This is a genomic window from Streptomyces sp. NPDC001828, from assembly GCF_042892175.1.
GTDB lineage: Bacteria > Actinomycetota > Actinomycetes > Streptomycetales > Streptomycetaceae > Streptomyces.
The window spans coordinates 41,781-92,860 of record NZ_JBIATV010000021.1; the positions used below are offsets into that span (position 1 = coordinate 41,781).

Sequence of the window (51,080 nt, forward strand, 5' to 3'; positions counted from 1 at the left end):
TCGCTGTGGGCGGGGGGGGGGGGGGGGGCGGGGGCGGGGCGGGGGGGGGGGGCGCGCCCCCGCGGGGGGGGGCCCCGGGGGGGGGGGGGGGGGGCGGGGGGGGGGCGCCCCCCCCCCCCACCCCGGGAGTCGCCCCGCCCCTTCCCGCAACCCTCCGGGGGGAGAGTCCGTCGGGTGCGGGCCGTGCGTGGCTGGTCGCGCAGTTCCCCGCGCCCCTCCAGGTGGACCGGAGTTGTCGCTCGGCCCCGCCGCGGCGGGCCCCGCGAAGGGGCGTGGGCTACAGCCAGCCCGCGAATTCCAGGAGGAGTTCCGCTTCGCGGTGGCGGCCCGCCGCCCCCGCCCGCAGGCCCGACTCGACCGCGCGGAACAGCGTCCAGCCGTGCAGCCGCTCCGGGTCCACGTCGAGCGAGTCGGCGAGCTTCCTGACGCGGCGGCGGGCCGAGGACGCCCCGCTCGGCGCCGCGATCAGGTCCTCCACCCGGTCGCGCACCAACCGCGCCAGGTCATAGGCGCGTTCACCCACCAACGGTTCCGGACCCACCGTCAGCCACGGCGCGCGCTCGCCCGAAAGCACCTTGCTCTGGCGGAAGTTGCCGTGCAGCAGCATCAACTCGCCTGCGGACGCGGCGAGTTCGTCGCGCGCCACGAGCGCGGCCGACACCAGCGGGGCGAGTTCACCGTCGCGCGCGGCCCGCATCGGCACGCTCTGGCGCTCGGTGCGCTCGGCCACCGTCTCGAAACCGTGGCCGCCCGGCGGCTCGACCCACAGGCGCCGTACCGTCCCGGCCGCTTCGAGGAGCGCCTTCGCCTCGGGCAGCGAGCGCAGCGACACCTCGGGGTGCAGCCGCTCCAGGAGCAGCGCGTCGTCCGGCGCCCCCTCCTCCATCAACTGGGCCGCGCCCCAGCCGTTCCAGTGCGCCAGCGCGGCGCGCTCCAGGTCGGGCCGGGCGAAGGGAGGGGCGACCTTGAGGGCGGCCGGGGCGCCGTCCGCACGGCGTACGAGGGCGACCAGGCTGGAACGTCCGCCGGGCGCCTGCACCCGGTCGACGGCGAGCCCGCGCCGGGCGGCCGACTCCTCGGCCAGCTCCGGCAGCCGGCCGAGCCAGGGCCCGGCCAGCGCGTCCCCGTACGTCTCGCCGAGCGCGCGGACCAGCCGCTCAGGCGGTTCGAAAGCCATGCGTGTAATGCCCCTTGCTCAGGTCTAGCCGGTGGAACTCAGGTACTGGCCGGTGGTACCGGTGCGCTCGGGCGTTCCGCGAGCCCAGGAAAGGCTACGCTGCCGCCCCGCCAGCGCACGGCCCGCACCGCCGCCTCCCGCAGGGCGGCGGCGGCCTCCTGGCGCAGCGGCCCTTCGGCGGACCTGACCAGGTCGGAGTACACAGCGGCGACCCGGTCCTCCAGGTCCGCGGCGAGCCGCAGCGCGGCGCCCGCGTCCGGCACCGCGAACGGCAGCGCGTAGGCGGCGGCCGCCGCCACCGGCGATCCGCCCAGGTCACGCACCGTACGGGCCAGCAGGTCGCGGCGGGAGCGGTGCCCGGTGAGGGCGTCGCGGGCCTCGGCCGCGCGGACGTCCGAGAGCCGGCCGCCGAGCACCCCGTACCCGTACACCGCCGCGTGCTCGGCGGCGAGCGCGGCCTGTGCCGCGTCCAGGGGCTGTGCCATCAGGCACCCCCGCCGAGGAGGTAGGCGTGCCCCGCGCCGGAGGCGGCCACCGAGGCGAGCAGTCTGGCCAGCTCCGGCGGGGCCGCCGCCACGGCCGCCAACTGGGCGTCGGAGGTGCGGCGTTCGGCGTCCGCGAGCTGCTTGAGCGCGTCGTCGGCGTCCGCCGGAACCGTGGATACCCCGGGCGCCCGGGTGGCCGTCGGGTTCGGGCCGGCCGCCGGGGCGGACGCGAGGGCGGTGCCGTGCTGGGCGGCCTGGTCGCGCAGCGGCGCGAGACGGTCGCGCAGCGCCGGGTGCATCGCGAGGACCGCGTCGTACTGGCCGACCAGGGCCCGGCTCGCCGCCGAGGTCCGCTCGCGCAGCGCCGCCTCCGCCCGCTTCGCCGCCTCGCGCTCCGCCGCCGCGGAGTCGCGTCCGCCGCCCGCGTCCGAGCAGCCGGCCAGCAGGCCGGCGGCCGCCGCTCCCGTCACGGCCAGCACACGCCTTCGCGTGGTCCCCGGGTGCCCCACGTGTCTCTCCCCTGTGTGCCGGTCCGCCGGTGACCGAGTGATCACCGCAGGCGAGCGTACCCGCGGGCCCCGGGCCGTGGACGGCAACACCCTCCCGGACCGGATACCCTTTGATCTGAACGGCGGCGGTCGACACGACGGCCGCCGTACGCGACGACGACCCCCCACAACAGCAGACGCGGCCGAGGAGTCACCCGGATGAGCACGACCCAGAGCGACAGGCTGCGCGGTCTTCTTGAACCGCTCGTCAGCGCGAAGGATCTGGACCTCGAGGAGATCGAGGTGTCCCGGGCGGGCCGCCGGCGCGTGCTGCGGATCGTGGTCGACTCCGACGAGGGCGTGGAGCTGGACACCTGTGCCGAGCTGAGCCGGGCCGTCTCCGAGCTGCTCGACGAGAGCGACGCGATGGGCGAGGACGAGTACGTACTCGAAGTGACGTCCCCCGGCGCCGAGCGCCCGCTCACCGAGCCGCGCCACTACCTGCGGGCCACCGGCCGGCTCGCCCGGCTCCAGCTGCACGACGGCGGCGAAGTGGTCGCTCGGATCCTCAAGGCCGACGAAGAAGGCATCGACACCGAGATCCCGGGTGTGAAGGGGCGCAAGCCCACCGCCCGCAGGATCGCCTTCGCCGAGATCGCCAAGGCGCGGGTCGAGATCGAGTTCAGCCGCAAGGACGGAAAGAACGAGATCGCGGAAGACAGCAGGGACGACATCCTGAACGACATTCAGAACGAAGAGGAGGCGTAGCCGTGGACATCGACATGAGTGCCCTGCGGGGTCTGGTCCGGGAGAAGGAGATCTCCTTCGACCTGCTGGTCGAGGCGATCGAGTCGGCGCTCCTCATCGCCTACCACCGCACCGAGGGCAGCTTCCGGCGTGCGCGAGTGAAGCTCGACCGTGAGAACGGTCATGTCACGGTGTGGGCGAAGGAAGACCCGGCCGACCTCGAAGAGGGCCAGGAGGCCAAGGAGTTCGACGACACCCCGTCGGACTTCGGCCGGATCGCGGCGAGCACCGCCAAGCAGGTCATCCTGCAGCGGCTGCGCGACGCCGAGGACGACATCACCTTCGGCGAGTTCGCCGGCCGTGAGGGCGACGTCATCACCGGCGTCGTCCAGCAGGGCAAGGACCCGAAGAACGTCCTGGTCGACATCGGCAAGATGGAGGCCATGCTGCCGGTGCAGGAGCAGGTGCCGGGCGAGGAGTACACGCACGGTCTGCGCCTTCGTACGTACGTCGTACGGGTGGCCAAGGGCGTGCGCGGCCCGTCGGTGACGCTGTCGCGCACCCACCCCAACCTGGTCAAGAAGCTGTTCGCGCTCGAGGTGCCGGAGATCGCCGACGGTTCGGTGGAGATCTCGGCGATCGCCCGCGAGGCCGGCCACCGCACGAAGATCGCGGTGCGCTCCACGCGCAGCGGCCTCAACGCCAAGGGCGCCTGCATCGGCCCGATGGGCGGCCGGGTCCGCAACGTCATGGCCGAGCTGCACGGCGAGAAGATCGACATCGTCGACTGGTCGGACGACCCGGCCGAGATGGTGGCCAACGCGCTGTCCCCGGCCCGGGTCTCCAAGGTCGAGGTCGTGGACCTCGCGGCCCGCTCCGCCCGGGTGACCGTGCCGGACTACCAGCTCTCCCTCGCCATCGGCAAGGAGGGCCAGAACGCCCGGCTCGCCGCCCGCCTCACCGGCTGGCGCATCGACATCCGCCCGGACACCGAGCAGCCCGACCAGGACTGACGGGAATAAGAAGTGGCCCTGCCCCCGTTCAGCGGGGCAGGGTGAGCTTTTCTGGACAACAACCGTTCGATTTTTGCCCCAAAGGGGTGAGGTCGGTGCGGGGAGGTAGACTTAAACGTGTCTGGCCGGACGCACGCCCGCGCCTGCCCTGAGCGAACCTGCGTGGGATGCCGGGAGCGAGCGGCCAAGAGCGATCTGCTGCGCATCGTGGCGGTCGAGGGTGCTTGCGCCCCTGATCCTCGCGGTACGCTGCCCGGCCGGGGTGCGTATGTACACCCCGCCTCGGTCTGTCTCGACCAGGCGGTCCGCCGCCGGGCGTTCTCCAGGGCCTTGCGGTCCAGGGAAGCGCTCGACACCGCGGACGTGCGGAAGTACGTCGAGCAGGCAGCAACGTAAGAAGAAGTACGGCACGGAATCCCGTGCGGTCAGGTACCTCGCGAGTTGGAAGTAGGTCGAGATTGCGATGAGCACTCGATGAGTACGCGATGAGTACGCCCATGAAGTAGCGACGGTCCGGCGGTAACCCGGACCTAAAAGGAGCGAAGTGGCTAAGGTCCGGGTATACGAACTCGCCAAGGAGTTCGGGGTTGAGAGCAAGGTCGTCATGGCCAAGCTCCAAGAACTCGGTGAATTCGTCCGTTCGGCGTCCTCGACGATCGAGGCGCCGGTTGTACGCAAGTTGACTGACGCACTGCAGGGGCCCGGCGGCAACGCCGGCAAGTCCGCTGCCAAGCCCGGCGCGCCCCGCAAGGCCGCGCCCTCGAAGCCCGCAGCGCCCTCCCCGGCCGCCGCGGCACGTCCCGCTGCCCCGAAGCCCGGCGCTCCGGCCCCCAAGCCGGCTCCCGCCGCGCCTGCGGCCCCGGCCGCCCCCGCGGCCCCGGCGAGCAGCACCCCCTCTCCGGCTTCTCCGGCTCCGGCCGCCTCGGGCCCCCGCCCGGGTCCGAAGCCCGCCCCGGCCAAGCCGGCCCCGGTCACCCCGGTGCCCGCCGCCGAGTTCTCGGCTCCGGCTCCGGCCCAGCCCGCGGCGCCCCAGCAGGCCCCGCGTCCCGCCGGTGCCACCCCCGGCCCGCGTCCCGCCCGTCCGGCCCCGGCCGGTCAGCGTGACGGTGGCCAGCGCGACGGCGGCCAGCGCGACGGTGGCCGTGGCGGCGACCGTCCGGCCCGCCCCGCGGGCCAGGGTGCTCCCCGTCCGGGCGGTGCCCGTCCGGCCGGTCCGCGCCCCGGCAACAACCCCTTCACCTCGGGTGGCTCCACCGGAATGGCGCGCCCGCAGGCGCCCCGTCCCGGCGGCGGCGCACCCCGGCCGGCCGGTGGCCACGGCGGTGCCGGTGCCCCCGGTGGTGCCCCGCGTCCGCAGGGCGGCCCCGGCGGCGCTCCGCGTCCGCAGGGTCAGGGCGGCGCCCGTCCGAGCCCGGGCGGCATGCCCCGTCCGCAGGGCGGCGCACGTCCCGGCCCCGGTGGACCCGGTGGTGCTCCCGGCGGTAACCGTCCCAACCCCGGCATGATGCCGCAGCGTCCCGCTGCGAGCCCGCGTCCCGGTGGCGGCCCCGGTGGCCGTGGTCCCGGCGGCCCCGGTGGCCGTCCGGGCGGCGGTGCCGGTCGTCCCGGTGGCGGCGGCGGCTTCGCCGGCCGTCCGGCCGGTCCCGGTGGCGGCGGTCGTCCCGGTGGCGGCGGCGGCTTCGGCGGCCCCCGTCCGGGTGGCGGCGCTCCCGGTGGTGGCGGCGGCTTCGGCGGTCGTCCCGGCTTCCAGGGCCGTCCCGGCGGCCCCGGTGCCCGTGGTGGCACGCAGGGTGCCTTCGGCCGTCCCGGCGGGCCCGCCCGTCGTGGCCGCAAGTCGAAGCGTCAGAGGCGCCAGGAGTACGAGGCCATGCAGGCCCCGTCGGTGGGCGGCGTCATGCTGCCTCGCGGCAACGGACAGTCCGTCCGCCTGTCGCGCGGTGCCTCGCTGACCGACTTCGCCGAGAAGATCGGCGCCAACCCGGCGTCGCTCGTCGGCGTGATGATGAACCTCGGCGAGATGGTCACCGCCACGCAGTCGGTCTCCGACGAGACGCTGAAGCTGCTCGCGGACGAGATGAACTTCATTCTCGAGATCGTCAGCCCCGAGGAGGAGGACCGCGAGCTGCTCGAGTCCTTCGACATCGAGTTCGGTGAGGACGAGGGTGGCGAGGAGCTCCTCGTCGCGCGTCCGCCGGTCGTGACCGTCATGGGTCACGTCGACCACGGTAAGACCCGCCTTCTGGACGCGATCCGCAAGACGAACGTCGTCGCGGGCGAGGCCGGTGGCATCACGCAGCACATCGGTGCGTACCAGGTCGCCACCGAGGTCAACGGTGAGGACCGCAAGATCACCTTCATCGACACCCCGGGTCACGAGGCGTTCACCGCCATGCGTGCCCGTGGTGCGAAGTCCACCGACATCGCGATCCTCGTGGTGGCGGCGAACGACGGTGTGATGCCCCAGACGATCGAGGCGCTGAACCACGCCAAGGCGGCCGACGTGCCGATCGTGGTCGCGGTCAACAAGATCGACGTCGAGGGCGCGGACCCGACCAAGGTGCGCGGTCAGCTCACCGAGTTCGGTCTGGTGGCCGAGGAGTACGGCGGCGACACGATGTTCGTCGACATCTCCGCCAAGCAGGGCCTCAACATCGAGTCCCTCCTGGAGGCCGTCGTCCTCACCGCCGACGCCTCGCTCGACCTGCGGGCCAACCCGGAGCAGGACGCGCAGGGTATTGCGATCGAGTCCCACCTGGACAAGGGCCGCGGCGCCGTCGCGACCGTCCTGGTCCAGCGAGGCACCCTGCGGGTCGGCGACACCATGGTGGTCGGCGACGCGTACGGCCGAGTCCGCGCGATGCTCGACGACAAGGGCGAGAACGTGGAAGAGGCGGGTCCCTCGACCCCGGTCCTCGTCCTCGGTCTCACCAACGTCCCGGGCGCCGGCGACAACTTCCTGGTCGTCGACGAGGACCGTACGGCCCGTCAGATCGCCGAGAAGCGTGCCGCCCGTGAGCGCAACGTCCGCTTCGCCCGCAAGGGTGTGCGGTTCTCCCTGGAGAACCTGGACGAGGCCCTCAAGGCCGGTCTGGTGCAGGAACTCAACCTCATCATCAAGGGCGACGCGTCCGGTTCGGTGGAGGCTCTCGAGTCCTCGCTGCTCCAGCTCGACGTCGGCGACGAGGTCGACATCCGCGTCCTGCACCGCGGTGTGGGTGCGGTCACCGAGTCGGACATCAACCTGGCGACCGGCTCCGACGCCATCGTCATCGGCTTCAACGTCCGCGCCGCGGGCCGCGCGGCCCAGATGGCGGACCGCGAAGGCGTCGACGTCCGGTACTACTCGGTCATCTACCAGGCGATCGAAGAGATCGAAGCGGCCCTCAAGGGCATGCTCAAGCCGGAGTACGAAGAGGTCGAGCTCGGCACGGCGGAGATCCGCGAGATCTTCCGCTCGTCCAAGCTGGGCAACATCGCCGGTGTCCTGGTCCGGTCGGGCGAGGTCAAGCGCAACACCAAGGCGCGCCTGCTGCGCGATGGCAAGGTCATCGCGGAGAACCTCAACATCTCCGGTCTGCGCCGCTTCAAGGACGACGTCACCGAGATCCGCGAAGGCTTCGAGGGCGGTATCAACCTCGGAAACTTCAACGACATCAAGATCGACGACGTCATCGCGACGTACGAGATGCGCGAGAAGCCGCGCGGCTAGTCCGTGCAGCCGATCCGTACCCCTGGAGGCGCGGCCTCCTGAGGAACGCGAAGTCGGGGCCGATCGGCGGGAAGATTATTTCCGTCGATCGGCCCCGGCCGTTCCGGTACGGTTCTAGATGTCCCCGCCAAGACTTTGGCGGGGTCCTCCAGCCCGTACCGGCGGGACATCCGGACATACATGTATGTGGGGACACTGTCCTTCGATCTGCTCCTCGGCGACGTACGGTCGCTGAAGGAGAAACGCTCCGTCGTCCGGCCGATCGTGGCCGAGCTCCAACGCAAGTTCGCGGTGAGCGCGGCCGAGGTCGGCGACCAGGATCTGCACCGCAGGGCCGAGATCGGCCTCGCGGTGGTGTCCGGGGACACGGGGCACCTCACAGACGTACTCGACCGGTGCGAGCGGCTCGTCGCCGGCCGGCCCGAGGTGGAGCTGCTCTCGGTGAGACGCAGGCTCCACAGCGACGAAGACTGAAACACTGAGCAAGGCTTGAGAAGGAGAAGGACCAGTGGCCGACAACGCGCGGGCGAAGAAGCTGGCGGACCTCATCCGGGAGGTGGTGGCCGAGAAGCTGCTGCGTGGCGTCAAGGACCCGCGCCTCGGAACGCACGTCACCATCACGGACACCCGGGTCACCGGCGACCTGCGGGAGGCCACGGTCTTCTACACGGTGTACGGGGACGACGAGGACCGGGCCGCCGCCGCGGCCGGCCTGGAGAGCGCCAAGGGCATCCTGCGCTCCGCGGTCGGCTCCGCCGCCGGCACCAAGTTCACGCCCACCCTGACGTTCATCGCGGACGCGCTCCCCGAGAACGCCAAGACCATCGAGGACCTCCTCGACAAGGCACGGGCCTCCGACGCCGCGGTGCGCGAGGTGTCCTCGGGCGCCCAGTTCGCCGGTGACGCCGACCCGTACAAGAAGCCCGGCGACGAGGACGACGCCTCCGCATGAGCACCGCAGCAAAGACGCCCGACGGCCTTGTCATTGTCGACAAGCCGTCGGGCTTCACTTCGCACGACGTCGTGGCCAAGATGCGTGGCATCGCGAAAACCCGCCGGGTGGGCCACGCCGGGACCCTCGACCCGATGGCGACCGGTGTGCTCGTCCTGGGCGTCGAGCGGGCCACCAAGCTCCTGGGCCACCTCGCCCTGACCGAGAAGGAGTACCTCGGTACGATCCGGCTCGGCCAGGACACCGTGACCGACGACGCCGAGGGCGAGATCACCTCGTCCACCGACGCCTCCAAGGTGACCCGCGAGGGCATCGACGCCGGCGTCGCCGAGCTGACCGGCGCCATCATGCAGGTGCCGTCCAAGGTCTCCGCGATCAAGATCGACGGCAAGCGGTCCTACGCGCGGGTGCGCGGCGGCGAGGAGTTCGAGATCCCGGCCCGCCCGGTGACCGTGTCCTCCTTCCGCGTCTACGACGTCCGCGAGGCCGTCGCCGAGGACGGCACCCCCGTCGTCGACCTGGTCGTGTCCGTCGTCTGCTCCTCGGGCACCTACATCCGCGCGCTCGCCCGCGACCTCGGGGCGTCGCTCGGCGTCGGCGGCCACCTCACCGCGCTGCGCCGCACCCGCGTCGGCCCCTACGGCCTGGACGCGGCCCGCACCCTGGACCAGCTCCAGGAGTCGCTCACCGTGATGCCGGTGGCGACGGCCGCGGCCGCCGCCTTCGCCCGCTGGGACGTCGACGCGCGGCGCGGCTCGCTGCTGCTCAACGGCGTACGCCTGGACATGCCGGACGAGTACGAGACCGGGAAGCCGGTCGGGGTGTTCGGGCCCGAGGGCACGTTCCTCGCGCTCGTCGAGAGCCAGAAGGGCAAGGCCAAGAGCCTCGCCGTGTTCGGCTGAGCCGCCCACCGTGGAGCGGGCGGGACGGCCCGCTCCACGATCCCCCTCGCAAGGGGTCTATCCGCGCCGCCCCGGCGATTCACCCCTACGGGCAGGCGCTCGGAGTGAACCGCGGGAGCGCAGGGGGGCGCTTTCCCCCGATCTTCTTCTCGGGCGGATCACCCCAGAACTACCGTTTCGGACATGGGACGCGGGGCTGGCGGCGAGGGCGCGGAGACGCTCGTACGGATCTGTGACCTGGCCGGAAGGACCCGGGGAACGGGCTTCGTCGCCGACGACCGGGGGACCGTCGTCACCAGTCACGAGGCCGTCGACGGGCTGAGCAGGGTCGTGCTGCACGCCCCCGGTGAACGCACCTGGCTCGCCGAGGCCGACGACCTGACCCCCCTGCCCGAGACGGGCCTCGCCCTGGTCCGCACCGACGGGCTCGGGGTGCGGCCGCTGCCGGTCTCCTCGCGCACCGGGATCGAAACGGGCAGCTATGTGCGGGTCGCCGCCCACGGCTGGCGCGAGGCCCGGGTGCTCGGCACCTCGGCCGTCACCTACACCGCCACCGACCGCTTCCATCTCCTGGGCGGCGTACTGGAGTTGGCGATCGGCACGGCCGGCAGCGAGGCCATGCGGCTCGGCGGCGAGGCCAGCGGGGGACCCGTCGTCGACCTCGTCACCGGCGCCGTCCTCGGCGTCGTCGGCACCGCACTGCACGCCGCCCACCAGGCGTCCGGCTTCGCGATGCCGCTGCGCGCCGAACAGGGCCCGCTCGCCGACCTGTTGCGCCGCAACGCCGCCACCGTGCCCGCCTACGGCGCCGACCTCAACCTGGCGGGCGCCCTCCAGCTCACCGCCACCTCCGTGGGCTCCGCCGGCGGCCCCGGCCCGCGCCCGGATCCTGTCGAACGGCGCGCCACGCTCAAGGAATTCGCCGCCTTCGCCACCGGCGATGCCCTCGTGCTCGGGCTCGTCGGAGACCCCGGCACCGGCCGCACCACCGAACTCGCGGCCCTCGCCGCCCGCCGGGCCCACGGCGCCGAGCCCGCGCCCACGCTGTGGCTGCGCGGCGCCGACCTGCGTGCCGACGACGCCTCGGTCGCCGACGCCGTCGGCCGCGCCCTCGACCAGGCGGCCCGGATCGTCGCCGCGTCCGTGGCGCGCGGCGAGGAAGCGGCGGCCACCCCCGACCGCCTCGCCCGGCTCGCCCGCGAGGCCCGCCGGCCGCTGCTCGTCCTGCTCGACGGGCCCGAGGAGATGCCGCCCGTCCTCGCCCACCGCCTGGCCGAGTGGACCGCCGGGACGGTGGAGTGGCTCGGGGCGGCCGGGGTGCGCCTGGTCGTCGCCTGCCGGCCCGAGCACTGGGAGCAGGCCGGCGCCCACTACCCCGAACGCGCCCTGCACCCGGCCTCGCTGCCCCGCCTCCCGGACGGGGTGCGCGTCGGCGACCTCGGCCGCGCGGAGGCCGCCCGGGCCCGCGAGCGCTACGGCATCGCGGAGGGCGTGCTCGGCGACCGCGACGCCCGGCACCCGCTCACCCTGCGGCTGCTCGCCGAGGTGTGCGGCGCGCTGCCCGGCGAGATCGAGGGAGAGCCGGACCGCGAGGAGGTCTTCGCCGCGCACCTCGACCTGATGTGCCTGCGGATCGCGGTACGCGTCGCCGCCTCGGCCCGCCCGCCGGTGCGCGGCACCGCGGTCGCACGGCTCGCCGCCCGCGTCGGCGGACAGGTGCACGAGGCGGCCCGGCGCTGCCTCGGGCCCGGCCAGGGAGAGTTGGACCGGGAGTCGTTCGAGGAGATCTTCCCGTGGCGTACGGGATCGGCCGCCGCCGTGCTCACCGAGGGTCTGCTCGTGCCCGCCGGATCCGGCTACCGCTTCGCGCACGAGGAACTCGCCGACTGGGTGCAGGCCGCCCACCTCGACCTCGACGCCGCCCTCCACGCACTGGTGCACCGCTGGTACGACGGGAGCGACCCGGGGACCGTCGTACGGCTGCCCTCCCGGCCCGCACTCGGAGCCGGCGTGCCCGGCGGCCACGTACCGCCCCCGCCGGGTTCGGGAGCCGCCCCCGCCGAGCGCTCCCTGCCGGTGCCCCGGCACCGCATCGGGCCCGTACTGGAGGCCATGCTGCTGCTCGGCAGCCATCACGGATCAACTCAACTCGCCCTGAAACTCGCGGAGTTGGTGACAGCTCTCGACCGGCCACCGGCCGAGGGCGCGGACGGCGAACGGTTCGCGGACGCCCAGTGGTGGGCCGTCCACCTCCTCACCGAGACCCTGCTGCGCGTCCCCGACGTACGGCCCTACCAGGAAGTGCTGCGGCTGCTCGCCGACCGGATCAGCCACCGGTCCCTGCGCGCGGGCGGCCCGGCCGGGCTGGGCGCGCTCGGGGAGTTCGGGCCGTGGTTCTGGACGCGGCTGCGCCTCGGCGAGGACAGCAGGCTCGACCTCCTGCGCCGCCTGGTGCCCGCCGACGGGGTGCCCGGCGCCTCGCCCGGCTGGGAGCGCTATCTCGACGCGGCCGACCGGCGGCTCGCCGCCGAACCCCGCACCGTACAGCCGCTGCTGTGCCGCTGGTTCGGCGATGAGCGGGCGCTGCCGGTGGCGCCCGGCACCGAGGTGCGTCCCACCGTCGCGCGGGCGGCACAGGCGCTGCTGTACGCGCGCCGGGCGCTCGCCGTCGACGACCTCACCGAGGCCCTCGTGGCGACCGGCCACGTCCGCGCCGAGGAACTCCTCGCCCAGCTCGCCGAGGACGAGCCGTCCGCGCTGTGCCGGGCCGTGGACCGCTGGGCCCACGACGACCGGCCCGAGCGCCGCGCCGCGGCCGCCGTCTACGGGCCGCGCGTCGCCCTGGGCATCCGCACCCCCGCCGACCGCGACCTGCTGCGCTACGCGGCCCTCGCGCTGCTCGCCCGCCCCGAGGACACGCCCGTGCACGGGGCCGCGCTCGCCCTCCTGGTCCGCGACCCGAGCACCCGCGCCCGCTACCTCGACCGGGCGCTCGCCGCCTACACCGAAGGCGACCCCTCGCTGCCCGCCGGCGCCCTCGCCACCGCCCTCACCACCCACCCCGAACCCGTGCTCGCCGCCCTCCGCACCCGGCTCCAGCACGGCGGCGCGGGCTCGGCCGACGTCCTCGGCGCGCTCGCCGAGATCAACACCCCCGCCCTCGCCCGCCGCGCCGCGGCCCTCGTCCAGGAACACGTCGAGCGCCACCCCGAAGCGGCCGGACACACGGCGGCCTTCGTGGAGCGCCGGCTCGAATACGGCCCGGCGGCCCGCGCGGTGCTCTTCCCGATGGTGACCAGCCTGCTGCGCGGCCCCACCCACCCCGTCCGGCGCGCGCTCGCCCCCGTCCTCGCCGCCCCCGGCACCCGCGCCTCGCGCCCGCTGCGCGCCGAGCTGCTCGACGTCCTGCTCGAATACGAGCGCCGCGCCTCGCACGGCCCGGCCGTGGCCGACGCGCTGCTCGCGGCCGCGGCGCACGGCTCGGGGGAGCGGGCCGAGGCGCGGACCCGTGACCTCGTCCACCGCACCGCGCTCCTGTTCGTCCGTACGCCCGAAGGCGCGGCCCGTTTCGACCGGCTCCTGGTCGAGCTGTGCGAGGAGGTCCCGGGGTTCGCCGCGCAGGTCGCCGGATGGCTGGTCCAGGCACCGCACGAGTGGGCCGCCGTGGTCGGTCCGGGCGCCCGCCGCGCGGTGGAGACGCTGGGCAGTCCCATGCCGATGCGATCCCGGGCCGCCGGGCATGGCAGTCTTAGACCTGCATAACGCGTAAGGGTCAACGACGTACACGGGTTCGAGGAGCGGTCACAGTGCAGCGCTGGCGTGGCTTGGAGGACATCCCCCAGGACTGGGGACGCAGCGTCGTCACCATCGGCTCCTACGACGGGGTGCACCGCGGACACCAGCTGATCATCGGCCGGGCCGTGGAGCGCGCCCGCGAACTGGGCGTGCCGTCCGTCGTGGTCACCTTCGACCCGCACCCCAGCGAGGTCGTGCGCCCCGGCAGCCACCCGCCGCTGCTGGCCCCGCACCACCGGCGCGCCGAACTGATGGCGGAGCTCGGCGTCGACGCGATCCTGATCCTCCCCTTCACCAGTGAGTTCTCCAAGCTCTCCGCCGCCGACTTCGTGGTGAAGGTCCTGGTCGACAAGCTGCACGCCAAGCTCGTCGTCGAAGGCCCCAACTTCCGCTTCGGACACAAGGCCGCGGGCAACGTCGAGGTCCTCGCCGAGCTCGGCCGCAGCTACGACTACGAGGTCGAGGTCATCGACCTGCGCGTGCGCGGCGAGGCGGGCGGCGGCGAGCCGTTCTCCTCCACCCTGACCCGCCGCCTCGTCACCGAGGGCGACATCGAGGGCGCTGCCGAGATCCTCGGCCGCCCGCACCGCGTCGAGGGCGTCGTGGTGCGCGGCGCCCAGCGCGGCCGCGAGCTCGGCTACCCCACGGCCAACGTCGAGACCCTGCCGCACACCGCGATCCCCGCGGACGGCGTGTACGCGGGCTGGCTCACAGCGGCGGGCGAGCGGATGCCCGCGGCGATCTCGGTCGGCACCAACCCGCAGTTCGACGGCACAGAGCGCACGGTCGAGGCGTACGCCATCGACCGCGTCGGCCTCGACCTGTACGGGCTGCACGTCGCCGTCGACTTCCTCGCCTATGTGCGCGGCATGGCCAAGTTCGACTCCATCGAGGACCTCCTCGAAGCGATCGGCAACGACGTGAAGCGCTCCAGCGAGCTGATCGAGGCGTACGAGGCCGGGCGCGACTAGGGCGCCGGGGGTGGTACCGCCCCCGCCCGCGCGGTGGCCCAGTGGCAGGCGACCTGTGCCGCCGTGCCGCCCGCCAGGACGGGCAGGTCCTCGGTGCGGCAGCGGTCGGCGACGCCCGCCCGCTCCGCCTCGCCCGAGGCCAGCACCTGACAGCGGGCGTGGAAGCGGCAGCCGCCCGGGATGCGGGAGGGGTCCGGGGGCTCGCCGGTGAGGACCACCGGGTCGCCCGGGGACTCCGGAAGCACCGACAACAGGGCCCGCGTATAAGGGTGCTGAGGGTTCGTCAGAACGTCTTCGACGGGGCCCGTCTCCACGATGCGGCCCAGGTACATCACCGCCACCCGGTCCGCGATGTTCCACGCCAGACCCAGGTCGTGCGTCACTACCAGCGCGGACAGGCCGAGTTCGTCCCGCAGCCGCAGCAGCAGCGCCAGGATCTCGCCGCGCACCGACGCGTCCAGGGAGGCCACCGGCTCGTCGGCGACGATCAGTTCGGGGTCCAGGACCAGCGCGCCCGCGATCACCACGCGCTGGCGCTGGCCGCCCGACAGCTCGTGCGGATAGCGCAGGAAGAACCGCTCCGGCGGGCGAAGACCGGCCCGCGACAGCGCGCGGGACACCAACTCCCGCTCGTCGTCCGGCGATCCGTGGATGCGCAGGCCCTCGGCGACCGCGTCGTACACCGTGTGCCGGGGGTTGAGCGAGCCGCTCGGGTCCTGAAGCACCAGCTGGACGCGCTTGCGGTACGCCTTGAGCGCGCGGGCGTGGCGGTCGAGGGGGCTGCCGTCGAAGGCGACCGTGCCACCGGTCGGCGCGACCAGACCGAGCAGGGTGCGGGCGAGCGTCGTCTTGCCGCAGCCCGACTCGCCGACCAGGGCGACGATCTCGCCCGCGCCGACGGTGAGTTCGACACCGTCGACCGCCCGGGCCGGCGGGGCGCCGCGCCGCCCGGGGAAGGTGACGTGCAGCGCGGACGCGGCGAGGAGGGCAGCCGTGGTGGTGGTCATGCGGTACTCCTCGACAGGGAATCGGCGTGCACACAGGCCGCCCGGTGCTCCGGGCCCGCCTCCCGCAGCAGCTGGTCGTCCGAGGCGCAGACGCCGATCGCGACCGGGCAGCGCGGATGGAACGTACAGCCCGACGGCAGCGCGGACGGGTCGGGCGGATCGCCCGGCAGGCCCCGGGGCGCCCGGCGTGAGGCCGGGTCGCCGATGCGGGGGAAGGCGGCGGACAGGGCCCGGCCGTACGGGTGCCGGGCCGCCCCGTAGACCTGGCGTGCCGGGCCCTCCTCGACGACGCGGCCCGCGTACATCACCGCGAGCCGGTCGCAGGTGTCGGCGAGCACCGCCAGATCGTGGCTGATCATCAGCAGGCTGATGCCCTGGTCGGCCACCAACCGCTCGATCAGACGCAGGATCTGGGCCTGGATCATCACGTCGAGGGCGGTCGTCGGCTCGTCGGCGACGATCAGTTCGGGGGCGCAGGCCAGCGCCATCGCGATCATGACGCGCTGGCGCTGGCCGCCGGACAGCTCGTGCGGGTAGGCGTCGGCGCGGGCGGCGGGCAGCCCGACCTGTTCGAGGAGTTCGCGGACCCGGGCACGGGCGGCGTCCGGCCCGGCCAGACCGTGCAGCAGGATCGGCTCCGCGATCTGGTCGCCGACCCGGTGCACCGCGTTCAGCGAGTGCATCGCCCCCTGGAAGACGATGGACGCCCCCGCCCAGCGGACCGCCCGCAGCCGCCCCCAGCGCATGCCGAGCACGTCCTCGCCGTCGAGCAGCACCGACCCGGTCAGCGTGGCCGACGAGGGGAGCAGCCGCAGCAGCGCCATCGCCAGCGTCGACTTCCCACAGCCCGACTCGCCCGCCACACCCAGCTTCTGGCCGGGCGCGACGGTCAGGTCGACACCGCGCACGGCCCGCGCCCCGTTCCCGTACGTGACGTGCAGGTCCCTGATCTCCAGCAGGCTCATCGGGCCCCCAGCTTCGGGTTGAGCACGGCCTCCACGGCACGGCCGCAGAGCGTGAACGACAGGGCGACCAGCGCGATCGCGATACCGGGCGGCGCCAGGTACCACCAGTGCCCGGAGGAGACCGCGCCCGCCTCACGGGCGTCCTGGAGCATCCCGCCCCAGGAGACCACCGTCGGATCGCCCAGGCCCAGGAACGCGAGGGTGGCCTCGGTGAGGATCGCGTTGGAGATGCCGAGCGTGGTCTGCGCGAGGACCAGCGGCATCACGTTCGGCAGCACGTGCCGGGACATGATGTGCCCGTGCCCGCCGCCGAGCGCGCGGGCCCGCTCGATGTAGGGACGCGACTCGACCGCGATGGTCTGCGCCCGCACCAGACGGGCCGTCGTCGGCCAGGACGTCACGCCGATCGCCAGGATCACCGTCCAGAGGCTGTGCGACATGACGGTGGCGAGCACGATCGCGAGCACCAGCGTCGGCATCACCAGGAACCAGTCGGTGATCCGCATCAGCGCCGTCGAGAGCCAGCCGCCGTAGTGCCCGGCGAGGATGCCGACCAGGGTGCCGATCGCCACGCTCAGCGCCGCCGCGAGCAACCCGACCGCCAGCGAGATCCGCGCCCCCCAGATCAGCAGGCCCAGCAGCGAACGCCCGAACTGGTCGGTGCCGAGCGGGAACTGACCGCTCGGCGACTCCAGGGCCGAGCCGGGCGCACTGGTCACGCTCTGGACGTCCCCGCCGACGGTGAGCGGCGCCGTGAGCGCGATCAGCGCGATCGCGGCCAGGCCCGCCAGACCGTACAGACCCGCCCGGTGGGTGCGGTACGAGCGCCAGAAACGGGCCAGCGAATCGCGCCGGCGCGCCCAGGCGAGGGAGCCCGTCCCGTCGTTGCCGGGTGCGGCGGTCGTGGTCATCGGGCCACCCGAGGGTCGAGGAGCGGATACAGCAGGTCGGCCAGGAGGTTCATCACGATCATCGCGCCGGCGAAGACCACGAACAGGCCCTGCACCAGCGGGAGATCGGGCACGCTCAGCGCCTGGTAGAAGAGCCCGCCGAGACCCGGCCAGGAGAACACCGTCTCGACCAGGATCGAACCGGCCGCCACATGGCCCAGGTTGATGAACAGCATCGTGACCGTGGGCAGCAGGGCGTTGGGCACGGCGTGGTGGCGGCGCACCGCGGCATCGCGCAGCCCCTTGGCGCGGGCCGTCGTCAGATAGTCGCCGCCCATCTCGTCGAGCAGCGAGGACCGCATGACGAGCAGGGTCTGCGCGTACTGCACCGCGACCAGGGTCAGCACCGGAAGGACCATGTGGTGCGCCACGTCCAGGACGTGACCGAAGCCGCTCGTGTCGCCCGACTCCATGCCGCCGGTCGGGAACAGGCCGGGGACCGGGCCCGCGCCCACCGAGAACGTGATGATGAGCAGCAGCCCCAGCCAGAACGAGGGCACCGACCACAGGGTCAGGGCGAGCCCCGTGTTGAACCGGTCGCCGAGCCCGCCGCTGCGCCACGCCGAGCGGGTGCCGAGCCAGATGCCGAGCGCCGAGTACAGGACGACGGCCGTCCCGGTCAGGAGCAGTGTCGCCGGGAGCTTCTCGGCGATGAGCGAGCCGACCGGCGCGTGGAACTGGTAGGAGGTGCCCAGATCGCCGGTCAGCGCGTTGCCGCAGTAGTGGGTGAACTGCTGCCACAGCGGCAGGTCGAGCCCGAACTGGCTGCGCAGGTTGGCCAGTTGATCGGCGGAGACCTGACGGCCGTGGGTCATGGTGCGGACCGGGTCGCCGGGGATGATCCGGAACAGGAAGAAGCTGGTGACCAGGACGGCGAACAGGGACACCACCGCCCCCGCCAGCTTGCCGCCCGCATGGCGCAGATAGGTGAGCGCGGGACCCGCGGCCGCGAAACGGCGGCCGCGCGGCTCGGTGCGCACCTCGGCGACCACCGCGGGGGTGTCGGCCGGACTCGCTGTCGTCATGGCCTACTCGCGGTCGTCGGCGCCGGCGCGACGGCGCAGCACGAGGAAGGAGCCGATCCCGGCGAGGACGATCACGCCCGCGACGATGCCGAGCACGACACCCGCCGAGGAGCCGCCGCCCGGCTTCGCGGCCGAGCCGCTCGCCGGGACCGCCGACCACCAGCTCCAGTAGCCGTCCTGACCGTAGATGTTGCCCGCGGCCTCGGGCATCGTGGTGATCGACTGGATCTGGTCGGTGCGGTACGCCTCGACCGCGTTGGGGTACGCCATGACGTTCATGTACCCGGTGTCGTACAGCCGCGACTCCATCTGTTTGACCAGGTCCGCCCGCTTGGCGGTGTCGTACTCGGCCAACTGCCTCGCGTACAGCTCGTCGAACCGCTGGTCGCAGATGAAGTCGTCCGTCTGGCCGGTCGCCTTCGGGGTGGCGGGCAGCGCGGCGCAGGTGTGGATGGACAGGACGTAGTCCGGGTCCGGGCTCACCGAGTAGCCGTCCAGGGCCAGGTCGAACTCGCCGGCCGTCCAGGGATCGGTGACGTTGTCGACGCAGTCCACCGTCAGGCCGACGCCGAGCTTGCCCCACCACTCCTGGAGGTACTTGCTCACCGCCTTGTCGTTGGGGTCGATGGCGTGGCACAGCAGCCGCAGGCCGAGCGGCTTGCCGTCCTTGCCGACCCGCTTGCCGTCGGCGCCCGTGCGGTAACCCGCCTGGTCGAGCAGCGCGGCCGCCTTCGCCGGGTCGTACGCGATCTTCTGATCACCGGCCGGCTTCCAGAAGTAGTCGCCGAACCGGGGCGGAACGTAGCCCTCGCCCTCGACGGCATGGCCCTGGAACACCTTGTCGACGAGCGTCTTGCGGTCGACCGCCGCGAACAGGGCCTGACGCACCTTCGGGTCGAGCAGTGCCGGGTTGCCGTCGCCGAACTTCGTGCCGTCCTTGGACTGCGCGCCGGGGTTGGTGGCGAGCGCGAGGAAGCGCCGGCCGGGGGCGTCGTTGACCTTGATGCCGGGCGCCGACTTCAGTGAACTGGCCTGCGCGGGCGACAAGTTGGACACGAAGGACACCTCGCCCTTCTGGAGCGCCGCGACCGCCGCGTCATTGTCCTTGTAGTACTTGAAGACCAGCTCGTCGAACTTGGGCGCACCCCGCCAGAAGCTCTTGTTGGGCCTCAGCTTGATGTACTGGTCGACCTTGTAGTCGGTCAGGACGAACGGCCCGTTGCCGACGACGGGGAACCGCTGGTCGTTGTTGAACTTGGTGAAGTCGCCGACCTTCTCCCACACGTGCCGGGGCACGATCGGCACGTCCAGGGCCGTCATCGTCGCCTGGGGCCGCTTCAGTTCGACGACGAGCGTCGCCGGATCGGGGGCGGAGACCCTCTTGAAGTTCGCTACATAACTGCCGTTGGCGGTGGCGGCCCCCTTGTCGGTCATCAGCTTGTTGAACGTCCAGGCCGCGTCGTCCGCCGTGACCTGCTGCCCGTCCGACCACTTCGAGTCCTTGCGGATCGTGTACGTCCAGGTCAGCTTGTCCGGCGACGTCTTCCAGGCGGTGGCGAGCCCCGGGATCGCGTGGCCGTCCTTGGCGTCGTAGTTCGTCAGGTACTCGTACATCAGCCGGTGCACGCTGGTGCTGACAAGGCGTTGGGCGAGAAAGGGGCTCAGCGAGTCGACGCTCTGGGAGACGGCGACGGTGAGCACCTTCTCGCCGCTCTTGGCGTCGTCGGCCGCCGCGCCCTGGACGGGGAACACGGCCCCGGCCGACAGCGCGAGGGCGGCGGCGCCCACGGCCGGCAGGCGGCGGAGCCGCGACGGTCGCACGGTCGTGTGCGATGGAACTGTTCTTGCCATGGGACGGTGACCTCGCGTCATCACTCGCACGGAAAAGCAGGGTTGATCGCAGGTTGAGCGCCGTTTGAACAGGAGGTGGCGGCCGGTGTGGGCGCAGGTCTACCAGCGGTGGTCTAGACGTGTCAACGGCGCATCGCAGGCCATTTGGTCTGCGAAAACGCCAGAGGGCCCACACCGTTCACATGGTGTGGGCCCTCATTGGTCCAGTCCTCTGACGCCTTACTGCTGAGGGGCTGACGGCGGCTGCGGAGCGTGTCCGCCACCGTCCTCACCCGTCGGCGGCTGGGGCTGCCAACCGGCGGGCGGCTGCGGGGCGTTGGGGTACGGCTCGCCGGGGGCGGCCTGCCCCGGCTGCGGCGCGGGCGCCTGACCCGGCTGTGCCCCGTACGGCTGACCCGGGTAGGGCTGGCCGGGGTACGGCGGACCCGGCTGGGGCGGACCCTGCTGCGGGAAGGGCTGACCGGGCTGCGGCTGGCCCTGCGGCGGGAACGGCTGCCCGGGCCCCGCCTGCTGCGGGAACGGCCGGCCCGGCGCCGGCTGACCCTGGGGCGGGTAGGGCTGGCCGGGGTAGGGCCCCGGCTGGGCCGCGCCCGGCTGGGGCTGGCCCGGGTAGGGCTGACCCGGCTGCGGCTGGACCTGGCCGGGGAACGGCTGGGCGGGGGCGCCCTGATGGCCCGGCATCGGAGGGGCCATGTGCGGGGGCGGGTTCAGGCCGTCCCCCGTCCACAGCCCCTGCTGCTGCTGGGCGCGCACGAAGTCCTCGGCCACCAGCGCCGAGAGGTTGAAGTACGCCTCCCGGGTCTTGGGCCGCATCATGTCGAGGTCCACCTCGGCGCCCGCCGCCAGGTGCTCGTCGAACGGCACCACGACCACACCGCGGCAGCGTGTCTGGAAGTGCTGCACGATGTCGTCCACCTTGATCATCTTGCCGGTCTCGCGGACGCCGGAGATGACGGTGAGGGAACGCTGTACGAGATCGGCGTAGCCATGCGCCGAGAGCCAGTCCAGCGTGGTCGAGGCGCTGGACGCGCCGTCCACCGACGGCGTCGAGATGATGATCAACTGGTCGGCGAGGTCGAGCACTCCGCGCATCGCGGAGTACAGCAGACCCGTACCCGAGTCGGTGAGGATGATCGGGTACTGCTTGCCCAGGACGTCGATCGCGCGCCGGTAGTCCTCGTCGTTGAACGTCGTGGACACGGCGGGGTCGACGTCGTTCGCGATGATTTCCAGGCCGGACGGCGCCTGCGAGGTGAACCGCCGGATGTCCATGTACGAGTTGAGGTACGGGATCGCCTGGACCAGGTCGCGGATGGTGGCCCCGGTCTCGCGGCGCACCCGGCGGCCGAGCGTGCCGGCGTCCGGGTTGGCGTCGATCGCCAGGATCTTGTCCTGGCGCTCGGTGGCCAGGGTCGCGCCGAGCGCGGTCGTCGTGGTCGTCTTGCCGACGCCGCCCTTGAGGGAGATGACCGCGATCCGGTAGCAGGACAGGACGGGCGTCCGGATGAGGTCCAGCTTGTGCAGCCGGGCCGCCTCCTCCTTCTTGGCCCCGGGCTTGAAGCGCGAGGCCCCGGCCGCCGGACCACGGCTGCTCTTCGCCTTCGGCTTGTTGTTGCGCAGCAGCCGGTCCGAGGACAGTTCGACGGCGGCCGTGTAACCGAGCGGAGCGCCCGGGTTCGACCGCTCCCGCTGGTCGTGCGCCATCGGGGCGGGCCAGGAGGTGCCGGACCGGGGGTCGACGGGCGGCGCGGCCTGGGCGTGCGGGTCGACCGGGCCCTGCGGCGCCGGCTGTGCCTGTATGGGCTGGCCGGGCTGGCCCTGCTGGGGGAAGCCGTAGCCGCCCTGCTGCTGAGGGGGCTGGGGCTGCGCGGGCCCCGGCATCGGCCCGGGCTGCGGCTGGGGCGCGGCCGGGGGGACGGCCGCGGGCCCCGGGAAGCCGTAACCGCCCTGCTGCTCCGGCGAGTTGGGGCCGGCGAAGGGCGCGGGCGCCTGCGGGGCGTCGTGCGCCGCGGGCGGGGCCACGGCCGGCTGCGGGAAGCCGTACCCGCCCTGCTGGGCGGCGGCTTCGGCGGCCGGGGCGGCAGCCTGGTGCGGGAAGCCGTAACCGCCTTGCGCGGAGGGCGAGTTCGGGGCGGGCTGCGGGGTCGCCAGGGGCTGAACCGGCTGACCGGACTGGCCCTGCTGACCCGGCTGGCCCTGCTGGGGGAAGCCGTAGCCGCCCTGCTCCTGAGGGGGCTGGGGCTGCGCGGGCCACGCGGGGGCGGCCGGTGCGGCCTGGTCCGGGAACGGGCCCGGCGCCGGCTGCGCCTGCGGCTGTACCGGCCACTGCGGGGCGGCCGCCGGTGCGGCGGGCTGGAACGCCGGGGGCAGCGGCGGCAGTCCGGGCTGCGGCACGGCGGACGCGGCCCAGGGCTGATCGACGGGGGGCGCGTCCTGAGGCTCCGGGGCCGGGGCCGAGGCGGAGGCGGAGGCCGGTCCCGGGGCTGAGGCCGGGGCGGGGGCGGGGGCGGGGGCGTCCGAGGGGACGGCGTCCGCGACCGGGGCCGCGTCCGGGACGGGAGTCGCGTCCGCGATCGGGGCCGCGTCGGCGATCGGGGCCGCTTCGGCGGCCGGTGCGACCGGCGTGGGTTCCGGGGTGGCCGGGGCGGGAGTGGTTTCAGCCGGGACGGCGTCGGTGGGGGCGGCGGCCGTGGACGTGGCATCGAGGGGCTGTTCGGCATCGAACGGCGAAGGTGCCGGCTCCGGCGCGGCCGGGCTGTCGCTCGGCGCGCTCTGGTCCGGCGCGCTGTTGCTCGGGGCGCTGTCCTGGAAGGCGTCGCCGGGCGAGGGGAGGCCGTCCTCCTCGGCGGCCGGCTCCTCGGCCGATTGCCCGGCCGATTCCTCGGCCGGTTCTGCGGTCGACGCCTCGGGCGCCTCCTCGACGGGCGCCGGGGCCAACGGCGTACCGCTGGAACGCCGGTTGGGCCCCTCGTTGAAGGGGTCGAAATCGTCGAAGACGTTGGCGACGTCCACATCCTCGGATTCCGCCGAGGCGACCGGGTCGTCGGAAGCCGAGGCGTACGAGGCGTACGGGGCGCCCGCCTTGGCGGGGGCTTCGGAGGCTTCGGGGGCCTCGGGCTTTTCGGGGGTCTCCGCGTCGATGCCGGTGTCGATGCCGGTGGCGGCGTCCTCCGCCGAGGCAGGCACGGGCGACTCGGGGGCCGGCTCGTGAGCGGGCGCATCGGCTGACGGTGCGTCAGGAACCGGTGCCGGCGTGGGCGGTGAGGCCGGTGCCGGAGGCGGGGTCGGTGCGGCCGGGGCTTCGCCACGGGCCGCGGCCGCCGCCGCTTCGAGCTGCTCGAACTCCCGCTTCAGGGCGGAGGGCGAGAACCGCATCGTCGCGCCGCTCTCGATGTCGCCGCCGCCGAAGGCCTGGCCCTCGCCCGTGCGGCGCTCGGCCTCCGGCGCGGGCGTCGGCGCGGGCGGGGCCGGGGGTGCCGGTGCCGGGAAGGCGGGCGGGGGAGTGGCCGGGGCCGCCGGGGCCGGGGGCGTGGTGGCCCAGTGCGGCTGCCAGCCGCCGTCGTCGGGAAGGCCGGGCACGTTCAGCGGCGCGCCGCTCGGCGGCGGCGGAAGCGGGGCCCCCGTGCCTCCACCCTGCTCACCGAACGGAGCCGGTGCGGGAGCCGGGGCGGGCGCGGGAGCCGGAGCGGGCGGGGTGTCCTGCGCGCCCTGCGTATACCAGGCGGGCGGGGTGTAGTCGATGGTGAACTCACCCGTGGTCTCGGGATCGGCGTCGGACCGATTCTCGTCGCGCGCGTTCCCGCCGGTGCGGAACTGGTCCTGGTCGCTGTTCACCGGTTTCCTTTCGTTTCGCCTGTGACCGGGTCGTGGGCCGTGGGTTTCCTGGGCATGTACGGGCCGGGGCGGGGCAGCCCCCGTGTGCGGGGCGCGGAGTCGTGCGCGGTCGCCCGCCCCCTGTCCCACCGCGAGCGCCGCGTCGTCCGCAACGTACGGACGGCGTGCTCTCGCCGTGGAGTCCCTGCCCCCGGTCCGTCCCACCCTAATCGTCGTCAATAGCGTGAGGGCAGGCCCGGCCGCCCCGAGTGCCTGTCCCTTTCGTCACCCTCGCCCCATGAGTGGCCCCGAACTGGCTTGTGAGGGACGGAACGTGTGGGGCGAAACGGTCAGAGTGGGTCAACTCGCGCCGCTGCGTGCTGGTTCAGTCGATGCGTCGGGCCTTCCCCAACAATCCGGTCTCGGTGTCCGTCGCCTGTGTCATCGCGAAGGACCGCTCGCGCTCGTCGCACCAGAGCGTCATCCCGTCGGCGAGCGTGGGGAGGCCGTCCCGTTCCGTGCGCGGCAGGTTCAGGATGCGGCCCAGCTGGGCGGCCTCGTCCGGCGAGACCCGCTGGACACCGACGAGCCGGGCCTGGCGGACGAGCCGCGGGGCGACCGGGCCGACATAGGGGAGCAGCGTCAGGACCGCCTGCCAGGGCGCCGACGCCACCCGGCCGCGCGGCGGACGCATCCCGCAGTCCCGCACCACCAGGACCGGCTCGCCGGCCGAGGCGCCGAGCGGCGGCACCCGGTCCACGCCGTGCACGCTCATGCCGTTCCGGTCGGCGGCCGTGTGCGTCAGCCGCTCCCACGCCTGCGGCCGGCCGGTCTCCACCGCGACCCGCATACCGGCCGCGGCCGCCCGCAGCGCGAGCACCTGGGCGGTCCACAGACCGCCGATGAGCACGATGTCGTACGCGGTCGGCCTGCTCACGCCGAGCACCGCCGGCCGCCCCTCGGCGTCCACGCCGACGGCCACCCCGTCGTCGCCGATGGGCAGGGCCAGCGCGTCCAACTGCTCGGTGGGCAGGATGTGGCGGCCATGGCGGGGCCCGATGAGGCCGAAGCCCAAACGCGGTCCACGCCTCCGGCCGGTGGTGGGAGGTGTCGCGGCCATCAGCGGGTGCCTCCCAACGGCAGAGTGGCGAGCACGGCGGGCAGTTGCTCGTGGTCCAGCAGGACGAGTTGAGCCTTCGCCTCGCCCGCCGAAGCCTCCAACTCCCGTCGCGCGAAGTCCAGTTCGTCCTCGCTCTCGCCGGTCACCCGGACGTGGCCGCTGATGCCGCTCTCCCCGGGACCCGTTCGGGCGATGGTCAGGCTGAAGGTGGTGGCGAGCGCGGGAACGGCCGTCAGACGGGCCACGAGGTGCGGCAGCCCGCCGGTGCCGACGCCCGCGTCGATCCCGGGCCAGCGGCGCACCCAGTACGTGGAGTGCCGGCGGCCGTCGCAGCGCCAGGACCGGGCCGACTCCTCGGTGCGCCGCCGAGGCGTCTGCGAGGGGTCCACCCGCGCGGTGATCAGCGGATCGGCGCAGGCCGATGTGGCCACCGCGTCCGCCAGCTCCTCCTCGGTCAGGACCGTGACACCCAGGCCCGCCCCGGTCAGCCGGCTCGCCAGATGGAGCGCGGTACGGGCCGCGCACTTCTGGGCGCCCGCACGGCCACCGCCGCGCGCGGCCACCGCCTGCGGACACAGCTCGGGGTTCAGCTTCAGCGCGATCCAGGTGATCCGGACCACCGGGGAGGCCCTCGGGGCATACGGCGGCGCGCAGTTGGCGCCGTCAGGCGACTGCGGGGACGGCCGCGCGGCGGGCGCCGGCCGGGTGTGCAGCACGACCTGGACCGATTCGAGGCGGATGTCGTCCACGTCGAGCGCGTCCCGCACCAGGGCGAGCGGCAGCGGGCGTGGGTCCCGCTCGTACCGCAGCGCCGTCGTGTCCTCCACCCGCAGGACGGTGGTGAGGAAGCCGCCGTCGCCGATCATCCCGATCGGGCGCCGGCCGCGCACGTCGTGGCTGTAGGTGCGCAGCGTCGGATCGCACTCCACCGCCGGGCCCAGGCCGGCCGGGCCGCCCGGCGCCACCGGGGCGGCAGCGGCCCGCCCGCGCCGGGCGCGCAACGCCCGGGCGGCGCCCAGCCGTTCGAGCGGCGTACGCCCCCGGCGGCGTACCCCCGCGAGCAGCACGACGGCCACCGCCACGGCACTCCCCGCCGCCATCGCCACCGGGCCGCAGGCCCCCACCACGAGCAGGAGAGCGGCGGCCGACTCGATCACAATGAGCTGTTGCATGCGAAACGAACCACCGCGTCCCGTACGGGACTTGAGGCGCGGAATGACCACCCCCGCAGCCGCGTCCACAGGGGCCCGGCACCCCGGTGGCGACCCCCGCGTACCCCTGCGGGAGCGGGGGGCCACGTCGCTGGGAGCCGCGGACCGTTCACGAAGGCGTGAGCGCGTCCCTGTCGGCGAAACCATCCGTGAACCCCCCGAAGCTCCTCGAACTGCCTTGTCCCGTAAGGCCCTTGAGGGCCACGCAATCCTACGCACTCCAGACGTACGATCACGTAACAGGCATAGTAGGGGCCCGGTCTGACAACGGCGGCCGGCCAAGACGGGTCCCCCGGAGGATCCGCTCGGGGACAACGGAGAACGCGGACACCCATGGCATCACGGCGGGACGAACTCAACGCGTACACCTTCGCGAAGCGTCGCACGCTCGCGTCGTTCATCCAGCCCTCGCCGACGGGCTCGGACGAGGGGGCGCCGCGTCCGCTGCGCGCCGTGCTGCCGGGGGCCGTGATGGCGGTGGTGCTGCTCGCCGGGTCCGGGGCATGGGGGATGTTCAGACCCGCCGCACCGCCCGGCTGGGACACCCCGGGCGAGAAGGTGATCGTCGCGAGCCTGTCCACGACCCGCTACGTCGTGCTGACCACCGACGGCAGGAGCGAACTGCACCCCGTCCTCAACATGGCCTCGGCGAAGCTCCTGCTCGCGCCGGACAAGGGCCAGGTCGTCAAGGTCGACGAGTCGGTCCTGGACCGGGGCTCCCTGACGCGCGGCGCCACCCTCGGCATCCCGTACGCCCCCGACCGGCTGCCCTCGCCCGAGGAGGCCGGCTCCGCCAAGCGCTGGGCGGTCTGTGAGCGGCCCGGCGACGGCGGGCGCGCGATCCAGAAGGCCGCGTTCGTCCTCGCCGGCCGCGACAGGAGCCGCACGGACGGCGCCGAACGGCTGACCGGCGGCGAGCTGATGTACGTCGTGGGCGCCGAGGACAAGACCCGCTACGTCGTGGACGCGCGGGGAACCAAGTACCCGGTCGGCACCGACGAGCTCCTGCTGCGCGCCCTGGTCGGCGCGGGCCGGACACCCGAGCGGGTGTCCAAGGAGTGGCTGGAGACCCTCCGTTCGGGTGACCCGGTCGCCTTCCCCGAGGTCGGGGGAGAGATCGGCGGTCCGGCGGGAGTGCCCGGAACCCTGGCGCCCGAGGCGAACCGGATCGGCGTGGTCCTGCGGGCGGTCAACGGCGCGGGCACGCAGTACTACCTCGTCCGTCGGGGCAGGGTCTCGCCGGTCTCCGACTTCACGGCGAAGCTCCTCCTCACCAGCCGCCGGCTCGGCGCGGTCATGAAGACCGGTCAGGCGACGGCGACCAACGCGTCCCTGTTCCGGCCCGAGGCCACCGAGTTCCCCGACCACGCGAACTGGCCGCGCCGGATGCCGGTCGCCGTCAACGACGCGGGCACCACGGGCGGGAGCCGCAACACGCTGTGCAACGTGCTGCGCGACGTCGACGAGGACAGCGGCGCGGTCACCCTGAGCACCTGGGCGGGCACCGACTTCCCGAGGCCCCTGCCCACCGGATCCAGCAGCGCTTACGTGACACCGGGCTCCGGGCAGCTGTTCCGCCAGATCCAGGGCTCCGGGACCAGGGCCGGCGGTGTCTTCCTGGTCACCGACACGGGCCTGCGCTACGCGATGCAGTCCAACGGCGACAGCGCCGAAGGCGACGCGGGTACGGGCCTGACCGCCCGGCAGCGCGAGCGGCTCGACCAGGAGGCCCGGCCGGCCCAGACCCGGCTCGGCTACGCGAAGTCGGAGCCGGCCCCGATCCCGGTCAGCTGGTCCAGGTTCCTGCCCCTCGGGCCCCGCCTGTCCACCGGGGCGGCCCGCCGGCCCCAGGGCTCCTGAGAGGCGGCACGGCCATGGCGTACGCACGCGGGGCGCTCGCCCTGTCCGTCGCGGCCTTCACGGCCCTCGCCACCGTCGCGGTCGCCGCGGGGGCGGCCCTTCCCGCCGCCGCGCTGGCGGCACCGGCCGACGGCGAGGGCGGCGCCCCGTGCACCTTCCCGTCCAAGCCGTACGCCGGGCGCCCCTGGGCGCTGCAGCGCGTACTCCTGGACGAGCTGTGGCACCGGTCGACGGGCCGGGGCGTCGAGGTCGCCGTGATCGACACCGGCGTCGACCTCAAGAACACCCAGCTCAAGGGGGCGGTGGACGCGTCCAGGGGCAGGAACCTGCTGCCGAGGGATCTCAAGGATCCGAGCGGCCGGGCGCTGCCGCGCGGCGCGGAGAACGGCACCACCGACACCGTCGGACACGGCACGAAGGTCGCCGGGATCATCGCCGCCCGCCCGGCCGACGGCACCGGGTTCGTCGGCCTGGCCCCCGGCGCGACGATCATCCCCGTCCAGCAGAACGACGCGGAGGGTCACGGCACGACGCGGACCCTCGCCGACGCCATCCGCTACGCGACCGGCGTCGGCGCCGACGTCATCAACATCTCCCAGGACACGGCGAAGGCGGTGGAGCCGGCCGGCACCCTGAGGCAGGCGGTGGACGCGGCGCTCGCCCGGAACATCGTGCTGGTCGCGTCCGCAGGCAACGACGGCCTCGGCGGCAACGTCAAGCAGACCTACCCCGCCTCCTTCCCCGGCGTCCTCGCGGTCGCCGCGTCGGACCGCAACAACGAGCGGGCGGCGTTCTCGCAGTCCGGCCCGTTCGTGGGCGTGGCGGCGCCCGGCGTCGACATGGTCTCCACCGTCCCCGGCGGCGGCCACTGCGCCGACAGCGGCACGAGCTTCTCGGCGCCCTACGTCGCGGGCGTGGCCGCGCTCATCAAGGCCAAGCACCCCCGCTGGACCGGGCGCGAGGTCGTCGCGCAGATCGAGCAGACCGCCGAACGCTCGGTGCCCGGCCGCGACCGCCTGGTCGGCTGGGGCGTGGTCGACCCGGTGCGCGCCCTCACCGAGGACGACCACCCGATCCGAACCCCGGTCGCCCACGAGGGCGTCACCCCCGCCCGCGCCCCCACCCCCGCGCCCCTCCACCTCGGTGAGACGGACGACCAGCGCACCCAACGCCTTGGCACGTACGTGACGGTGGGCACGGCGGTCCTGGCGGCGGCGCTGTGCGGCGCGGCGGTGACGCTCGCAGACGTGCGACGCCGTGGCCGCCGGGCGGGGGCGCCGCCGTCAACTCGGCTTCCCTGAAGCCCCGTTGGGGCGGGGCGAGGATTGGCTACAGTGACCGCAATGCGCTGAATGGGACAGAAGGAGGCGGTACGTTCCCTTCCACCAGCAAGCCCCAACATCGCACAGAGACCGGGGATTTGGGCGACGAGGAGGACGACATGGGGCGTCCTGCCCACGTGGACGGAGGCGGCGGCGATGGGCGATGACCTGAGGAAGGGCCTGGAGGCGCTGACGACCTTCAAGAAGCGGATCGACAAGCTGCTCACCGACTTCGAGACCTCCCGTGCCGGCCCCACGACCCTCGCGGCCCAGCAGATCCCCCGCCCGTCCTTCAGCGCGGCCGGCACCGCGTTCCCCGAGGCGGACGGCCTCTTCACCCAGTACCACCGCCTACACGAACGGCTGACCTCGCTGTCGCGGTCGCTGAGTCACCAGATCGAGGCAATGGGGATCGCGGTGCACGGGGCGGATGTGGGGTTCGCTCATCTGGATGAGGAGACGCGGCAGCGGTTCTGGGCGATCCAGGACAAGACCGACTACGACGCGGGCGTCGCGCGCCGCGAGAAGGACGGCCATCCGATGCCGGAACGCACCGACGACAAGACCTCCGGGTCGGGGTGGTAGCCATGACCGGCGAGCCGCAGTCCCCCGCGCCCCTGACGGACGAGCAGCGCGTCACCCAGCAGGTGGCCGTCACCGACATCGCCACGGCGACGGCGACGGCGCTGTCCCGCTCGTTCCCCTCCGGGGGGAGGGCCGTCTTCTCCGGAGCAAGGACGGACTTCGAGGGACATCGGCTCAACGAGATGCTCGACCTCGTCCACCCCGCCCAGCCGGGCCACTTGCTCGACGCCGGACACGCGCTCCGCGCCGCCCGCGGCGCGATCGACGCGGCGGCGGCCGAACTCGACGGTCACATCGCCAACGTCGAATGGGAGGGCGAGTCCGGCGAGGCCTTCCGCACCTGGGGCAAGAACCTCGCCACCCACGCCAGGAAGCTGGCGGACTTCGCCGGCACGGCGGGTGTACAGATCAGCGCGGCGGGCGAGGGCCTCGTATCGGTGAAGAGCGCGCTGCCCCCGCGCGACCACCGGGCCGACCCGGTGAGGGTCACCGATATTCCGCCGATGCGGCGGGTTGCGGGGAATGCGGAGTACGAGGCGGCGGTGCGGGTGGAGAAAGACCGCCAAGAGGCGATCAACCAGCTGAACCGCCTGTCCTCCTTCTATACGGTCTCGCAGCAGAACCTGGCCTCGCTGGAGGCGCCTGTGTTTGAGGTTATGCCGGGGGTGGGGGTGCCTAAGCCTAGAAATTGGTATGGGGGTGACCCCACGTGGCCTTGTCCTGAAAGGACGGCCAACCCCCCGTCAGAGAGAATGGCGCCGATGGGGCAGTCGGATAGCAGTGCCGTGAGTCACGCACGTGTTGAGACCGCAGACGGCTCTGGGGAGACAAGGCGCTCAACCCATAGGGGCTTCCCGGGCGGTAGCCCGGTGAGCATGGAGATTGACAGCGGCCCGCCATTACTGGATACGGCGCCAGAGCGGGCTGCTATGGCCCCGCCGCCAGTCGTGCCCGTAACGCCTGGAGTGACTACAGCCCTCCTTGCGGTCAACTCCCAATTCGGCCCCGCGGTGCATAGTTCGGGGCGAGCTGTCGATGGCGAACACGGGGCCGGTACGACTGAGCCACCAAATGGACCTGCCAGTGCGGCAGGTAGAGGGAGTGTGGATCCCGTACGACGGGTGGGGCCTTCAGGGCCGGAATTCACCAGGAGCGGAAGCCGCTCCGCTGTAGGTGAGCCGCCGATGAGGCGGGGGGTCTCGGTTGGAACTCCTCGTGTTGGCGGACCCGTGGGTCCCAAGCCGGAGACTTCAGGAGCGAGTGGCAGTGTACGCAACGGAATTGTCGGTGGCCGCCCGAACTTTGGAGCGCAAGGCTCCGCTGGGTCACAGAGATTCGGGGCGAAGACTGCCGGTTCCTACGAGACGTCCAGCCAGCCATTCGCGACCGGTCGCCCAAGCCAAGGGGGCGTGGTGGGAGCAAACGAGCCTTCAGTAGCTGGCGAGGTGCGGAAGGGCGGGCGCGTCAAGGCCAATGTGGACGGTGTGGTCGGAGTTCCGCAGGGTCGATCCGCTGGTAAGCATTTCCACCGCAGCCGGTTTACGAGCGGCGGTTCCGGGCTGGTCAGGGGATCGCGGGAAGAGCAGATCTTGGATGACGAGGACGACGAGACGTGATGCTCTCCGGTCCTTCGGTCGGCGACGAAGAGATGCGTCAGCTCTGCCGATGGGACTTCTTACCACCAGCGATCGACTAGCACAGGCGAGGACGTGAGAACGGATGAGACCAAGAGTCAGTGGACCGGGGAAGGCCAACTCGCTAACGGAGAGAGCCAGTCGGAGACGTTTAGTGGTCGTGTGCGTATCCCTCGGTGCTTACCTCGCCGGAGCTGGCGGACTGGTTCCTAACGCGCTTGCGAATGACGCTGTCGCGCCGGACCAATGGTACCTCTCGGCCATGCACGCACCGGAGATGTGGAAGGTGAGTACGGGCAAAGGCATCAAGGTTGCCGTCGTGGACACGGGCGTAAATCCCAATACCGCCTCCCTGAAGGGTCAAGTGCTTGCTGACGAGGTCCCCAAGTCAATCGCGTACGGTGTGACCGAGGACTACCAGGGACACGGCACGGCCATGGGCGAGTTGATCGCCGGTACTGGAAGGGGCGGCGGGGTGAAAGGACTGGCCCCAGACGCCAAGATCATTCCCCTGCGCATTTCTCTTGGAAGCCTCAAGGGTCAAGCAGGGCTGAATCTTACGAGCTCATCCGCAGTGGGGATCCGTGCCGCAGCGGATTCGGATGCAAAGATCATCAACCTCTCTTTCGGTGGCCCTTCAGGGGTGCCGGAGGAGGCGGAAGCCATTAAGTACGCCATTTCAAAAGGGAAGTTGTTGTTCGCCGCGACCGGCAATGATGAGAAGAGTGCGGGTGCGACGTACCGCGACTTTCCTGCCGCCTACCCTGGCGTCGTTGGCGTCAGCGCGGCGGACGAGACCGGAACGGTTGGCGACTTCTCTCATTCGGGCAGCTACATCGACCTGGCATCGCCGGGCCTCAACGTGCCGGTGTGGTGCGACACCACCTTCCAGCGGTACTGCCCAAGCCAGGGCACCAGCCAGGCCTCCGCCATCGCCTCCGCCTCCGCCGCCCTGATCTGGTCCGCGCACCCCACCTGGACCGCCAACCAAGTGCTGCGGACGATGATCGACACGGCCGGGCGTACCTGGGACAAGGCCACGCCCAGCAAGTACCTCGGCTACGGGCTCATCCGGCCCCGGCTCGTGCTCGAGCGGCCCGGTATCGATCCCGGGCCCGCCGACGTCGACCCCCTTTCGAGGGAAAACGGGACCGGGGGCGGGGCACCCGCCGTGCCGACGAGCAAGCCGACGAGCAAGGGGGAGGGGGGCGTCAGCACCCCCTGGATCGTCGGCGCGGCCGTCGCCGGGGGGCTCGTGATCGGGGGCGGCATCCTCGCCGCGCTCCGGACCCGGCGCCGCGCCTAACGGAACCACCGGCCACAGCTGGGCCCCGCTCGGGGTCCGGCGCCGCGCCTAGCGGAACCACCGGCCACAGCTGGGCCCCGCTCGGGACCCGGCGCCGCGCCTAGCGGAACCACCGGTCACAGCTGGGCCCCGCTCGGGGTCCGGCGCCGCGCCTAGCGGAACCACCGGTCACAGCTGGGCCCCGCTCGGGGTCCGGCGCCGCGCCTAGCGGAACCACCGGCTGCAGCTGGGCGCGGCCCACCACGAAAGCCACCCGAAAGGAAGCCCCCGCATGGCACAGGACCAGCGCGTATCCGACAGCGACATGATCGCGCTCGAAGGGAAGATCCTCGAACGCTTCGACTCGGTCAAAGGCCAGCTCACCCACCTGCAGAACGTGATCAACAGCCTCGAAGGCGCCTGGGAGGGCATCGGTGCCCACGCCTTCGACCGCAAGCAGACCAGCATCAACAACCAGATGTCCCACATGGGCCGGCTGCTCCTGGACTTCCTGGAGGCGATGAAGGCGACCCGCACGGTCAAGGGCGACACCGACGAAGGGGTCCGCAAGGCCCTCATGGGCATCGACGTCGTGGACGGCTACAGCGGTGACGCGGCCGCCACGAGCGCGGTCACCTCGAACCTCAGCACCTACTAGCCGAACCCGCCCCGAGCGGCACCGGCACGCACCCGCCGACCCGCACAACCCACCTGCTCACCAAGGAGATTGGGGAAGCCATGCCCAGCAGCAACGGCGACGTCCTCGCAGTCACGTACGGCAGCCTCGAGCTCGCGGCCGAGGACATCCGGCGCCAGGCCGGCAAGCTCCAGCAGGACCTGGACGAGATCCGCGGCCTCGTCGAGCGGGCCTCCCACAACTGGCGGGGACAGGCCCACGAGGCGTACGCGGCCAAGCAGCGGGACTGGAACAACACCGCCGACAGCGTCCACACCTCGCTGACACAGATCGCCAACGCCGTCGCCGAGGCCGGCCCCGCCTACCGCGCCGGTGACCACAAGGCCGCCGGCTTCTTCCAGTAGGCGCCGGCCAACGGCGGCGGCCGGAACGGGGTGGGCCCGCGCCCACCCCGTCGCCACGCGGCCCGCTACTGCGCCGAGCCCGCCTCGATGCCCCCGTTGCGCACCGACGGCTCCAGGTCGAACTCCCCGTCCCGCGCGCCCAGTACGAACGCCTGCCACTCCGCCTCGGTGTAGCGCAGCACCGTCGAAGGATCCACGGAAGACCGCATGGCCACGGCACCGGCCGGCAGGTAGGCGATCTCGACGCGTTCCTCGTCCTCGGCCGTGCCCGGCGCGCTGTGCCACTCGACACCCGAGATGTCCAGGGCGTACAGCTCGTTCTTCTCGCGCTCCTTGCGCTCCTGGAGTTCCTTGTCCTGTTCCTCAGCCATGACGGAGCGATTCCTTCCAGACGTGCCGACCCGGACCTGCCGAGCAGCGGATGTACCCACAACCCGCAGTCCACTCACCCTACTTGGCGGGCTGCCCCGCACACGGGGAGCTTGCCCTCACTCCCGGGCCATCAGTCCCGTCTGCACCAGCGGCCTCCCGCGCCTGCGGGAGACGAAGACGCCACGGCCCGCCGGCATCGGACGCGGCCGGACGCCGCCGAGGAGGTCGCCCTCGGCCGGATCGCCCGACAGGACCACGCCCTGGGCACCCAGCTCCCTCATGCGCTGCGTGAACGGCTCGTACGCGGCACGGCCCGCGCCCGCCGTGGAGCGGGCGACGATGAAGCGGACCCCCACATCGCGGGCGAACGGCAGCAGCTCGGTCAGCCCGCCCAGAGGGTTGCCGCTCGACGTCGACACCAGGTCGTAGTCGTCGACCACGACGTACACCGTGGGACCCCGCCACCAACTGCGGTCGCGCAGCTGCCGCGCGGTCACGTCCGCGCTGGGCGCGCGGCGCCGCATCAGGTCGGCGAGCGCGTCCATGTGGTGGTCCATGGCGTTCGACATGGGGATGTACTCGGCCAGGTGGGACGGCGGGGCCGCGTCCAGCAGGGCACGCCGGTTGTCCACCACGAACAGCTTGCACGCATCACCCTCGTACCGCCGGGTGAGCTGGGTGATCAGCAGGCGCAGCAGGTTCGACTTGCCGGACTCGCCCTCGCCGAAGACCAGGAAGAACGGGTCCTGCTCGAAGTCGACGAAGACCGGCGCCAGTTCGCTCTCGTCGAGCGCGAACGCGATGCCCCGCTCCGGCGCCGCGTGGCCGGGCGGCAGCTGGGACGCCGGGAGTTCGCGCGGCAGCAGGCGGACCGAGGGCGCGCCCGGAGCCGTCCAGTGCCGGGCGATCTCCCCGACGAGCGCGGCCGTCGCCTCGGCGAGACCGGTGTCGCACGCGAGGCCGTCGACGCGCGGCACCGCCGCCATGAAGTGCTCCTTCCGCGGGGACTGGCCGCGCCCCGGCACCCCGACGGGGACACCCGCGGCCACCTTGCGGTCGAGCTCGGAGTCCATGGTGTCGCCGAGCCGCAGCTCCAGACGGTTCACCAGATGGTCCTTGAGGTTGGCCCTGACCTCCATGGCACGCGAGGCGGTCAGCACCAGGTGCACACCGTGGCCCAGCCCGCGCGCCGCGATGTCCAGGACGACCTGCTCCAGACCCTCGTACTCGGTACGGAAGGTGCCCCAGCCGTCGATGACGAGGAACACGTCACCCCACGGCTGGTCGGCGACCGAAATCGTGCCGGCGGCCCGCCGGCCCCGGAAGTCGGCGATGGAGGCGATGCCCGCCGAGCGGAAGTACTCCTCGCGCCGGGTCAGCACGCCGTACACCTCGGCCACCGTGCGCCGCACCCGCTCCGGGTCGAGCCGGGAGGCCACACCGCCCACGTGCGGCAGACCGGCCATCGCCGCCAGGCCGCCCCCGCCGAAGTCCAGCCCGTAGAACTGGACCTCCCCCGGGGTGTGGGTGAGCGCGAACGAAGCGAGCAGGGTGCGCAGCAGCGTCGACTTGCCGGACCGGGGGCCGCCCAGGATCTGCAGATGGCCGGCCGCACCCGAGAAGTCGCACCACAGCGGGTCGCGCCGCTGCTCGTACGGCTTGTCGACGAGGCCGAGCGGCACGACCAGACGCCCGGCGCCCTCGTGCCCGGGCCGGCACAGCCCGCGTCCCGGCACCGGGGCGAGGCCCGGCAGCAGCAGGTCGAGCGTCGGGGGGCTGTCCAGCGGCGGCAGCCACACCCGATGGGCGGCCGGGCCGCGCCCTTCGAGCCGGCGCACGATCACATCGAGCACCGTGTCCGCCGACGCGTCGTCGGCGGTCGGCCCGCCGTCCGGGCGCGGCCCCGGCACGGCCCGCGCGGCGGACGGTACCGGCACGGCCGGCGCATACGGCACCGGCACTTCGGCGGCGGTGAAGAGGACGGGCCCGCGATCCACGGGCACCGGCCCGCCGGGCGCGGCCGACCGGTCGCCGCCGGCGCGGGGGGCACCCGAGACGTACGCCGCCTTGAAGCGGGTCAGCTCGTCGGTGGCGGACTTCAGACAGCCGGAGCCCGGAACGCTCGGCAGGTGGTAGGCGTCGGGCACGCCGAGCGCGGCGCGCGACTCCGCGGCCGAGAAGGTGCGCAGACCGATCCGGTAGGAGAGGTACGTCTCCAGGCCGCGCAGCCGTCCCTCCTCCAGACGCTGCGAGGCGAGCAGCAGATGCACACCGAGGGACCGGCCGATGCGGCCGATCTGCACGAACATGTCGATGAAGTCCGGCTTGGCGCTGAGCAGTTCACTGAACTCGTCGATGACCAGAACCAGTGAGGGCGCCGGCGGCAGGGCGGCGCCGGCCAGCCGGGCCCGCTCGTAGTCGTGGAGGTTGGCGTAGTTGCCGGCGTCGCGCAGCATCTCCTGGCGGCGGTTGAGTTCGCCGCGGATCGCGTCGCCCATGCGGTCGACGAGGGTCAGGTCGTCGGCGAGGTTGGTGATGACGGCCGCGACGTGCGGCAGCCGCGCCATGCCCGCGAAGGTCGCACCGCCCTTGAAGTCGGCGAGAACGAAGTTCAGCGTCTCGGACGAATGGGTCACGGCGAGGCCGAGCACCAGCGTGCGAAGGAGCTCCGACTTGCCGGAGCCGGTCGCGCCGACGCACAGGCCGTGCGGGCCCATGCCGTCCTGCGCGGCCTCCTTCAGGTCGAGCATCACGGGCCTGCCGTCCTCACCGACCCCGATCGGCACCCGCAGCCGCTCGGCGGCCGAACGCGGCCGCCAGGTACGGGCGGTGTCCACCGCGTCCGGGTCGCCGAGGCCGAGGAGCTCGGTGAACTCCAGCTCGGCCAGCAGCGGTTCGCCGCCGTCGCCGTCCGAGGCCATCCGCAGCGGGGCGAGCTGACGGGCCAGGGCGTCGGCGGCCTCGTACGACAACAGGTCGGGCGTGCCCTCGTACACCAGGCCGTGCCCCGACTCCAGGCGCAGCGCGCACGGCTGCACCACCATCGCCAAGTCGCCCCGCGCGCCCGCGAGTTCACCGGGCAGGACCTCGACGACGGTGACGCCCTGGAGGCCTTCCGCCGAGGCGAGCACCGACGTCGGCGGCGGCGACACCCCGTCGAGCACGACGACGACGTGCGGCTCGTCGAGCAGCGGCGCGCCCTGCGGATGGAAGCGCGGGCGGCCGGTCAGCCGCGGCGCGAGCAACTCCTCGAGTCCCGCCGTACCGCGGCTGAACAGGCGCCGGCTGCCCGCGCCGTCGACGAGGCCCGGAACCTGGGTGTGCGGCAGCCACTTCGTCCACTCCCAGTGCGCCGAGGCGGCCGCCGAGGAGGCGACCGCGACCACCAGGTCCTCGGGGGAGTGCAGCGCGGCGAGCGAGGCGGTCAGGGCGCGGGCCGAGGCCCGTACCGACGGCGCGTCCCCGCTGAGGGTCAGGTGGTAGAAGGCGCGCAGCGAGACCGCCAACGGCAGGTCCTCCACCGTCTGGTGGGTGGCCAGGAACCGCCGCATGGCGCCTGCCGTCAACGGCTCCAGCCGGTCGGCCGGTGCGGTCGGCGGCGGCACCAGCGCGGTGGCGAGTGCCTGCGGGCCGAGCCCGACGCGCACCTGCCCGAAGTCCTCGTCGCCCGCCCGGCGCTCCCACACCCGGCTGCCCTCGGCGATCAGCGCCCACAGCTGCTCGGGGGAGGGGTGCAGGTAGTACTGGGCGTCGCGCTGCCTGCGCGCGACGTCGGCGGCCGCGCGCCGGGCCCGGCCGAGATGGCGCAGGAAATCGCGGCGCAGATCCGCCAACTGCCCCTGGGATCCCCGGCGGTAGCGGACGACCATCGCCACCGACATGGCCACCGTCGAGGCGACCATCACCATGCCCATCACCCTCATGAACGGCTGGGTGTTCGGCATGAAGAAGAACACCACCGAGCCGCCCATGCCGAGCATGGGCAGGAGCTGCATCAGGACACCCTCCTGCTGCCCGCGCGCCAGCTCCGGCGGAGAGGGCAGGACGACCTCCTCCGTGGGTACTCCGGGCGGCAGGGCCCGGGGCGGACGCTTGACGACGATGTGACTCATCGCGCACCAACTCCGTTGACAGTCAGGGGAGTTCAGCCCGCCGCTCCCTCCGGCGGACGCCGACCGCGGCACGGTCGCGCCGGCCATCGGACCGCTCCGGGCGGCGATAGGGTGCCGTCCGGTTCGCGCGGCACCCGAGAACACAACGAGGACCACCGGGCGATCGACACCGGCGGCGAACGGCCCCCGGCCGGGGCGCACAACACGCCGCGCACCCGCCGGCGACAGCGAGTTGAGGGGAACCCCGAGGGTGAGCCGGACGACCACCGCGACGACCACGGCGACAACGACCACGACCACGGCGACAACGACCATGCCGACGACGCCCAGCGCGATGACCACAACCACGGCGGCGACGACCACGACCACGACGACCACAGCCACCGCGACAGCCACCGCGACGGCGGCCGCCGGGCCGGACCGGCCGGGGGCCCAGGGCCCCGGGGCGGGCCTCGGCTTCTGCCGGGTGACCATCGTCGCCCCGGACGGCCGCATCGACGTCGCGCTGCCCGACGACATCCCCGTCGCCGACCTCTGCCCCGAGATCCTCCGGCTCGCCCGCCAGAGCCCCCAGGAGGGCGCCCCCGTCGGCTACTTCCTGGTGCGCCGCGACGGCACCGTCCTCGACGGCGCCCGCTCGCTCGCCGCCCAGACGATCCTCGACGGCGAACTGCTCATCCTGCGCCCGTTCTCCCAGTCGCTGCCGCCCGCCGTCTTCGACGACGTGGCCGAGGCCGTCGCCGCCGCGGTCACCCAGGACCGCACCCTGTGGCACACCGGTCTGACCCGCGCCGCCGGCCTCGTCGCGGGCGGCGTCCTGGCCGCGCTGCTCGCCGTCGCGGCCTGGACCGGCGACCCCCGGCACGACATGCACGGCCTGCCCGGCATCCTCGCAGCCGTTGCCGGACTCCTCCTGCTCACCCTCGCGGCCGTACGCGCCCGCATCCACGACGACCAGCCCTGCGCCGTCGCCCTCGGCCTCGGCGCACTGCCCAGCATCGCGGTGGCCGGCTCCGGACTCCTGCCGCTCGCCCCCCACCACGGCATCGGCCGCCTCCAAGCGCTGCTCGCCTGCGCCGCCGTCCTCCTCGCCGCCCTCGTCCTCACCCTGCTCTCACCCCGTGGCGACGGGCCCTTCGTCGCGTTCGCCCTCGCCTGCGCCACCGGCACGCTCGTCGTGTTCGCCGCGATCCTCACCGGCATGACGGCCACCGAGACCGCCGCCGTCTGCACGCAGCTCGCCGTCGCCGCCCTCGCCTTCCTGCCCGGCCTCTCCCTGCGCTTCGCCCGGCTGCCCATCGGCTACGACGCACCCCACAGCTCCCAGCACGACCCCGGCGACGACACCGAGCCCCGGCCCGTCGACGCCGAGCGCATCGCCGCCCGGGCCCGGCGCGGCCACGAACTCCTCGCCGGCCTCGTCGGCGGCTGCGCCCTCCTCGCCGTCGCCGGAGCCGCGGTGCTCGGCTTCGCCGGCGACACCTGGGGCCACCTGCTGGCCCTGGCCACCGGCGCGGCCCTCCTCATGCGCGCCCACCTCTTCCGCCACACCGCCCAGGTCGCCGCCACCCTGACCGCCGGGCTCACCACCCTCGTCCTGCTCGGCCTCGGCCTGTGCGCCAGCGCCCCGCGCGGCCCGGTCGAGAGCGCCGGCACCGACCTCGGCCTCCGTACGCTGTGGCTGGTCGCCGCGATCGCCGCGGCCGCGGCCCTGCTCACCGCGATCGCGCTGATCGTGCCGAACCGCGGCGTGACCCCCTTCTGGGGCCGCTTCCTGGAGATCGCGGAGGGATTCGTCCTGCTCACGCTGACGCCGCTCACCCTCGCGGTCTTCGACGTGTACGCCAGGGCCCGCGCCCTGACCGGCTGATCCGCCCGCCCCGGGCTCCGGTCAACCGCCACCCGGGGTACTGGTACGCTGTGTGACGGCCGTTTGTGTACGCGTTTCCGGATCATCTGGAAGCTGCGCTCATCGGACCTTCGCCTCCGAGTCACGGAAGCTCCCCAGAGATCAAGACCTGGGGCACTCGTGGGCGCATCGAACCATACTGAGGAGTAAGCGTGCCGCTCGACGCCGCTACGAAGAAGCAGATCATGTCCGAGTTCGGCCAGAAGGAGGGCGACACCGGCTCCCCCGAGGTCCAGGTCGCCATGCTCTCGCGCCGCATCTCCGACCTGACGGAGCACCTCAAGACGCACAAGCACGACCACCACTCCCGTCGTGGCCTGCTGATCCTCGTCGGCCAGCGCCGCCGCCTTCTGCAGTACCTGGCCAAGAAGGACATCCAGCGCTTCCGTACGCTGGTCGACCGCCTGGGCATCCGCCGCGGTGCGGCCGGCGGCGCCAAGTAAGCATGCTGTCGAGGGGAGCGGTTCCCACCTATTAGGGGGCCGCTCCCTTTGCTGTACATGCGAGACGTACCGAACGCTCAGTAGTCTGGTACGCACAACAGAACAAGCAGCACCGAAGACGCTTCACCGCGACGAGCGAGCAGAAGCCCTCCTCCGCCGCCGGTCCTCGGTAGTGGCCCCCGGAAAGCAAGGAACACCGGGCGCTTCGATCGAAGACCGGCCCGCCCCCAGGAGCGCTTCTCCGCCGTCACCCCACCGTCCACCGCGCCACACGGGCCCGGCGGACGAAAAGACGACAAGCAAATGGAGAAAACGCTAGTGGAGAACGAGACCCACTACGCCGAGGCCGTCATCGACAACGGCACCTTCGGCACCCGCACCATCCGCTTCGAGACGGGCCGCCTGGCCAAGCAGGCCGCCGGCTCCGCCGTGGCGTACCTGGACGACGACACCATGGTCCTCTCGGCGACCACCGCGTCCAAGAAGCCCAAGGACCAGCTCGACTTCTTCCCCCTGACGGTGGACGTCGAAGAGCGGCAGTACGCGGCCGGCAAGATCCCCGGCTCCTTCTTCCGCCGTGAGGGCCGCCCCTCCGAGGACGCGATCCTCACCTGCCGCCTGATCGACCGCCCGCTGCGCCCGTCCTTCAAGAAGGGCCTGCGCAACGAGATCCAGGTCGTCGCGACGATCATGGCGCTCAACCCCGACCACCTGTACGACGTCGTCGCGATCAACGCCGCGTCCGCGTCCACCCAGCTGGCCGGCCTGCCCTTCTCCGGCCCGATCGGCGGCGTCCGCGTCGCGCTGATCAACGGCCAGTGGGTCGCGTTCCCGACGCACACCGAGCTCGAGGACGCCGTCTTCGACATGGTGGTCGCCGGCCGCGTCCTGGAGGACGGCGACGTCGCGATCATGATGGTCGAGGCCGAGGCCACCGAGAAGACCATCCAGCTGGTCAAGGGCGGCGCCGAGGCGCCCACCGAGGAGGTCGTCGCCTCCGGTCTGGACGCCGCGAAGCCCTTCATCAAGGTGCTCTGCAAGGCGCAGGCCGACCTCGCCGCCAAGGCCGCCAAGCCCACCGGCGAGTTCCCGGTCTTCCTCGACTACCAGGACGACGTCCTGGAGGCGCTGACCGCCGCCGTCAAGGGCGAGCTCGCCCAGGCGCTCACCATCGCGGGCAAGCAGGACCGCGAGGCCGAGCTGGACCGCGTCAAGGAGATCGCCGCCGACAAGCTGCTCCCGCAGTTCGAGGGCCGCGAGAAGGAGATCTCCGCCGCGTACCGCGCGCTGACCAAGAAGCTGGTCCGCGAGCGCGTCATCACGGACAAGGTCCGCATCGACGGCCGCGGCATCACGGACATCCGTACGCTCGCCGCCGAGGTCGAGGCCATCCCGCGCGTGCACGGCTCGGCGCTGTTCGAGCGTGGCGAGACCCAGATCCTGGGCGTCACCACCCTCAACATGCTCCGCATGGAGCAGCAGCTGGACACCCTCTCCCCGGTGACCCGCAAGCGCTACATGCACAACTACAACTTCCCGCCGTACTCGGTCGGCGAGACCGGCCGCGTGGGCTCGCCCAAGCGCCGCGAGATCGGCCACGGCGCGCTCGCCGAGCGCGCCATCGTGCCGGTCCTGCCGACGCGCGAGGAGTTCCCCTACGCGATCCGTCAGGTGTCCGAGGCCCTCGGCTCCAACGGCTCGACGTCCATGGGCTCGGTCTGCGCCTCCACCATGTCGCTCCTGAACGCCGGTGTGCCGCTCAAGGCCCCCGTCGCCGGTATCGCCATGGGCCTCATCTCCCAGGAGATCGACGGCAAGACGCACTACGTCGCCCTCACCGACATCCTCGGTGCCGAGGACGCGTTCGGCGACATGGACTTCAAGGTCGCCGGCACCAAGGAGTTCGTCACCGCGCTCCAGCTCGACACCAAGCTCGACGGCATCCCGGCCTCCGTCCTGGCCGCCGCCCTCAAGCAGGCCCGCGACGCCCGCCTCCACATCCTCGACGTGATGATGGAAGCGATCGACACGCCGGACGAGATGTCCCCCAACGCCCCGCGGATCATCACCGTCAAGATCCCCGTGGACAAGATCGGCGAGGTCATCGGCCCCAAGGGCAAGATGATCAACCAGATCCAGGAGGACACCGGCGCCGAGATCACGATCGAGGACGACGGCACCATCTACATCGGTGCCGCCGACGGCCCGGCCGCCGAGGCCGCCCGCGCCACGATCAACGGCATCGCCAACCCGACCATGCCGGAGGTCGGCGAGCGCTACCTGGGCACCGTCGTGAAGACGACGACGTTCGGCGCGTTCGTGTCGCTGCTCCCGGGCAAGGACGGTCTGCTGCACATCTCGCAGATCCGCAAGCTCGCCGGCGGCAAGCGCGTGGAGAACGTCGAGGACGTCCTGGCCGTGGGCTCCAAGGTCCAGGTCGAGATCGCCGAGATCGACTCCCGTGGCAAGCTCTCCCTCATCCCCGTGGTCGAGGGCGAAGAGGCTGCCGAGGGTGACAAGGACGACGCTGCCAAGTGACGTCCCGTAGTTCCGCGACGACGGCCCGCCCCTCCTCCGAGGGGCGGGCCGTCGCCCGTACCCAAACGCTTCTGAAGGGCCAAGGCGGCATCGGCACCGTCCGCCGCACGACCCTCCCCGGCGGCCTGCGGGTCGTCACCGAAACCCTTCCCTCCGTACGGTCGGCGACCTTCGGCATCTGGGTCCAGGTCGGCTCGCGCGACGAGACGCCGACGCTGAACGGCGCCACCCACTACCTCGAGCACCTCCTGTTCAAGGGCACCCACAAGCGCAGCGCCCTCGACATCTCCTCCGCCCTCGACGCGGTCGGCGGCGAGATGAACGCCTTCACGGCGAAGGAGTACACCTGCTACTACGCGCGGGTGCTCGACACCGACCTGCCGCTGGCCATCGACGTCGTGTGCGACATGCTCACCGACTCGCTGATCCTCGCCGAGGACATCGACGCCGAACGCGGCGTCATCCTCGAAGAGATCGCCATGACCGAGGACGACCCGGGCGACTGCGTGCACGACCTGTTCGCGCACACCATGCTCGGCGACACCCCCCTCGGCCGCCCGGTCCTCGGCACCGTCGACACCATCAACGCCCTCACCCAGGCGCAGATCTCCCGCTTCTACAAGAAGCACTACGACCCGCGCCACCTGGTCGTCGCCGCCGCGGGCAACGTCGACCACGCCACCGTCGTACGCCAGGTCCGCAAGGCCTTCGAGAAGGCCGGCGCGCTCACGCACACCGACGCCGTGCCCCTCGCCCCGCGCGGCGGCTCCCGCACCCTGAAGGCCGCCGGCCGCATGGAGCTCCTGAACCGCCGCACGGAACAGGCCCACGTGGTCCTCGGCATGCCGGGCCTGGCCCGCACCGACGAGCGCCGCTGGGCGCTCGGCGTCCTCAACACGGCACTGGGCGGCGGCATGTCGTCCCGCCTGTTCCAGGAGGTCCGCGAGAAGCGCGGCCTGGCCTACAGCGTGTACTCCTACACCTCGGGCTTCGCCGACTGCGGCCTGTTCGGCGTGTACGCGGGCTGCCGCCCCAACCAGGTCCACGACGTCCTGAAGATCTGCCGCGACGAACTGGACCGGGTCGCACGCGAAGGCCTCTCGGACGACGAGATCGGCCGCGCGGTCGGCCAGCTCTCCGGCTCCACCGTCCTCGGCCTCGAGGACACCGGCGCGCTGATGAACCGCATCGGCAAGAGCGAGCTGTGCTGGGGCGAACAGATGTCGGTCGACGACATGCTGGCCCGGATAGCGCAGGTCACCCCGGACGACGTCCGCGAAGTGGCCCGTGATGTCCTGGGACAGCGTCCCTCGCTGTCCGTCATCGGCCCGCTCAAGGACAAGCAGGCCGACCGCCTCCACGAAGCGGTCTCGTAAAAGGTCTCGTAACCCCTTAAGGAAACAAGCGAATGAGCAAGCTGCGCGTGGCGGTCCTCGGAGCCAAGGGCCGGATCGGCTCCGAGGCGGTTCGAGCCGTGGAAGCCGCCGAGGACATGGAGCTGGTCGCCGCCCTCGGCCGCGGCGACAGCCTGGAGACGCTCGCCGACACGGGCGCCCAGGTCGCGGTCGAACTGACCACCCCCGCCTCGGTGATGGACAACCTGGAGTTCTGCGTACGCCACGGAATCCACGCCGTCGTCGGCACCACGGGATGGACCGAGGACCGCCTCGCGCAGCTCAACACCTGGCTCGCCGCCTCCCCGGCGACCGGGGTGCTCATCGCCCCGAACTTCTCCATCGGCGCCGTCCTCACGATGAAGTTCGCCCAGCTCGCCGCCCCCTACTTCGAATCCGTCGAGGTCGTCGAGCTGCACCACCCCAACAAGGTCGACGCCCCCTCCGGCACCGCCACGCGCACCGCCCAGCTGATCGCGGCGGCCCGCGCCGAAGCCGGGGTCGGCCCCGCACCGGACGCCACCACCACCGCGCTCGACGGCGCCCGCGGCGCCGACGTGGACGGCATCCCCGTGCACGCCGTCCGGCTGCGCGGCCTCCTGGCCCACCAGGAAGTACTGCTCGGCGCCGAGGGCGAGACCCTGACCGTGCGCCACGACTCCCTCCACCACAGCAGCTTCATGCCGGGCATCCTGCTCGGCGCCCGCCGCGTGGTGACCACTCCCGGCCTCACCTTCGGCCTGGAACACTTCCTCGACCTCAACTGAGCGGCACCGTCGGCCTCATGCGCGCAAAAATCACCTACCTCATCACGGCCGCCGTCCTGGTCTTCTACTTCGTCCTGGCTGGCAGCCGTGGCGTGCTGCTCCTTGAGCAGGGCACGTGGATCACCGTCACGCTGGGCGTGGCCGTGCTGATCCTGCCGTTGATCGGCATCTGGTTCCTGTGGGCCAACACCCGCTTCGTGACCAAGGCCAACCGGCTCGCCGTCGCCCTGGAGGCCGAAGGCGGCCTGCCCGTCGACGAGTTGACCCGCACCGCGGGCGGCCGCATCGACCGTGACTCGGCCGACGCCGTCTTCGCCCGCCGCAAGGCCGAGACGGAGGACGCGCCCGACGACTGGCGCTGCTGGTTCCGCCTCGCCGTGGCCTACCAGGACGCCCGCGACACGCCGCGGGCCCGCAAGGCGATGCAGCGGGCGATCGCCCTGCACGAGAACAAGCCGGCCGGGGTCTGAGACCGGCCGGGCCGCCCGGCCGCCGTCGAGGCGGACCGGCCGGCCCCTGGTCGAGCACCTTCGGGCCGACGCTCAGCCGAGGCGGTACTCGTCGCCCCAGGCCTCCACCAGGTCGGCCGCCCGGTCGAAGGCCTCGCCGCGGCCCAGGAAGTCCGCGTTGTGGTCGGTGAGCAGCGGCGCGAGCGTCTCGCCGCCCTGCCGCTCGGCCAGCAGGGCCTGCCCCTGGACCGTGCGCGGAAGGCCGAGCCAGCGCACCGGCTGCTGCACCGTGCGCACCCCGGCGATCCGCGGCCACGCCACCGTGGTGGTGGTGAGGAACGCGACCCGGCGCAGCCCGGCCCGGCTGACCCACACCCCGACGCGCAGCAGTCGCAGCGCGGAGGCGATGACGAGCACGGCGACGCACAGGACGGCGACCGCACCCGCCGGCTCTCCGGCGGCCGCGATGATCACGGCCGCGAGCAGTACGAACGAGGCGAGGAGCAGCAGCATGGCCGCCGCGGCGACCCGCCACGGGCCGGGCCGGTAGGGCCGCCGCCAGCGATCGTGGTCGTCGAAGGGCAGGGCGACATCGTCGGAGTACTCACCGGGTGCGTCGACTGCGCGGTCGGCCGTCAGGAAGGGCAGGGGCACGACTGATCCTCACTCACAAGCACGCTCGATTGGGCTGTGCGGGGTGAGGCTACCCAGGAGGTCAGCGCGCGGCCACCTCCGGGGGTCCGGGCGCGCGTCGGCGCGTCCGGGCCGGTCAGCGGCCGTCAACGCCCGTTGGAGGCCTCGGACTGCTGACTGTGCGTGGGGGACTGCGGGCTCTCCATGGCCGGAAGTCCGAACAGCAGCGCACCCGTGAGGCCGGCTATGACCGTGAGCCCGACCAGCGTCCTGCCAACGAGCTGACCTGCGCTCGCGCGCTGGCGCGGCGGCGGCTCGACATTGCTGCGGTAGCGGTCGGCCTCGGCGACGAAGGCGAACGGAACGGGCTCACGCCGGCGGAACATGGGGGCACATCTCCTCGGAAACTCGAGTGGCTGTCGAACTGGCTGCTGCTTACTAATACAGACGCTCGGCACTGCCGATTGGTGCCCGAATTCCCCGAATTGGCCGAAGAATGTGCTGACGAACCGTCAGAGACGGGGATGCCGGTGCCGGGCCCTACAGTGGGCGCCGCCCGAGCGACACAACGGGAAGGACCCGCCGGTGACCGACACCCCCGCCCCAGACGTCGAGCCGACCTTCCGCGCCGACGTCACCGTCGAGCTCGTCAAGCACGCGGCGAGCGACTCGGACGTGCTGTGGGCGGCCCGGGTCTCGACGGCCGGCGAGCAGTCCCTCGAAGAGCTCCAGAAGGACCCCGAGCGCTCCCAGGGGCTCATCAACTACCTGATGCGGGACCGGCACGGCAGCCCCTTCCAGCACAACTCGATGACCTTCTTCATCAGCGCCCCGATCTTCGTCTTCCGCGAGTTCACGCGGCACCGCGTCGGCTGGTCCTGCAACGAGGAGTCGGGCCGCTACCGGGAGCTCCAGCCGGTCTTCTACGTTCCGGCCGCCGACCGCAAGCTGGTCCAGCGGGGGCGCCCCGGCAAATACGAGTTCGTCGAGGGCTCGGCGGCCCAGCAGGAGCTGACCTCCCGCGTCATGGAGGACTCCTACCGCCGCTCCTGCGAGGCGTACCAGGAGCTGCTGGCGTCCGGCGTCGCCCGCGAAGTCGCCCGCGCCACGCTGCCGGTCGGGCTCTTCTCCTCGATGTACGCGACGTGCAACGCGCGTTCGCTGATGCACTTCCTCGGCCTGCGCACCCAGCACGAGCCGGCGAGGGTCCCGTCCTTCCCGCAGCGGGAGATCGAGATGGTCGGCGAGAGGATGGAGCGCGAGTGGGCCCGGCTGATGCCGCTCACCCATGCGGCCTTCAACACCAACGGCCGGGTGGCCCCGTAACGACCCAGCCGACAGGGGCGACCGACCATACCGGCACAGATGTGCGGATACGCCGCGCAAAGTGTCCGTATTGCGGCGTTTCGTGAAGTTCATCTAGGCTGATCAAACGGACCCGGCACTGCTTGAACCCCCGAGCAGGCAGTGCCGGGCTCCCTCAGCCACCGGCCCCCGAGGGGGCACCTCGCGCTGAGCAGCGAGTAGCGTGTTACCCATGGCTCCGATCTCCACTCCGCAGACCCCCTTCGGGCGGGTCCTCACCGCCATGATCACGCCCTTCACGGCGGACGGCGCACTCGACCTCGACGGCGCCCAGCGACTGGCGGCCCACCTGGTCGACGCAGGCAACGACGGACTCGTCGTCAACGGCACCACCGGCGAGTCCCCGACCACCAGCGACGCGGAGAAAGACCAGCTCGTACGAGCCGTACTGGAAGCGGTCGGAGACCGGGCCCACGTCGTCGCCGGTATCGGCACCAACGACACCCGCCACACCCTCGAGCTCGCCCGAACGGCCGAACGCTCCGGCGCACACGGCCTCCTCGCCGTCACGCCGTACTACAACAAGCCCCCACAAGAGGGACTGTTCCGGCACTTCTCGGCCATCGCCGACGCCACCGAGCTCCCCGTCATGCTCTACGACATCCCCGGCCGCAGCGGCGTCCCCATCGACACCGAAACCCTCGTACGGCTCGCCGAACACCCCCGGATCGTCGCCAACAAGGACGCCAAGGGCGACCTCGGCCGCGCCAGCTGGGCCATCGCCCGCTCCGGCCTCGCCTGGTACTCCGGCGACGACATGCTCAACCTGCCCCTCCTGTCCGTCGGCGCCTGCGGCTTCGTCTCCGTCGTCGGCCACCTCGTCACCCCCGAGCTCCGCGCCCTCCTGGACGCCTACCTCGCAGGCGACGTACGCAAGGCCACCGAGATCCACCAGCAGCTGCTCCCCGTCTACACCGGCATGTTCCGCACCCAAGGAGTCATCACCACCAAGGCGGCCCTCGCCCGCCAAGGACTCCCCGCAGGACCGCTGCGCCTGCCCCTCGTCGAACTCACGACGGAAGAATCCAGCCAGCTGGCGCTCGATCTGGCAGCCGGTGGGGTACAGCTCTAACCACAGACTTCACAACTGAATACGCGCCGGACAAACGCGCGAAAACCACACACAACAGCAAGTGCACGAATGACATACGCGCCACGTGCCCTACAGGTACGTGGCGCGTGTGGTGAGGAGAGTCTTTTGAGTCATCCGCATCCTGAACTCGGCACCCCGCCGCAGCTTCCCAAGAACGGCCTGCGCGTCACACCGCTCGGCGGCCTCGGCGAAATCGGCCGGAACATGACCGTCTTCGAGTTCGGCGGCCGCCTGCTCATCGTCGACTGCGGCGTCCTCTTCCCCGAAGAGGAGCAGCCCGGCATCGACCTGATCCTGCCCGACTTCAGCTCGATCCGGGACCGCCTCGACGACATCGAGGGCATCGTCCTGACGCACGGCCACGAGGACCACATCGGCGGCGTCCCCTTCCTGCTCCGCGAGAAGCCGGACATCCCGCTCATCGGCTCCAAGCTGACCCTCGCGCTCATCGAGGCCAAGCTCCAGGAGCACCGCATCCGCCCCTACACGCTGGAGGTCGCCGAAGGCGACCGCGAGCGCCTGGGCCCCTTCGACTGCGAATTCGTCGCGGTCAACCACTCCATCCCCGACGCCCTCGCGGTCGCCATCCGCACCCCCGCGGGCATGGCCGTCGCCACCGGCGACTTCAAGATGGACCAGCTCCCCCTCGACGGGCGCCTCACCGACCTGCACGCCTTCGCCCGGCTGAGCGAGGAAGGCATCGACCTCCTCCTCTCCGACTCGACGAACGCCGAGGTCCCCGGGTTCGTGCCGCCGGAGCGGGACATCTCCAACGTCCTGCGCACCGTCTTCGCGAACGCCGACAAGCGCATCATCGTGGCCAGCTTCGCCAGCCACGTGCACCGCATCCAGCAGATCCTGGACGCAGCCCACGAGTACGGCCGCCGCGTCGCCTTCGTCGGCCGCTCGATGGTCCGCAACATGGGCATCGCACGAGACCTCGGCTACCTCAAGGTGCCCGCCGGACTCGTCGTCGACGTCAAGACCCTCGACGACCTGCCCGACGACGAGGTCGTACTGGTCTGCACCGGCTCGCAGGGCGAGCCGATGGCCGCGCTCTCCCGCATGGCCAACCGCGACCACCAGATCCGGATCGTCCAGGGCGACACCGTGATCCTCGCCTCGTCGCTCATCCCGGGCAACGAGAACGCGGTCTACCGCGTCATCAACGGCCTGACCCGCTGGGGCGCCAACGTCGTCCACAAGGGCAACGCCAAGGTGCACGTCTCGGGCCACGCCTCGGCCGGCGAGCTGCTGTACTTCTACAACATCTGCAAGCCGAAGAACCTGATGCCGGTCCACGGCGAATGGCGCCACCTGCGGGCGAACGCGGAACTCGGAGCCCTCACCGGCGTCCCGAAGAACCACATCGTCATCGCCGAGGACGGCGTGGTCGTCGACCTGGTCGACGGCACCGCGAGAATCGTCGGCAAGGTCCAGGCGGGTTACGTCTACGTCGACGGCCTCTCGGTAGGCGACGTGACCGAGTCCTCCCTGAAGGACCGCCGCATCCTCGGCGACGAGGGCATCATCTCGGTGTACGTGGTGGTGGACTCCAGCAGCGGCAAGATCACCAGCGGCCCGCACATCCAGGCCCGCGGTTCCGGCATCGAGGACTCGGCGTTCAGTCCAGTGGTCGCGAAGATCGAGGAAGCCCTGAACCGGTCCGCCCAGGACGGCGTCGTCGAGCCCCACCAGCTCCAGCAGCTCATCCGCCGCTCGGTCGGCAAGTGGGTCTCGGACACCTACCGCAGGCGTCCGATGATCCTGCCCGTGGTCGTCGAGGTCTGACGGTCCCACGGACGTACCTCCGGAGCGGGGCGCCTCGATTTGCATCGAGGCGCCCCGCTCCAGTAGGTTTATGTCTCCGCCTGAACGGGAACCCGGCACAGTCAAGTGCCGTACGGGGAACCGGAACGGGGCGGGAATCCGGCTTCAGAATCTCTGATAAAGTCGGGCCACGCCGAAAGGGAAACGCGAAAGCGAAATCCTCGAAGCAAATCCCCATTCCGACGGGGAATCGGACACGAAAGAGTCTGATAGAGTCGGGAACACGAAATACCGAAGGGAAGCGCCCGGAGGAAAGCCCGAGAGGGT

General features: G+C 72.4%; 40 protein-coding genes. 25 read left to right on the forward strand and 15 right to left on the reverse strand.

Annotated features, from left to right (window positions below):
- Positions 1 to 277 precede the first annotated feature (277 nt).
- The 3 genes from ACFYZA_RS38190 to ACFYZA_RS38200 are packed head-to-tail and all read right to left on the reverse strand — an operon-like array spanning position 278 to position 2,132.
- A complete protein-coding gene (locus ACFYZA_RS38190) occupies positions 278 to 1,177 on the reverse strand; it encodes an aminoglycoside phosphotransferase family protein (protein WP_388494885.1) in 900 nt (299 codons plus the stop codon).
- Between the two features lie 38 nt (positions 1,178 to 1,215).
- On the reverse strand, positions 1,216 to 1,662 hold the full coding sequence (locus ACFYZA_RS38195; protein WP_382598397.1) for a ferritin-like domain-containing protein: 447 nt from the start codon (positions 1,660 to 1,662) through the stop codon (positions 1,216 to 1,218).
- Positions 1,662 to 2,132: a hypothetical protein gene (locus ACFYZA_RS38200; protein ID WP_388494886.1), complete on the reverse strand. Its 471-nt coding sequence runs from the start codon at positions 2,130 to 2,132 to the stop codon at positions 1,662 to 1,664. The genes ACFYZA_RS38195 and ACFYZA_RS38200 overlap by 1 nt, the downstream gene beginning before the upstream one ends.
- A gap of 237 nt (positions 2,133 to 2,369) precedes the next feature.
- Between ACFYZA_RS38200 and rimP the strand changes: the two genes are divergently transcribed.
- The 9 genes from rimP (at position 2,370) to ACFYZA_RS38245 (ending at position 14,239) form a co-directional block, all read left to right on the forward strand.
- Complete coding sequence (gene rimP / locus ACFYZA_RS38205; protein ID WP_382598401.1) at positions 2,370 to 2,918, forward strand: ribosome maturation factor RimP; 549 nt, start codon at positions 2,370 to 2,372, stop codon at positions 2,916 to 2,918.
- Between the two features lie 2 nt (positions 2,919 to 2,920).
- Positions 2,921 to 3,910: a transcription termination factor NusA gene (nusA, locus tag ACFYZA_RS38210; RefSeq protein WP_167152895.1), complete on the forward strand. Its 990-nt coding sequence runs from the start codon at positions 2,921 to 2,923 to the stop codon at positions 3,908 to 3,910.
- Positions 3,911 to 4,027: 117 nt separating this feature from the next.
- A complete protein-coding gene (locus ACFYZA_RS38215) occupies positions 4,028 to 4,306 on the forward strand; it encodes a YlxR family protein (protein ID WP_382598403.1) in 279 nt (92 codons plus the stop codon).
- 148 nt (positions 4,307 to 4,454) lie between these two features.
- Complete coding sequence (gene infB, locus ACFYZA_RS38220) at positions 4,455 to 7,619, forward strand: translation initiation factor IF-2 (RefSeq protein WP_388494887.1); 3,165 nt, start codon at positions 4,455 to 4,457, stop codon at positions 7,617 to 7,619.
- Between the two features lie 180 nt (positions 7,620 to 7,799).
- Positions 7,800 to 8,093 (forward strand): DUF503 domain-containing protein, encoded by a 294-nt coding sequence (locus tag ACFYZA_RS38225; protein WP_100578008.1) that lies wholly within the window; start codon positions 7,800 to 7,802, stop codon positions 8,091 to 8,093.
- A 34-nt stretch (positions 8,094 to 8,127) separates the two neighbouring features.
- Positions 8,128 to 8,571 (forward strand): 30S ribosome-binding factor RbfA, encoded by a 444-nt coding sequence (rbfA, locus tag ACFYZA_RS38230; RefSeq protein ID WP_100578009.1) that lies wholly within the window; start codon positions 8,128 to 8,130, stop codon positions 8,569 to 8,571.
- Positions 8,568 to 9,473: a tRNA pseudouridine(55) synthase TruB gene (gene truB / locus ACFYZA_RS38235; protein WP_382598407.1), complete on the forward strand. Its 906-nt coding sequence runs from the start codon at positions 8,568 to 8,570 to the stop codon at positions 9,471 to 9,473. The genes rbfA and truB overlap by 4 nt, the downstream gene beginning before the upstream one ends.
- A 183-nt stretch (positions 9,474 to 9,656) precedes the next feature.
- Positions 9,657 to 13,235 (forward strand): trypsin-like peptidase domain-containing protein, encoded by a 3,579-nt coding sequence (locus tag ACFYZA_RS38240; RefSeq protein ID WP_388494888.1) that lies wholly within the window; start codon positions 9,657 to 9,659, stop codon positions 13,233 to 13,235.
- 44 nt (positions 13,236 to 13,279) lie between these two features.
- Positions 13,280 to 14,239, forward strand: a complete 960-nt coding sequence (locus ACFYZA_RS38245) for a bifunctional riboflavin kinase/FAD synthetase (protein WP_382598411.1) — start codon at positions 13,280 to 13,282, stop codon at positions 14,237 to 14,239.
- Here the strand turns inward: ACFYZA_RS38245 and ACFYZA_RS38250 are convergent.
- The 8 genes from ACFYZA_RS38250 to eccE all read right to left on the reverse strand — a co-directional run bounded on the left by ACFYZA_RS38250 (position 14,236) and on the right by eccE (position 26,142).
- On the reverse strand, positions 14,236 to 15,246 hold the full coding sequence (locus ACFYZA_RS38250; RefSeq protein ID WP_388494889.1) for an ABC transporter ATP-binding protein: 1,011 nt from the start codon (positions 15,244 to 15,246) through the stop codon (positions 14,236 to 14,238). The genes ACFYZA_RS38245 and ACFYZA_RS38250 overlap by 4 nt on opposite strands.
- Positions 15,243 to 16,211, reverse strand: a complete 969-nt coding sequence (locus ACFYZA_RS38255) for an ABC transporter ATP-binding protein (RefSeq protein WP_388494890.1) — start codon at positions 16,209 to 16,211, stop codon at positions 15,243 to 15,245. The genes ACFYZA_RS38250 and ACFYZA_RS38255 overlap by 4 nt, the downstream gene beginning before the upstream one ends.
- On the reverse strand, positions 16,208 to 17,122 hold the full coding sequence (locus tag ACFYZA_RS38260; protein ID WP_382598417.1) for an ABC transporter permease: 915 nt from the start codon (positions 17,120 to 17,122) through the stop codon (positions 16,208 to 16,210). The genes ACFYZA_RS38255 and ACFYZA_RS38260 overlap by 4 nt, the downstream gene beginning before the upstream one ends.
- Positions 17,119 to 18,186: an ABC transporter permease gene (locus ACFYZA_RS38265; protein ID WP_388494891.1), complete on the reverse strand. Its 1,068-nt coding sequence runs from the start codon at positions 18,184 to 18,186 to the stop codon at positions 17,119 to 17,121. Before ACFYZA_RS38265 ends, ACFYZA_RS38260 begins: the two co-directional genes overlap by 4 nt.
- 3 nt (positions 18,187 to 18,189) lie before the next feature.
- On the reverse strand, positions 18,190 to 20,037 hold the full coding sequence (locus ACFYZA_RS38270; RefSeq protein ID WP_388494892.1) for an ABC transporter substrate-binding protein: 1,848 nt from the start codon (positions 20,035 to 20,037) through the stop codon (positions 18,190 to 18,192).
- Between the two features lie 219 nt (positions 20,038 to 20,256).
- On the reverse strand, positions 20,257 to 23,871 hold the full coding sequence (locus ACFYZA_RS38275; RefSeq protein ID WP_388494893.1) for an SCO5717 family growth-regulating ATPase: 3,615 nt from the start codon (positions 23,869 to 23,871) through the stop codon (positions 20,257 to 20,259).
- Between the two features lie 364 nt (positions 23,872 to 24,235).
- A complete protein-coding gene (locus ACFYZA_RS38280) occupies positions 24,236 to 24,970 on the reverse strand; it encodes a hypothetical protein (protein WP_388494894.1) in 735 nt (244 codons plus the stop codon).
- A complete protein-coding gene (gene eccE, locus ACFYZA_RS38285; RefSeq protein ID WP_388494895.1) occupies positions 24,970 to 26,142 on the reverse strand; it encodes a type VII secretion protein EccE in 1,173 nt (390 codons plus the stop codon). The genes ACFYZA_RS38280 and eccE overlap by 1 nt, the downstream gene beginning before the upstream one ends.
- Positions 26,143 to 26,514: 372 nt before the next feature.
- Between eccE and eccB the strand changes: the two genes are divergently transcribed.
- The 7 genes from eccB (at position 26,515) to ACFYZA_RS38320 (ending at position 33,908) form a co-directional block, all read left to right on the forward strand.
- Complete coding sequence (gene eccB, locus ACFYZA_RS38290) at positions 26,515 to 28,041, forward strand: type VII secretion protein EccB (protein ID WP_388494896.1); 1,527 nt, start codon at positions 26,515 to 26,517, stop codon at positions 28,039 to 28,041.
- A gap of 14 nt (positions 28,042 to 28,055) precedes the next feature.
- Entirely contained in the window at positions 28,056 to 29,342 is a 1,287-nt protein-coding gene (gene mycP / locus ACFYZA_RS38295) for a type VII secretion-associated serine protease mycosin (protein WP_388494897.1), read from the forward strand.
- A gap of 177 nt (positions 29,343 to 29,519) precedes the next feature.
- Positions 29,520 to 29,948: a hypothetical protein gene (locus tag ACFYZA_RS38300; protein ID WP_388494898.1), complete on the forward strand. Its 429-nt coding sequence runs from the start codon at positions 29,520 to 29,522 to the stop codon at positions 29,946 to 29,948.
- A 2-nt stretch (positions 29,949 to 29,950) separates the two neighbouring features.
- Positions 29,951 to 31,564, forward strand: coding sequence for a hypothetical protein (locus tag ACFYZA_RS38305; RefSeq protein WP_388494899.1), 1,614 nt, complete (start codon positions 29,951 to 29,953; stop codon positions 31,562 to 31,564).
- A 280-nt stretch (positions 31,565 to 31,844) separates the two neighbouring features.
- Positions 31,845 to 32,888 (forward strand): S8 family serine peptidase, encoded by a 1,044-nt coding sequence (locus ACFYZA_RS38310; protein WP_388494900.1) that lies wholly within the window; start codon positions 31,845 to 31,847, stop codon positions 32,886 to 32,888.
- 271 nt (positions 32,889 to 33,159) lie between these two features.
- The gene (locus tag ACFYZA_RS38315) at positions 33,160 to 33,525 is read left to right on the forward strand and encodes a WXG100 family type VII secretion target (RefSeq protein WP_388494901.1); all 366 of its coding nucleotides are present in this window, start codon (positions 33,160 to 33,162) and stop codon (positions 33,523 to 33,525) included.
- Between the two features lie 80 nt (positions 33,526 to 33,605).
- The gene (locus ACFYZA_RS38320; protein ID WP_382599810.1) at positions 33,606 to 33,908 is read left to right on the forward strand and encodes a WXG100 family type VII secretion target; all 303 of its coding nucleotides are present in this window, start codon (positions 33,606 to 33,608) and stop codon (positions 33,906 to 33,908) included.
- A gap of 65 nt (positions 33,909 to 33,973) precedes the next feature.
- Here the strand turns inward: ACFYZA_RS38320 and ACFYZA_RS38325 are convergent, their stop codons facing one another.
- Both ACFYZA_RS38325 and eccCa read right to left on the reverse strand, forming a co-directional pair.
- Positions 33,974 to 34,279 (reverse strand): DUF397 domain-containing protein, encoded by a 306-nt coding sequence (locus ACFYZA_RS38325; protein WP_382599808.1) that lies wholly within the window; start codon positions 34,277 to 34,279, stop codon positions 33,974 to 33,976.
- 117 nt (positions 34,280 to 34,396) lie between these two features.
- Positions 34,397 to 38,392: a type VII secretion protein EccCa gene (gene eccCa, locus ACFYZA_RS38330; RefSeq protein WP_388494904.1), complete on the reverse strand. Its 3,996-nt coding sequence runs from the start codon at positions 38,390 to 38,392 to the stop codon at positions 34,397 to 34,399.
- Positions 38,393 to 38,726: 334 nt separating this feature from the next.
- Here eccCa and eccD point away from each other — a divergent pair, with 334 nt between their 5' ends.
- From eccD to ACFYZA_RS38360, 6 genes are all read left to right on the forward strand, one after another.
- Positions 38,727 to 40,262: a type VII secretion integral membrane protein EccD gene (eccD, locus tag ACFYZA_RS38335; protein WP_388494902.1), complete on the forward strand. Its 1,536-nt coding sequence runs from the start codon at positions 38,727 to 38,729 to the stop codon at positions 40,260 to 40,262.
- Between the two features lie 191 nt (positions 40,263 to 40,453).
- Positions 40,454 to 40,744, forward strand: a complete 291-nt coding sequence (gene rpsO, locus ACFYZA_RS38340; protein ID WP_053728973.1) for a 30S ribosomal protein S15 — start codon at positions 40,454 to 40,456, stop codon at positions 40,742 to 40,744.
- 318 nt (positions 40,745 to 41,062) lie between these two features.
- Positions 41,063 to 43,282: a polyribonucleotide nucleotidyltransferase gene (locus ACFYZA_RS38345; protein WP_382599803.1), complete on the forward strand. Its 2,220-nt coding sequence runs from the start codon at positions 41,063 to 41,065 to the stop codon at positions 43,280 to 43,282.
- Positions 43,279 to 44,658 (forward strand): M16 family metallopeptidase, encoded by a 1,380-nt coding sequence (locus ACFYZA_RS38350; RefSeq protein ID WP_382599801.1) that lies wholly within the window; start codon positions 43,279 to 43,281, stop codon positions 44,656 to 44,658. The genes ACFYZA_RS38345 and ACFYZA_RS38350 overlap by 4 nt, the downstream gene beginning before the upstream one ends.
- Positions 44,659 to 44,690: 32 nt before the next feature.
- Complete coding sequence (dapB, locus tag ACFYZA_RS38355) at positions 44,691 to 45,443, forward strand: 4-hydroxy-tetrahydrodipicolinate reductase (protein WP_382599799.1); 753 nt, start codon at positions 44,691 to 44,693, stop codon at positions 45,441 to 45,443.
- A 17-nt stretch (positions 45,444 to 45,460) separates the two neighbouring features.
- Positions 45,461 to 45,913 carry a hypothetical protein gene (locus ACFYZA_RS38360; protein ID WP_382599797.1) on the forward strand — a complete coding sequence of 151 codons (453 nt, stop codon included), beginning with the start codon at positions 45,461 to 45,463 and terminating at the stop codon, positions 45,911 to 45,913.
- A 72-nt stretch (positions 45,914 to 45,985) separates the two neighbouring features.
- Here ACFYZA_RS38360 and ACFYZA_RS38365 read toward each other — a convergent pair whose 3' ends face one another.
- Both ACFYZA_RS38365 and ACFYZA_RS38370 read right to left on the reverse strand, forming a co-directional pair.
- On the reverse strand, positions 45,986 to 46,546 hold the full coding sequence (locus ACFYZA_RS38365; RefSeq protein ID WP_382599795.1) for a hypothetical protein: 561 nt from the start codon (positions 46,544 to 46,546) through the stop codon (positions 45,986 to 45,988).
- 125 nt (positions 46,547 to 46,671) lie between these two features.
- Complete coding sequence (locus ACFYZA_RS38370; RefSeq protein ID WP_382599793.1) at positions 46,672 to 46,911, reverse strand: hypothetical protein; 240 nt, start codon at positions 46,909 to 46,911, stop codon at positions 46,672 to 46,674.
- Positions 46,912 to 47,110: 199 nt separating this feature from the next.
- Here ACFYZA_RS38370 and thyX point away from each other — a divergent pair, with 199 nt between their 5' ends.
- The 3 genes from thyX (at position 47,111) to ACFYZA_RS38385 (ending at position 50,774) form a co-directional block, all read left to right on the forward strand.
- Complete coding sequence (gene thyX / locus ACFYZA_RS38375; RefSeq protein ID WP_388494903.1) at positions 47,111 to 47,851, forward strand: FAD-dependent thymidylate synthase; 741 nt, start codon at positions 47,111 to 47,113, stop codon at positions 47,849 to 47,851.
- A gap of 211 nt (positions 47,852 to 48,062) precedes the next feature.
- Positions 48,063 to 48,962, forward strand: coding sequence for a 4-hydroxy-tetrahydrodipicolinate synthase (dapA, locus tag ACFYZA_RS38380; RefSeq protein ID WP_382599791.1), 900 nt, complete (start codon positions 48,063 to 48,065; stop codon positions 48,960 to 48,962).
- 126 nt (positions 48,963 to 49,088) lie between these two features.
- Entirely contained in the window at positions 49,089 to 50,774 is a 1,686-nt protein-coding gene (locus ACFYZA_RS38385) for a ribonuclease J (RefSeq protein ID WP_100578038.1), read from the forward strand.
- Positions 50,775 to 51,080 lie beyond the last annotated feature (306 nt).

Coding starts and splice junctions, on each gene's coding strand:
- ACFYZA_RS38190 (WP_388494885.1), bottom strand. CDS start 1,177: ATGGCTTTCGAACCGCCTGAGCGGCTGGTCCGCGCGCTCGGCGAGACG.
- ACFYZA_RS38195 (WP_382598397.1), bottom strand. CDS start 1,662: ATGGCACAGCCCCTGGACGCGGCACAGGCCGCGCTCGCCGCCGAGCAC.
- rimP (WP_382598401.1), top strand. CDS start 2,370: ATGAGCACGACCCAGAGCGACAGGCTGCGCGGTCTTCTTGAACCGCTC.
- ACFYZA_RS38225 (WP_100578008.1), top strand. CDS start 7,800: ATGTATGTGGGGACACTGTCCTTCGATCTGCTCCTCGGCGACGTACGG.
- truB (WP_382598407.1), top strand. CDS start 8,568: ATGAGCACCGCAGCAAAGACGCCCGACGGCCTTGTCATTGTCGACAAG.
- ACFYZA_RS38240 (WP_388494888.1), top strand. CDS start 9,657: ATGGGACGCGGGGCTGGCGGCGAGGGCGCGGAGACGCTCGTACGGATC.
- ACFYZA_RS38250 (WP_388494889.1), bottom strand. CDS start 15,246: ATGACCACCACCACGGCTGCCCTCCTCGCCGCGTCCGCGCTGCACGTC.
- ACFYZA_RS38255 (WP_388494890.1), bottom strand. CDS start 16,211: ATGAGCCTGCTGGAGATCAGGGACCTGCACGTCACGTACGGGAACGGG.
- ACFYZA_RS38260 (WP_382598417.1), bottom strand. CDS start 17,122: ATGACCACGACCGCCGCACCCGGCAACGACGGGACGGGCTCCCTCGCC.
- ACFYZA_RS38265 (WP_388494891.1), bottom strand. CDS start 18,186: ATGACGACAGCGAGTCCGGCCGACACCCCCGCGGTGGTCGCCGAGGTG.
- ACFYZA_RS38270 (WP_388494892.1), bottom strand. CDS start 20,037: ATGGCAAGAACAGTTCCATCGCACACGACCGTGCGACCGTCGCGGCTC.
- ACFYZA_RS38280 (WP_388494894.1), bottom strand. CDS start 24,970: ATGGCCGCGACACCTCCCACCACCGGCCGGAGGCGTGGACCGCGTTTG.
- eccE (WP_388494895.1), bottom strand. CDS start 26,142: ATGCAACAGCTCATTGTGATCGAGTCGGCCGCCGCTCTCCTGCTCGTG.
- eccB (WP_388494896.1), top strand. CDS start 26,515: ATGGCATCACGGCGGGACGAACTCAACGCGTACACCTTCGCGAAGCGT.
- mycP (WP_388494897.1), top strand. CDS start 28,056: ATGGCGTACGCACGCGGGGCGCTCGCCCTGTCCGTCGCGGCCTTCACG.
- ACFYZA_RS38300 (WP_388494898.1), top strand. CDS start 29,520: ATGGGCGATGACCTGAGGAAGGGCCTGGAGGCGCTGACGACCTTCAAG.
- ACFYZA_RS38305 (WP_388494899.1), top strand. CDS start 29,951: ATGACCGGCGAGCCGCAGTCCCCCGCGCCCCTGACGGACGAGCAGCGC.
- ACFYZA_RS38310 (WP_388494900.1), top strand. CDS start 31,845: ATGCACGCACCGGAGATGTGGAAGGTGAGTACGGGCAAAGGCATCAAG.
- ACFYZA_RS38315 (WP_388494901.1), top strand. CDS start 33,160: ATGGCACAGGACCAGCGCGTATCCGACAGCGACATGATCGCGCTCGAA.
- ACFYZA_RS38320 (WP_382599810.1), top strand. CDS start 33,606: ATGCCCAGCAGCAACGGCGACGTCCTCGCAGTCACGTACGGCAGCCTC.
- ACFYZA_RS38325 (WP_382599808.1), bottom strand. CDS start 34,279: ATGGCTGAGGAACAGGACAAGGAACTCCAGGAGCGCAAGGAGCGCGAG.
- eccCa (WP_388494904.1), bottom strand. CDS start 38,392: ATGAGTCACATCGTCGTCAAGCGTCCGCCCCGGGCCCTGCCGCCCGGA.
- eccD (WP_388494902.1), top strand. CDS start 38,727: ATGACCACAACCACGGCGGCGACGACCACGACCACGACGACCACAGCC.
- dapB (WP_382599799.1), top strand. CDS start 44,691: ATGAGCAAGCTGCGCGTGGCGGTCCTCGGAGCCAAGGGCCGGATCGGC.
- ACFYZA_RS38360 (WP_382599797.1), top strand. CDS start 45,461: ATGCGCGCAAAAATCACCTACCTCATCACGGCCGCCGTCCTGGTCTTC.
- ACFYZA_RS38370 (WP_382599793.1), bottom strand. CDS start 46,911: ATGTTCCGCCGGCGTGAGCCCGTTCCGTTCGCCTTCGTCGCCGAGGCC.
- dapA (WP_382599791.1), top strand. CDS start 48,063: ATGGCTCCGATCTCCACTCCGCAGACCCCCTTCGGGCGGGTCCTCACC.